Source organism: Spirosoma agri, assembly GCF_010747415.1.
Taxonomy (GTDB): Bacteria; Bacteroidota; Bacteroidia; order Cytophagales; family Spirosomataceae; genus Spirosoma; species Spirosoma agri.
This window is the reverse complement of record NZ_JAAGNZ010000002.1, coordinates 1,153,433-1,211,103: the sequence shown is the minus strand read 5'-3', so window position 1 is coordinate 1,211,103 and position 57,671 is coordinate 1,153,433. Positions and strand designations below refer to the sequence as shown.

The window sequence follows — 57,671 nt, the reverse complement described above, 5'->3', positions numbered from 1 at the left end:
TTCAGCCGGTTTACAGAGCATCATCGCCACCATACTGCTCGTGCTGGTCGCTGGTCTGGGTCAATCGTTCAGACCCGACCAGCCAAGCAAACAGGTAAAATCGGATTACCTAGCCAACTTAGCGCGCCTTGATTCGACCGTAGCCGATTTACAACGCACGATTCAGCAGCCCCAGTCAGAAGCCTTGGTTCAGGCCGCGTTTCGTCGGTCCAGGCTAGCGTACAAACAGGTCGAATTCCTGACCGAGTTCTACTTTTCGGGGTCGGCAAAATCGCTCAACGGACCGCCCGTCGCCGAAGGCGAGGTTGACGATGGGGTCGGTATTGTCATTCAGCCAACTGGCTTTCAGGTGGCCGAAGAACTGATTTTTCCGCTGGATGCCGATCAACACACGGCGTTGTTGCAACAGGTGACGTCGATGCAGAACACCATCCGTCAGTTACGTCGGGTGGCTGGATACAACGAACTGACCGATAGTCAAATCTTTGACGCCATGCGGCTGGAAGTCGTTCGGCTGATCACGCTGGGCATCACCGGATTCGACTCGCCGGTGGCGCTGCATTCGTTACCCGAAAGCATTGCAGCCCTCGAAAGCATAGAGTATACCCTTCGAGCGTATCCGCTCGCGGTCCAGCATTCGGCCCTGTCTGCTCAGCTTGACCAGACCATTGACAGGGCGATTCAGGCGCTGCGTAAGTCATCGTTCAACCGGTTCGATCGGCTCAGTTTCATCCGGAACTATGCGTATCCACTAAACGGGTTACTCATGGACGCGCAACTGGCCCTTGGTTATCCGCTGGCAACCAGCAAACGAATGCTCCGCCCAACAGCCCGGACCCTCTCGGATTCCAACGCCTTCGACCCGACCTTTTTTCTGCCCTACAGCCACGCCCAACCAACGGCGGATCGGATTGCGCTCGGGAAACTGCTTTTCTTTAACCCGGCTCTTTCCGGGAATGGGCAACGTTCCTGCGCCACTTGTCATCAGCCCAATCTAGCCTTCACGGATGGAGAAGCATCGCCGTTTGACCTTGATGCCAAACAACGCATCGGTCGAAATACCCCTACGTTGCTGAACGCAGCCTTTCAGTCGTTTCAGTTTATGGATTCGCGGAGTTTTTCGCTGGAAGATCAGATCACCGATGTCATTCATAACACGCAGGAAATGAGCGGCTCTATTGCCCAGGCAACCGCCGTATTACGAAAAGATTCGACCTACAAAGCGCAGTTTGCCAACGCGTATTCGGATGGCGTAACCGAAACGAATCTGAAAAATGCACTCGCGTCGTACATCCGGTCATTGGTCAGTCTGAATGCCCGACCGGATCGGTATCTGCGCGGAGAAGAAGTAGCCCTGACCGCGCAGGAGAAACAGGGCTTCAACGTATTTATGGGCAAAGGCAAATGCGCAACCTGTCACTTTTTCCCGCTGTTCAACGGCACCGTCCCCCCCGCTTACGTGAAAACCGAAAGCGAAGTACTGGGCACACCCGCCACGGACGCGGAGAAACAACTCGATACCGACGCCGGTCGCTATAAGACAACGAAAATCGACATCCACCGGAACGCGTTCAAAACCCCGACCGTCCGGCAGGCGGCTCTCACGGCCCCTTACATGCACAATGGCGTCTACAAGACGCTGAATCAAGTTGTTGACTTCTACGACAAGGGGGGCGGAACGGGGCTAGGCTTCACGCTGGAAAACCAAACCCTCCCCACTGACAAGCTCAACCTGACAGCCGCCGAAAAACGGGCGCTGGTTGCCTTTATGAAGTCACTGTAAGTAGCGGAGCAGAAATTCGACACGCCAGCTATTGACGATTTGGCATATCGACCTTCTACTTCGCTCTTAACATCTATTTTTTGACGCGTTCGTTCAGATCCAGTTGCTGAATCAAGGCTGGATTTTCGGGGGTCAGCGTAAAAAACACGTCCACATTGCCCTGTTCGCCTTCGATCAGGAAACGACCGCGCAACTGATTTTCGGGCACTACTTCACCAACCCGAACTACCTTACCAATTTTTTCGAACAGGGCCTGGGCCGCTTTCCGACGGTTCTCCAGCGAATGATCCGGGAAGAAATTCTCGGCAAAAATCGGACTCTTCTCAGCATTCGTCCAGTTAGGCAACAGCCGCACCAGCTCCGCTTTGCGCTGCTTAAGAATCGGCGAAACGGGTAACTGACGAGGTTGCAGTTTCGCCATCGATATCAGTGTATCCAGCACCGCCCAGTTCACCGTCCCCAGATTGGCGTAGGTCAAGTTTCCGTAGGCAATGATCCCAATCCCATAGTCAGGTAAGATGCGCCACTGGCTACCAAAACCGGGCAAACCACCGCTATGCGCGACATACTCCCGCCCGTCAGCATCGCGGCTCCAGGTCAGTCCATAGGCGTAATGAGTGACCATCGGACTGACCCGGCCACTCGGAAAGCGAAACGTTGGTGACAGATCCCGGAACGTGCGGGGCATGTGCATCTCCCGTACGGAGCTGCGTTTGATGGGTCCCGTTTCGGCCTCATTTCGGGCGGGCCAGGCCGATTGATGAAACGCCACGTAGCGACTAAAATCCTCGATGGACGTAATCAGTCCGCCCATGGCCCCGTAACTACCGTCGTGAAGCAGTGGCTCCTCAACCCACTGATTGTCAAGCCATCGATACCCATGCGCCAGCTGATCTGCGGGTACTTTGGTGTATTCCCATTCGGTATGCGTCATGCCGAGCGGTTTCAGAATGGCATCGGTGATGTACTGCTGATACTGTTTGCCGGAAGCTTTCGTAATGATCCGGCCCAGCATGGCAAACCCCATATTGCTGTATTCGTAGGCGACACCCGGCACGTTGGAAAACGAAATATCTTTTTTGAGAAAGGCCAAGAGTTCAGCGTCAGAATCGGCCAATTGCCGGTCACCCCAGGGGTTATCTTCGGGGAAACCCGCCGAGTGCGCCATCAGATTCCGGACAGTTATAGCTGGCGCATCGGCGGTAAGATACGTCAGGTTGGCCGCTTCCGGTATGTACTTCGACGCTGGATCATCGAGTTGGAGTTTTCCTTCATCGCGCAGTTTCAGAATAGCCATCGCCGTAATGCTCTTGGTCATGGAGGCAATCCGGAATACCGATTTTGGCGTCGCTGGCGTTTTGCGCGCTACGTCCGTAAAACCCAGACCGCCCGAATGTACCAGTTTCCCATCGACAACCAGCCCGTACGCAAGGCCCGGATAATGATTTTTGGCAGCATATTCCTGGTAGATTTTGTCGATTGCCGAATAGGTAGCTTCGATTTTAGCCAGCCGGTTGGGGTCGGTAAAGGCTGGCGGCTGGTAATTTTTCTGTTGCGATGAGGCCATGATTGACGTTGACTGGCTGAAGGCCACCGACGCCCAGAGTGAGGTTATGAGTAAAACGATTCGGTTCATAAACAGGTCAGGTTGATGCGATAAAGATAGTACTTTCGCACTGATCAGCGTACTGCGCATCGGCCCCGCCCGAACGTTATCAGGCCCCGGCTGGATGGGCCGTATTCTTCACCCTAAACCTTATGCTATGAAAGCCATTTTGTGCACCCAGTTTGGCCCACCCGAAACCCTGGTTTTCGACGAAATCGAATCGCCCAAAGCGGGCAAGGGACAGGTTGTTGTCAGCGTCAAGGCGTGTGGCGTCAACTTTCCGGATACGCTCATGATCGACGGAAAATATCAGTTCAAACCGCCCTTCCCGTTCTCACCGGGGGGCGAAGTAGCGGGCGTCATCAAAGAGGTTGGTGAGGGCGTTACGCACCTGTCGGTGGGCGACAACGTCTTTGCCCTGACCGGACATGGCGGATTTGCCGAAGAAGTCGTCGCCAACGCATCCACCACCCTGCTCATGCCGGATGGCATGGATTACGTTACGGCGGCTTCGACCCTATACACCTATGGCACATCGTACCACGCGCTAAAAGACCGGGCTAATTTAAAACCGAGCGAAACACTACTGGTTCTTGGGGCCGCTGGCGGTGTGGGACTGGCCGCCGTTCAGCTGGGCGTATTGATGGGCGCACGGGTCATTGCCGCTGCATCGAGCGACGAAAAACTGGCAGTCTGCCGCCAGCTGGGTGCCCATGAAACGATCAATTATACGGCCGAAGATCTCCGTGAGCGCATCAAAATCCTGACAGAAGGGACTGGCATCGATGTCGTTTACGATCCCGTTGGCGACCGCTATGCCGAACCCTGCATCCGGTCACTAGCCTGGAAAGGCCGGTATCTGGTCGTTGGTTTTGCGGCTGGCTCGATCCCGACCATTCCGCTGAATCTGGCATTACTCAAGGGGGCCTCTCTGGTGGGCGTATTCTGGGGTGCCTTCGCGCAGCGCGAACCAGCGGTTAGCCTGGCCAATTTCGATCAGATTCTGCGCTGGATCAACGATGGTCAACTGACGCAACACATTTACAAAACCTATCCGCTTACGGAAGCACCGCTGGCGTTGCGAGCCCTGATGGATCGGCAGGTGATTGGAAAAGCCGTCGTTGTCTTGTAAAAGCCTAGTAAAATCTTACTACGAATCAAAAAAGCCGCGTCGAATCAGCTCGAATACGGCTTTTTTTATAAAAAAGTTATTCCGGTGGGTTTGAGCCGTATTTTTACAAATGATTTGTGAGCGAATCACAATTATTCTACGGCGGGTTGATAGTTCGGCAGAAGAGCTATTGGCCCCTCCTTACCACTATTATTTATGCAACTTGATAATTTCAGAACTGTAGCCGCGAATTACAAAGTAATTTTTTTCGATGCGTTTGGTGTTCTGAAAAATTACGAAGGTGTATTGCCGGGTATTGAAAACACGTTCAACTGGCTTCAGTCAACTGGCAAAGAATTCTATGTGCTTACCAATGACGCGTCGCGCAGTCCGACTGAATTAGCCGAATCCTATTACCGACAGGGTTTGTATGCCATCACACCCGAACGGATTATCTCGTCAGGGATGCTGGCGCGGGAATACCTCGACCTGAAAGTCAATCACGGTACGGTTGCTTACCTGGGCACCGATAGTTCAGCGCATTACCTCGAAACGACTGGCCTCAAAACATTGCCAATTAGCAAAGTAGACCTGGCGGATGTGGCCGATATCAATGCGCTGGTTCTGCTCGACGACGAAGGCTACGATTGGAATACAGACCTGAACAAAACGGTCAATCTACTGCGTAAGCGTAACATTCCGGTCATTGTTGCCAACACGGACGAAACCTATCCCGTCTCGAAAACCCGCATTGCCATTGCGATCGGTGCCGTAGCGGAAATGATCGAAACGATTGTCGGCAAACAGTTTATCCGGTTCGGAAAACCCGATGCGCAACTTTTTATGTTTGCCTACGAACGACTCGACAACGTAGTTCCCCGTGGTTTGGAGGAACAGTCAGCGGGATACATCGGCAAACGCGATGTACTGATGGTGGGCGATACCCTGCGCACCGACATACTCGGGGGTAATAAGTTTGGGCTGGATACGGTTCTGGTGCTAACGGGCAACACACAGGCGCAGGACGTCGACGTACAGATTCGCAGTACCGGTATCATTCCAACGTATATCTGCGAGTCGGTCCTGATTTCCTGAGATGGCGTTAGTCAGCCCTGTCTAGTTTACAATCAACCAACAAAAAAGGCATCTCCATCGTGATGGAGATGCCTTTTTTACGAACGAAGCTGTTCTTACTTTTTCAGCAACCGTACGGTTTTTGTCTGCGTAGCGGTATGAACGTTCAGCAGATACAACCCGGTAGCATTACCCAGTTGAAGCGTTTGCCGCTCGATCTCGGCCGCCTGACCGATGGCCAGTTTGCTTATCGACCGTCCCTGCTCGTCGAACACCTGGAAGTTCAGCGACTCGCCGGTTGCACCACGAACTTCAACCTGAGCCTGTTGACCCGCTGTCGGGTTTTCCAGTACCGTTACAGTCAGTTCGGCCTTCCGTTCAACAACGCCGATCCGCGCCGGTGCATTACACGCAGCAAGCCAGTTATAGCTGTAGGTTGCTACGACTGCGGTGCCGGTTTGTGCCGCTCGAAGCGTAACCGTTGGGTTATCGGTATACAGGCGGACCGTGTAAGGAGCAGGTGCCATCGTCGGTGATGTTTCGTTGACAACCGAGAAGGTGATAGCCTGACCGTTGGTGCCCGTGTATTGTGGTGCGAAGGTCAACTGACGCTCGCCAGCCGACGTAGCCACGCAGCTGATGGTATTGACACCCGCAATGGTGAATGCAGCGGGTGGCGTGGTGCCAATCGTCAGCACAAACGAACCGGTCGCGAAGGCACCCGATGCGTCAGTTGCCCGAACGACTACCGTTCTGCTACCAACCACCGTGGTCGTTCCGCTGATAACGCGGGAAGTTACGCCAATGGTAAAACCGGCGGGCAAATTGGTGGCCGTATACCGGAGCGTTGCCTGACCGTCTGGATCGGTGAAGGCCGTTGCCGGAACCGTGTAGCTGAAAGGTACGCCAACCGTAGCAACCTGGTCCGTCAATCCACCGTTATAAACAGGTGGGCGGTTGGCGACTGGTGGTGTACCACAGGCAGCCCGGAAGTTCCACACAAAGTAGGTTGCCCGGGTAGCCGCGTCCTGAATCGGAAGGATGTACTGGTTGTTATCGAACGAATACGTATACTGAACGCCCAACTGACCTTCTCCCGTTACGCCGTTGATGAGCAGTGGTGGCAAGGCTGGCGTAAAGGAACCGTCTGCATAACCCACAACGAAATTCACGCTCGACAGACCGGCGCTTGTCGTGTTACAGGTGAAGCTGGTGATCGTCAGTGAAGGAGGTGTTGCTGGCTGGGTAGCGGTTGCGCTGATTGCAATCGTGAACGTACCCGAAGCGGACAGACTGCCCGGATCAGTAGCGACAAGGGATACCGAGCTAACACTCGCCGTTGTGGGCGTACCGCTAATGACCAGTGTAGGGGCATCGAACGTCAGTCCCGCGGGTAAACCCTGCACAGCGAACGACAGTGGTTTTCCCTCTGGATCACTGAACGAAGTAGCTGGTATGTCATACCGGAAGGCAAGACCAACCGTACCTGTCAGCGATGTAACGCCATTGAATACGGGTGGCTGATTGGCGGCTGGCGTCGCACAGGCTTCGCGGAAATTCCACACGAAGTAGGTTGCCCGGGTAGCCGCGTCCTGAATCGGCAATGTGCTCTGGTTGTTATCAAACGCGTAGTTGTATTTAACACCCAACTGGCCCGCGCCGGTCACACCGTTGATGAACAGGGGAGCAACAGCGGGCGTAAACGTCCCGTTTGGATAGCCAACCACAAAATCGACGCTGCTCAACGAAGAATTGGTCGTGTTACAGGTGAAGCTGGTAACAGCCAGCGGCTCGTTCGATCCCGAAGCCTGAAGTGCTCTGTCGGCCTGAATGAACCCGTAGCCGGTTCTGAAGTCAAAACCCGCATCGAAAGTAGGTGTCAGCGGATCATCCATATCGATAGCCGTCTGCTTCATAATCGACAGTACTTCGGCAGGCGACAGCTTATTTTTCGCCTTTTCCTGCATCAGCGCGGCTACAGCCGCAGCATGTGGAGCCGCAGCTGATGTTCCGAAAAAGTTCGGAAATCCATCTGGCTCGTAGTCAGCCGAGAAGAACGTATTGTTGCCGCCATCGACCGATGTGATCTCCGGTTTTTCCCGAACGATACCATTCTGGCTGATACGTTGTCCTGTCGCGTCGAATAAGGTGGGCGTGCCACCAGCCGACGAGAACGTTTCGATTACCGCCGTCGTCAGGTTGGGGTTATAAGCTGGCGTGTTGAAATAAGGCGCTGCACCAACGGCAATAGCCCGCGATGAACCACTGTGTCCGAACGATGCACCACTGCGTGTATCGTATTCGATCACAACCGTCCGGCTACCAAAATTGACCCACTTAACCAGACCTGGATCAGGACCAGCGTACTTTACGATCACGACATCGATATCGACCGGAGCCGCCGTATTGTTCGTATACGTACCGGTTACTTCAGCCGGATCACCGCTCGCAATGTTATCGGCAGTACCACCGCCAATCGCAACTCCATTTCTAAAAAATAAGATATCCAGATCAGATTTGGCTCCTACACCACCGCTCACCGACCGGAATGGATCATCCCACTGAAACGACAGGCGCAGGGTTCCACCCGATGGTACGGTTACTTTCTGGTAAATATCGCCACCACCGAAATCGTGGGCAATACCGTAGCCTGGTATGTTGATACCCGAGTTGACAAACTTGGCCTGATAGGAAGACCGCGCCTGGTTACCGGCTGCCGAGAAATACGTTGCGTTATTATTAGTGACCACCTGATCAGCCGCCTGGCCTACAATACCGTCCTGAAAGAACGGCTCGGCCAGATAGATGATGTCATCGACAATGATGTTACAACCAGCTGCCGCTAAATCGATGATTCCTTTGGCAAAACCAGCCTGTCCACGGTAGGCGGTGTTGAACGCAATGGCCGCGCCGGGAGCGACGTCGTAAACGATTTCAGCCATAGCACGTCCTTCGTCGCTGGCACCGGCTACCAGGTAATCGTCAATTACCTGTACGCCTGCCGCCGGAAGATCGCCGGAAGCTATGCCTTTCGCGGCACCACCCAGTGCATTGTAGGAATCCGAGATAACGCCCACTTTAGACCCAGCACCCGTTACGCCATACGTCTTGCGAGCCAGATCAGCTTTCAACGCTTTATCGCCCTGTGAGGTTACAGACCCTGTGTTATTGACGGGTTTGTAAAAAGGTCGTGCGTAGCCCAAGGAGGCAACATCCTTCAACTCATCAAGTTTGTCGATAGGTAGAAAACCGAATATCATACTACGATAGGCGACTCCGTCCGTAAGACCCAAGCCCCGCAATTGGGCTAATAAAGCCTCGCCGTTCTGGTCATTGGCAACCGCTTCGATAGCAACCAGATTTCCCGTAATAACGTACTCGTTTCTTATTTCTCCATCCCGAATGGGCGGGGGCGTTGGTGCACCGTTACTCCGCTGAACGCTTAGCAGATCGGGCGTAATTTTGGCAGCTCTCGACGCAGCCTTAAGCTCCGTCGGCGTTTGCGCTTCGCTCAGTAGAGGAACACAGAATAGTGCCGCTACCGCATACGCAACCGCACTACGCTTTTGTAGTGATTTTAACATACACAAAATGGGTTAGTTATATTGACAACAAAACGAATGAAGCTAAAAAGTAGCGGGGAATTGGATGAATAAATTCATAACTATTCATCTATTAATCCAATTCCCCGCTCCCGTTAACTCCATCCAGACGCAAAATGACCCCAAAACGATTAGTATCAAAGATTATTATACTTATTTTTCATTATTTATCCATATCTATATATACCTAGTCATACATCAGTCAGTAATTTATATGGCTTATCAACCCTATAAGCTGAATTACAGCAAATGGAGACATAAAGTAAATCGGTCGTAGTTTCCTTCTCTTTCGGACGTTACGTTTTTAGAACCGGGTGCTCAACATCCGGCTATCGACAGGCCCACCAATGAGCGCCCTGATCACTAAAACCATTGAATCAATACCAACGAAATGGGGAATCCGCCGTGCAAATTCCCCATTTCGGTGTTTAGTCTATTACGCCAACTTCGGTGTTAATTGGCTCCTCAACCGGTTGCCCTTTGGGAGCTAGCAGCCGGTCGTATAGCCGCAGCAACTTGCCTCGTTCGTGCGTCCACGATAATTCATTGGCCACCCGTCGGTAGCCAAATTCGGCCATTTCCGTACGAACCGTTTCGTTGTCGAGCAGGTAGGTAATCTTCGCTGCGAAATCATCGAGATCGTTCGGGCGGGCATAGAGCGATGCTTTCTGGGCCGAGAACCGACCTTCCTTCAGATCGAACTGAACGATGGCTTTCTTAAGGGCCATATACTCCATGATCTTGTTCATGGTGGAGAGGTTATTCATCTCCGTAGGCCGGTCGGGGTTCACGCAGAGGTCGGTCGTGTTCAGTACCTCCAGCAACAGATCGTCGGGAACGCGGCCGTAGAAATCCACGTAGTCCGCAACACCCAGTGTACCGGCCAGCGCCTTCATTTCATCCAGGCTGGTTCCTCCGCCCACAATAGCGAACTGCACATCCTGGCGAACAGCGACAATTTTTTTCACCGCTTCGAGCAGTAAGTCAAGCCCTTCGCTTTGCGCAATAACACCCAGATAGCCAACCAGATACCGACGACCCTTCTTGTACGCGACGTTGCCGGGAACGATCCGGAGCCGTTCCAGTTTAGGACCACTCCGCACGATCGTTACTTTCTCCGGCTTCATTTTGCCCCGTCGAACCGCGATTTCTTTGTACGATTCGTTCGTTGCAATACTGACATCCGCTACTTTGTAGGTGATCCGTTCGAACATCAGCATCAGCCGATAGAAAAAGTCTTTCTTATCGAATTTAGCCAGATAGAACTCCGGATTGATGTCGTGGTGATCAAAGACGTATTTTACACCGAGCAATTTGAACGGCAGCGCAACCGTAAAAATCAGGTCGGGCGGATTGCAGCCGTGAATGACGTGAATTCTCTTTTTGGCGAAAATCCTGATGGCGTACCAGTACCACCAGAAAATAGACGTGCCGTATTCGACCAGATAACCCAGTGCTCCCGACGCTTCGACCGGCAGCGGATGGCGATAAATATCGATACCGTCGAGCTGCTCGAACGCGTCGGTATAGCCTTTCATTTTCGGGCAGATGATACTGATCTCAGCACCGGCCTCGCGCAACGTGGTGGCCTCCTGCCACACGCGTCGGTCGAACGGAACCGGAAGGTTTTCGACAATGATCAGAATATGCTTACCCGCCAGATTTTCGTAGTTGGTTGTATCCATAAGTAGTACGTTTGCGATGTGCAGCCCACGATTAGAGGCTATAGCTTGCTGTGCTGTGGCCGTCTATCTGAACGTTAATTGAGCGGGGGAATCAGTTGCGTCCTGCGACCAGTTGATACCGATATACTGATTGCTGGCATCTACATCGGCCTGAATCCGGACCAGATCAAGTACTACCTTATTGCTCGTTTCACTCAGAACATGCACAAATTCGGCTTCTTTGGTGCAGACAACCAGTACATCACTCCACTCCGTCAGCTCCTGCGCATCCTGCACCATCAATCGCGACAGGTGGGGAATATGCTGATCGATGTATTCCTTATTAGTCCCCGTCAGTTTTGAGGTGTGCACATTGCGATCATAAATCTTGAGGGAAAAACCTTTTCCCAGCAGCGTTTCGGCCAGTTCAACGGCAGGGCTATTGCGGAGATCATCCGTTCCGGCTTTAAACCCGATTCCCAAAAATCCGATGTTCCGGTGGCTATGGCGCATCAGGACAGCGATGGCCCGCTGCATCTGAATCTCGTTCGTGCGATGAATGCTGTTGATCACCGGCACCTGAAGATACAGGTCATGGGCCAGCGTTTGTAGTCCTTTCAGGTCTTTGGGCAGGCAAGACCCACCGTAGGCAAAGCCTGGTTTGAAGTAGTATTTGGAAATATTGAGCTGTTTGTCTTTACAGAAAATGTCCATCACCTCGTGCGAATCGATACCGAGCGACGAACAGATGTTTCCAACCTCATTGGCGAACGAAATTTTCAGCGCGTGGTACGTATTGTTCACGTACTTCATGATCTCAGCCGTTTTCGTTTCGGCCACAATAACTTCGGCGGGTAATTCGTCGTAGAGACTCCGCACCACAGCCGCAGCCCGCTCAGACTCAGTACCAATCAGCGTCAGAGGTGGATGGTAATAATCATAGACCGCCGTACCTTCCCGCAGAAACTCAGGATTGCTCACAACCGCAAAGTCCACATTACGCGTTTTTCCGGAACGCTCCTCAATCATGGCCGCGATTTTTTCGCAGGTGCCCGGCATTACGGTCGACCGCAGCGCAACGACGTGAAAGCCTTCTTTTTCCCGAAGTACATTGCCAAAATGCTCGGCAACGTTCAGGATGTAGGTCAGATTCAGATGGCCCTGTGCGGTCGTGGGCGTTCCGACCGCAATGATGGATAAGTCTGTATTAAAAATCGCTTCCCGGAAATCAGTCGTGGCCCGAATCCGACCCAGCAAATGTTGTGTGGCAATAATGGCGTCTATGTCTTTCTCAACAATGGTTGCCCGGCCGTCATTAATCTGATCGACCTTGGTCTTATTAACATCGACACCTACCACCTGATGACCATTCTGGGCCAAACACCCAAGGCTCACGCATCCTACGTAGCCAAGACCAAAAATACTGATGTTCATGTTTACTGTAAGGTTGAATAACTAATTAGGTACATACGATATATTTTCGGCTTCATTAGCTCTGCAAACCCAGACGCAGCAGGTGCGGCTAGCCTGACCCGTTCGGACGATTTCGCATACACTGCCCGAACGTTTGCGTATCTCGCCAACCGAGAACAACGCTACTGTTTCTCGAATACTTGTCGCAATATATATACAATTAGTTATTAGTACTCTAATTACGGTAACTAATAGTTAAAATTAATTTTAGCGAGAATTATTTTAGGATGTATAAACTATTTAACTGATTTATTTCAATATTGCCGTACATACAACGGCAATACGGCACATTTAAGCACTTTTCAGCTGCTGTCACAAAAAAAATTACATAAACGTCTCTGGATAACTACTTACTTATTAGTTAACATTATTTATAAAAAATCTATTCCGACGTATCTAATGTTGTCAATAATCGATATTAATGTATTTTTGTACATAGGCAAGTCGAGATCATCGGGCGTGATGAACGAGCGACGTCCATAGAGGGATCGTCTTTTCGGATTGAACCAGAAAGAGAAGGAAATCGAAGAGGGTAAACTTACAGCAGCGATTCGTTGAGAAGCGGTTGTTTACGGAGCAATTCGTAATCGGCGGTTGAGAACAGGGCAGCAAGAGAAGGAAAGTCGGCGGGCCGGTGCAAGTCACTACCAACAAAGTTGACCCAGCCTTTTTTCAGCAGAAACCGGCCCTGTGCCTGAGCCCGTTCGCCATACCGACCCGTCAGCGAACCCCAGTTCAACTGAAACAAACAGCCTTTCTCGTGCAGACTGGCGAGCGTGGCCTGATCTTCGTAGTAAAATGAATAACGTTCCGGATGAGCAAGTACAGGAGTATAGCCACGGGTTTGCATACGAAACAGCAGATCGTCCAGTTGTCGGGGGGCCGCTGCCCAACCTACTTCAAAAAGCAGGTAACGAGCATCGCCGAAGGTGAGGATGTCATCAGCCGCCAGCAGGGCAGGAAAAAATTCATCGAGCAGATATTCGGCGGCTACTTCAATTTGCAGGTTGAGGTTGTTTTCGGTAGCAAGGGCTTGCAGGATAACCTGACTTTCCCGCAGCGTAGCCGATTCGGTTGGGTACCAGTCACGGCTGACGTGTGGTGTCGTAATAACTTTCTGAATACCCCAGGCCGCCAGTTGTTTCAGACAGGCAAGGGATTGTTCGGGGTCCTTCACACCGTCGTCAATACCGGGAATTAGATGCGAGTGCATATCAACCCGCCAGAAACATGAATCTGCCAGGTCTTCTGGTGTCTGAGAAGAACGCGAAGTAATCGTTTGCCGAATGGTTTGCCAGAAACCCATACCTAATGAAGTAGGACTGTAATCATGCTTACTGCCTTTGCCGAACGCCAAAAATAATACGCATTTCTATGGAAAGCTACCGCAAACTTTAGACTTGACCAACCCGAAAGTTAGACCTATGGTTATCGTCAGTCTATTTTCCGTAAACAATCGTACCGAAATTCAACCTGATAAGCGTTTCTTTTTATGGTAATTTTACTCACTGGAGCAGCCGGTTTCATCGGCTCCCACCTGACCGAACACCTTTTAGGCCTTGGTCATACGGTCATTGGCTTCGATAATTTTGACAATCAGTACGATCCGGCCCGGAAGCAACTGAATCTCCGCCTGATCAAAGGACATCGCAATGTCAACGTGATCGAAGGCGACATCCGCGATCAAACGTTGCTAGCCGATGTGCTGCGCCGATACCAGTGCGACACCGTTGTTCACCTTGCCGCCCGGACAGGTGTCCGCGATTCGGTTCGTGAACCGGCGCTCTGCCTCGATGTGAATGTGAATGGCACCTTGTCGCTGCTGGAAGCCATGCGAACAACAAACGTCCGGCGTCTGGTTATGGCGTCGTCGTCGTCCGTGTATGGCAATTCAACGTTTGTTCCATTTCGCGAAGATGACGACGCCAACCTACCGTTGTCACCCTATGCCATGTCGAAGCGATCGGCTGAACTGCTGACCCATACGTACCATCATCTTCATGGATTTAATGTAGCCTGCCTCCGCTTTTTTACGGTATATGGCCCTCGCCAGCGTCCCGAAATGGCCATTAGCCGGTTTACGGAGAAAATGTTTGGCGGGCAGCCCATCACAATTTTTGGCGACGGCAATACGTCCCGCAATTACACTTATATATATGATACCGTGATGGGCATCACCAGCGCGATCAACCACCTCAACGGATTCGATTTATTGAATATTGGAGGAGCGGCATCGACGAATCTGCGTGACCTGGTCAGTATGATCGAGCGGGCTGTTGGCCGGAAAGCCGTCATTGACTGGCAACCAAATCAGCCCGGCGACGTAACCCTGACTTGTGCCGATCTGCACCGCGCGAGTAACCGGATCGGCTATTTTCCATCCATTCAAATCGAAGAAGGAATCAACCGTTTCGTCCGGTGGTATCAGCAGTCGGTTCTGTGTTCGTAAGGTGACTGTTAATGACCTGCCCAAAGACGGCTAGCCTCTGGCGAGAGCGATGCTACATTCGTTCGGTTCAATGCACAAGCCATCGTCAACCTATCTTCTGGCAGAACCGGCTGGTTATAATAGACTTACTGGATTACACACCCATCGATTTCCTATGTGTCCGCAGTACACAGAAATAAATTAGGGCGGCAATACTCTTTTTTATGTAAATGAATATACTTTTATGATTAGTCTTACTGTCATACGAACTACCTATACCCTTATTTAACGACAATAGAGTACTGATCCATTATATACAGAAACCATTTATTCGTTAATTTATCGCAATCGTAATACAATTAGTACCGTATTTAGAGTACTTAGTGTACTCTTATTTACCTTATCATCCGAAATAACTCCAAAAATTAACTAAACGGCATATTAAGTAATCCCTCCATCAGTATATTTACGCGTCTATCTCGTTGTTTACAAACTTTACTATTGGTTATGAAATTATCAGTACTTACTAAATTACTCCGTGAAAAAGGGTGGGAGGTTGTCCAGAAACACAAAAGCTACAGCTTATTCGGTCACTCAATAAGGAACCAGGCTGCCTGCTATATCATTCCTGCCACCGGTTCAGATCAGCTTCCCATAGGTACGCTCAATGCGATACTACGAGCGGCAGGGAACAAGTCAGGCAGTAGCAGCCACTGGACCACTCAACTTCGCTACACGAAAGCAGTAAACGTAATTATTGAAAAACAGGGTAAATCCATCTGGGGTCGCATTGAGATACCGGGCCTTCTGGCAACGACGCGTGGTCGTACCGTAGATGAGGTTATCAGTCTGCTGCGAAGCGTTCTGATTGGCTGTGCATCCGATGAATACACCTGCTACAAATCCACGCTCGATTCGATCATTTTTCAGCCTCTCTACGATACAACAGCCGTCTGGGATCTTTTCAAGCAGATGAAAGCCAACCACATTGCGGGGAATGCAGGCATCGATATGGAATCGATCAACCAATTTATGACCGGCTCAACGTTCCCTTCTGTCGAACAGGCAGAACGACTGGAAGCGTCTATTCACGAATTAGGCCGCCAGTTGATGCAGGTTTCTATACGCTGATATAAACTACATAGGCATGCTTTCAAACGGGAACGATCGCATTGATCGTTCCCGTTTTGTTTGTTCACGATCAGTAGCCTGTCAACCCCACAAATACACTACCTCTTGTCGATGACCTTCATGTCCCTATCAACGCCCAGCCAACCACTCATTTTCTGAAAAACGAGTTTATGAGGCCTGTATCTCGTACGGTAAAGCGATAGGTCGGGGATAGTACGTAAGTAGTTCGCTCATCGAAACCGATACCCGACTCTGAGTATTTTTACGAGAATACTGGCCTGTTTAACCCGTTTTTCTGCAGATCGCAGGGTAAGCTGATTCCTACAGTTGTACCGCTGCTGAAAGAAATTTTTCACTCCCATCAATCCAAACCCCTACCAACCTGCGTAAGTCTTCCCGTCGATCGATCACACAGTACATTTACTTAATTCATTCTTCCAATCGAACTTACGAGTATGAAAGCGTTCAAACTAGTCTTTTCAGTGATTACCCTGTTGGCCGTTAGCCAATTCTCTTTTGCCCAGGAAAAAACCGTTACGGTAGGTGGTGCTCCTATGTACCCATCAAAAAATATCGTTGAGAATGCGGTGAACTCGAAGGATCACACCACATTGGTAGCAGCCGTTAAGGCCGCTGGTTTGGTTGAAACCCTGTCTGGACCCGGTCCGTTCACCGTGTTCGCTCCAACGAACAAAGCGTTCGATAAACTACCCAAAGGCACGGTTGAAACACTGGTTAAGCCAGAAAACAAATCGACGCTGACGGGCATCCTGACGTATCACGTGATATCAGGTAAAATGAGCGCGGCTGATCTGATGAAAGCCATTGCTGATGGTGGCGGCAAAGCAACCCTGACAACCGTTGCCGGTGGCACACTGACTGCTATGCAGAAAGGCAAAAAAATCGAATTGATGGATGCTAAAGGTGGCACCGCTACAGTTACGATTGCGGATGTTAATCAATCAAATGGCGTAATTCACGTAATTGATTCGGTTCTGTTGCCCCAGTAAGCCGGAAATTTTGGTGGCTCATAGCCAAGTAATAGCTGCCCGACCACGACTGGTCGGGCATTTTTTGTGCACGATTTTTGGCCAATTGTGAAACAGACAAGCTGATTTCCAGAAAAAATTCCGGACATTTCTTCAGCAATACTGAATTGGATAGCGCATCAGGTTTACAAAAGCCTTACCATCGGTTTATGAACACTATACTCACTCGTTTTCGGCCAGCCAACAGCCTTATTGTTGTGGTTTTTCTGTTGGTTGCCTGCCGGAACGATAGCAAGCTACCCGTCGATCGGTTTCAGAAAAGTACAACGGCGGCTGTGGCAGCGATCAGCTTCTATTATAACGAGTTGAATAACTATGAGCGAACGCTCTACCTACAAAGCGTGGCCACGGATGCCTCCCAGCCATTGGCCGTTAGGGACAAAAATGGCCGGGCCACTCCCCTACTAAGCGATCCGTTCAGCGCGACCGGCATTCAGGCTCGCCTGGCCTTACTTCAGCACCTGGGCAACTACGCCGAACGCCTGACGTCGTTAAACGGCACGACGTCTACCGATGAATTTCAGACAAATGTGTCGGCATTGGCCAGCAACCTGACCGCCTTACAGACAACGTTTACCAGTTTGAGCCAAACGTCAGATGCCAGCGCAGCGCAGTATGTTGGGCCAATTAATTCACTGGTCAACGTCATTGGCGAGCTTCTGATCCGAAAAAAGCAACAGAACGCCTTGCGTCAGGCTATTATTTACGGCGAAGGGCCAATCACGAATTTGTTAAGTTTTCTGCGGCAGGATTTGGAAAAGTACGTTTCAGCGACGCGGATTTCCGGCAGTTTGCTGGTCTTAAGCGATCAGGTCATCAGCTACAATGGTGCCCGCAAAAAGCTTACGCTGGCTGAACGGCAGGAACGCCTGAACACGATTGCTAAACAAGCGAAGGAATACCAGTTGCTCAGTCTGGTTCGTCCTTCGGAGGTGGTTCAGCAGATGCAGATTTCTCATCAGGCACTGGTTAAAGCCGTAAAAAGCGGAAACCCGCTAACGTTGGGCCTGGTGCTGGGAGCGATCGATGACTACGAAGCGGCCGTACAACGGTTGCTCACGGCGACTCGTGCGTTAGACGACTTACTGAAGAAATAGAGCCATGAAAAAAATTGATAATCAATCGCTGTTGGGTTGCATCGAATCCTGCTTCATGCTGTCGATGGACGACCGGCTCACCCTCAAACAGCAAAAGAAGATGAACGCCCTGGGTAAGCAACTACGCGGTAACCTCCTCAACCTGCTTACGGCCCAATTCAACGACGACGTAAAGCAGGTTGACTCGGCCAACCAGCAGCTTCAGCAGCTCAATACGCAGCTCGCCGATACGCAAGCGGCCATTGCCAGGCTCAATGATACCATAGCCACCGCAGCCAGTGTCGTAAAAGCCCTGGACAAACTGCTGCTGTTGGCCGTGTCCTTTATATAAGTCTGGGATTACACAGAGGACACGGCCAACAGTCTTATGCGTCGTAACTCAGCACAGGAGCCAGCCAACGCTCGATCTCTTCAATCGGCATGTCTTTCCGCAGGGCGTAGTCCTGAATCTGATCTTTGTTGATTTTACCAACGGCAAAATATTTCGATTCGGGGTGCGAGAAGTAAAAACCGCTCACCGACGAAGCCGGATACATGGCGTAACTTTCGGTCAGTTCGATACCGATCTTCGTTGCATCCAGCAGGTTGAATAACGTACCTTTTTCGGTATGGTCAGGACAGGCCGGATAGCCTGGCGCGGGCCGAATGCCCTGATACTCTTCCTTGATAAGCTGTTCGCCGGTCAATTTCTCGCTGGTCGCGTAGGGCCAGAATTCGGTCCGTACGCGCTCGTGCATACGCTCGGCAAAGGCTTCTGCCAGCCGGTCGGCAATGGCTTTTATCATGATGCTGTTGTAGTCGTCATGATCGCGTTCGTATTTGTCGATCAGTGCTTCGATGCCGATACCAGCCGTAACGGCAAATCCACCGATATAATCTTCCCGACCGCTTTCCAAAGGCGCAATAAAATCAGACAGGCAGAAGTTCGGCAAACCGGGTGCTTTCTGATTTTGCTGACGGATGAAGTGCAGCACCGTTTTGGTATCGTAAATTAACTCACCCGCCGAACTAACCGACGTCTGCGATTGCGCTCTGCTGATTTTGTATTCGATGTGCCGGTGCGACCCATGCCGTTCGCACGGAACCTCGCGCACCTGCTCTTCGTAATTGTGCAATAACACATCATCATCCGCGGAGTTAGCCGGGAAGAATCCAACAACGGCTTTGGCTTTCAGCAATTTGTTATTGATTACTTCCTTCAAAAGCTTCTTTGCGTCATCGAACAGCTGACGGGCTTCGTTACCAACAACGGCATCATTGAGGATAGCCGGATATTTGCCGTGTAACTGCCACGTCTGGAAAAAAGGCGTCCAGTCAATGTAGTCAGCCAGTTCGGCAATAGGGTAATCGTCAAAATAGCGGTTACCCAGGAATGTCGGCTTCGTTGGCTCGAAGTTAGTCCAGTCAATGGGCGTCCGGTTTTCGCGGGCTTTTTCGATCGTCAGCGTGGCCTTGTCCTGCCGACGCCGGGCGTGATCGTCTCGCACTTTGGCATATTCGGCCTTGATTTCCGTGAAGATCGTATCCCGCGTTGATTGCAACTCGTTGACGAGACGACCCGCTACCGGAACGCTTCGGCTGGCATCCAGCACGTGAACAACCGGCCCCGAGTAGTGCGGATCGATCTTGACGGCCGTATGCACCCGCGATGTGGTAGCGCCACCGATCAGCAGCGGCATGGTGAATCCCTGCCGTTCCATCTCCTTGGCAACGCCAACCATCTCATCGAGCGAGGGCGTAATTAACCCGCTTAGCCCAATAATATCTACGTTGTGTTTCTTCGCTTCTTCCAGAATTTTCTGCGTCGGTACCATCACACCGAGGTCGATAATTTCGTAATTATTACAACCCAGCACGACGCCAACGATGTTTTTACCGATGTCGTGAACGTCACCTTTGACCGTTGCCATCAAGATTCGGCCCGCAAAGGACGATTCGCCACCTGTTTTTTCGGCTTCGATAAACGGGGTGAGGTAAGCCACGGCTTTTTTCATGACCCGCGCCGATTTCACGACCTGCGGCAGGAACATTTTACCGGCACCGAACAGATCACCGACAACGTTCATACCGTCCATCAGTGGTCCTTCGATAATGTGCAACGGGCGCGCAACCTGCTGCCGGATCTCTTCTACATCCTGATCGATATAATCCGTAATGCCCTTGATGAGCGCATGTTTGAGCCGCTCATGCACCGATTCCTTACGCCACGCATCATCCTGAACAATGGCTTTCCCCTTGGCCTTTACCGTTTCGGCAAAATCGACCAGGCGTTCGGTCGCGTCGTCCCGGCGGTTCAGCAAGACATCTTCACAACGTTCCAGCAAATCTTTAGGAATGCTATCGTATACCTCCAGCTGGCCAGCGTTAACGATACCCATGTCCATACCCGCCCGAATGGCGTGGTACAGGAAGGCCGAGTGCATTGCTTCGCGTACGAAGTCATTCCCCCGGAAACTGAACGAAATGTTGGATACGCCCCCGCTCACTTTGGCCAGCGGCAGGTTTTCTTTGATCCAGCGGGTAGCATTGATAAAGTCGACGGCGTAGTTATTGTGTTCTTCGATACCCGTTGCCACTGTCAGGATGTTCGGATCGAAGATGATGTCCTGCGGATTGAAATGGACCTTATCGACCAGAATCCGGTACGCCCGTTCGCAAATCTGGATGCGTCGTTCATAGGAGTCAGCCTGACCCGTTTCATCGAATGCCATCACCACCGCAGCAGCTCCGTAGCGTTTGACAAGATTGGCCCGTTCGATGAATGCTTCCTCGCCTTCTTTCAGCGAAATAGAGTTCACAATCGCCTTGCCCTGAACGCATTTCAGACCAGCTTCGATAACTTCCCACTTGGACGAATCGACCATGATCGGGACGCGCGCAATGTCGGGTTCGGCAGCGATCAGGTTCAGGAACGTGGTCATGGCCTCCACCGAATCCAGCATGCCTTCGTCCATATTGACGTCGATCACTTGCGCGCCCCCTTCCACCTGCCCCCGGGCAATGCTCAGGGCTTCATCGTAATTGCCTTCTTTAATAAGTCGGGCAAATTTTTTCGAACCCGTCACGTTGGTCCGCTCACCCACGTTCAGAAAGTTGGTCAGCTCCGTGATTTTCAACGGTTCCAGACCACTCAGTTTCTGATAGGGCTCCGGCTCCGGCACCTGACGGGGCGGGTATTTGGCGGCTACCTGGGCAATGGCCCGAATGTGATCGGGCGTTGAGCCGCAGCAACCCCCAACGATGTTGATAAAATTGCTCTTAACGAAATCTTCGATTTGCAACGCCATCATATCCGGCGTTTCATCGTATTCACCAAATTCGTTCGGTAACCCCGCATTCGGGTAGGCCGAGGTGAAGAACGGAGCCTCTTTGGCCAGCGTCTGAATATAGGGCCGCATCAGTTCAGCACCGAGCGCACAGTTCAGCCCCACACTTAATAATGGCAAGTGCGAAATCGAGTAGAGAAACGCTTCAGTCGTTTGCCCCGACAATGTCCGGCCACTGGCATCGGTAATGGTTCCCGACACCATGATCGGCAGCACGGTCCGCTCCGGATTCTCCGCGAAATATTTGTCGATTGCAAACAGCGCGGCTTTGGCGTTGAGCGTATCGAATATGGTTTCGACCAGCAACAAATCGGCTCCCCCTTCGACCAGGCCACGAACCTGTTCATAGTACGCATCGACCAGATTATCGAACGTAACAGCCCGGTAGCCGGGGTTGTTGACATCGGGCGATAACGAGGCCGTGCGGTTTGTGGGTCCCAGTGCACCGGCCACAAAGCGCGGCTTATCCGGATTTTGCTTCGTTATTTCGTCCGCAACGTCTTTGGCAATCCGGGCCGATTCGTAGTTCAGTTCATACGCCAGTTCTTCCATGTGGTAATCCGCCATGGCAATCGACGTACTGCTGAAGGTATTGGTCTCGATAATATCGGCACCAGCTTCGAGGTACTGCTTATGAATTTCCTGAATGATCTGCGGCTGTGTGATCGACAGCAGATCGTTGTTTCCCTTTACGTCGTGCGGATATCCTCTAAAGCGTTCTCCCTGGTAATCGGCTTCACTAAGCTCGTACCGTTGAATCATCGTTCCCATCGCACCGTCGAGAACAAGAATCCGCTTTTTCAGTAGGTCTGTAATCAGTTCCAAGTGATCCAAAATTTATAGAGTTGACAGCGCGCCAATGGTCGCTTTAAAGCAATGCGTCGTAAAAACCGGGGCTTATCAAAACAGGCGAAGGAAGCAGAAACGCTAACTTATCTGTCCCCGCGCAAACTGGGGTGGAAAGCGGCACCTTTTCCGGCTTGTAGAGTAAGCGGCTGGTTGCCAAGACATCGCAGGGTCCAATCCCTCCGTCTTTCTTGATAAGCACTTAAGCAAAGGTATAGATTCTAGCCATAGTCCCCAAAAATAGCTTAATTTTGGGCGCATGAATGAATGAGCAATTTAGTAAACAGAGGCCGTTCGGTTGTCAGTATTACCCATTAATTTGCTCAGTTATGGCACTGGCAGTCCGATTGGTCACGACTTATATTTGATGAAACTAGCAGCCATTGATATCGGTTCCAATGCAGCCCGTCTGCAAATTTCAACAGTATTACATAATGACGACATCGTTAGTTTCAAACGGGTTGAATACGTCCGCTTTCCGCTTCGACTTGGGCACGATGTCTTCAATTTTGGCGAACTAACGCCCGAAAGCGAAGCCCGCACCACCAAACTAATGCAGGTGTACAAACTGCTGATGGAACTGCACGAAGTTACGGACTACATGGCCTGCGCTACGTCGGCCATGCGGGAGTCATCCAACGGACAAGAAATCGCCGATCGTATCGAAGCATCAACCGGCATCAAGATTCACATTATCGATGGCAGTAAAGAAGCCGAACTGATCAATAATGTGGTTGTGCAGGCACTCGACGATCAGCAGTTTCTCCACATCGACGTGGGTGGTGGCAGCACCGAACTGAACCTGTACCGGAACCGGCAAAAAATAAATTCCAAGTCGTTTAAAATAGGCTCTGTGCGACTGCTGGAAGGGAAAGAAACGAAAGGGGCCTGGCGGAAAATTGAGGACTGGGTTGAAGAAAATATCGATTCGTCAGCGGAAATCATTGCGGTCGGTACGGGTGGTAACATCAGCAAACTCTTTAATCTGGCGTCTAAAACATCCGACTCCGAATCAACCCGAGCCGAAATCGAACGAATCCGAAATTACATCGCCGGGTTCAGCCAGGAAGACCGCATCAATAAACTTCGACTCAATGCCGACCGCGCCGATGTGATCGTGCCCGCTGCCGACATCTACATTTCGGTAATGAAATGGGCTGGAGCCAATAAGATCGTCGTTCCGGATCTCGGCCTGAAAGATGGTATCATTCAACTGGTTTTTGAGCAACTCAACAAGGAGAAAACCGCTCTCTAACGCAGCTACACAAGTCAATAAAAAATCCCTGTGATCGTCGATCGCAGGGATTTTTTATTGGTCCAGTCGCCACAAATATAATGCAAGTGCCTATTTATATACACTTACACTATATTTGTGTACTAAATTTTTAAGTTGCTTGGGTTTATGACGGACTATATTCTGCTCCGGCAGCAGCATCCACAAGCTTCCGACGTTCCCGCATTCTGCCAGCCCGGTTTTTTCTTCAATGAACACGAACACCTGTGCCAACAACAAAGTGGATCGTTTTACCTGCTCTCGGCACTGAATCAGCGTACAAACCAGGCAGACGCGCGGTGTGCTTTTTTTGTTACGGCCAACGGAATCGTTAGTCCTGTTGCGGCCCCGTTTGGGTCAATCGAATTTGCCGAGACGCTTCCCGGCACGGTTCTCGACGCATTTATTAAATCGCTTCAGGAAACGGCTCGTTCTTTCGGAGCCTCGACCCTACGCCTGGTCAACTACCCCCATTGTTACGCCCCTGAACAGGCAAACCGGCTGGCAGTTGCCTTAGAGGAACAAGGCTTCCGACTGATCAAACTACACGAGAATTTTTTTCTGCCAATTACCGAACGCCCATTTAGCGCAACGATCAACGCATCGGAACGCCGACGACTGCGGAAATGCCGGGAGGCCGGTTTTCAGGTTAACCTTTGGCCAACGACGCGCGTTGACGACGCCATAAACTTCATAGTGGAAGCAAGACGGACGAAGGAATACCAGCTTACGATCAGTCCTGAACAGTTGACCACATTACTACAGAAATTCCCGGATCAATTCATTGTTTTCACCGTGAACGATGCGGACAAAATCGCAGCCATGACGGTTGCTGTACGCGTACGAAAGGATATTTTATACAGCTTTTTACCAGCATCGAATCCCGATTATCAGTCATTTAGCCCACTGGTTATGCTCACCGATGGATTGGTTACCTATTGTCGGCAACAGGGCATACGACTATTGGATCTGGGCGTATCGCTCGACAATGACCGGCGGCCCAAACCCGGTTTGATCCGTTTCAAGCAAAATCTCGGTGCGCAGTCATCCCCAAAAATGACCGTTGAGAAAACCCTGTGAACCCGCTAATTTTATTACCGGCGTGTCTGGTGTTTTTTTCGTTATTTTGTGGAAAAAGTGGCTCCTGTCTGGTGCCGACCGCATGCTTGAAGCTGGTTTTAATTCCCTGAGTCAATTCCTGAGCGAATTCGTCAAATCGCTGCTGTCACTGGTAAAAGTCGTGATTCGTGGTCGCCATAAAGCGCAGCTACCGGCCCGACAGCTACCGATTTGCTCGGTATTGGGAAACGGTCCATCGCTGAATGAGTCGCTGGCGGAGCATTTTGATTTTATCCGGCAAACCGAAATCGTCTGCGTCAATAATTTTGCCCACGCCGATATTTTTCATCGCCTTCGCCCTCAGAACTACGTCATTTCGGACCCTAATTATTTCGTTTTCACGAAGCAGACAACCGACCGCGATGATATTCGCCAAACGTTGTCGGTCTTTCTGGAACGCGTAGACTGGCCGATGTTGCTCTACGTGCCTCATTTTGCCAAAGGCTCTTATTTGCTCGGTCAAATTGAACGCGGCAATCCGCAGATCAAGGTCGTTTATTTCAACTACACCGTGGTCAGCGGTTTCCAGTGGCTGACCTACTGGCTCTACGCCAATGGGTTTGGGATGCCTCAGGCGCAGACAGTTATCATTGCGGCCCTGACCCTCATGATCAACCGCCAGTTTGAAACGATTTACCTGTTTGGCGCGGATACGTCCTGGCATGAACAGATTCGATTAACGGATCAAAATCAGTTGCTGATCAAGCAGATTCACTTTTACGACAAGCCCAAAGACGTAACGCATCAGCCTGTGTATTCTGACAAGCACCGACAACGCACGTTTTCGATGGCTTCGCAGTTCTTATCCTTACATAAAGTGTTCCGAGGTTACGAAGTTATCCGCACCTATGCCGATCACCGGGGTGTCACCATCCTGAACGCCAGTGCGAAAAGCTACATCGACGCCTTTGACCGAACACAGATAAAGCACTCCGTAGCGAGTAAATAGCGGATAGACCGATCTGGCTTGGTACACAAACGCCCGACCGTAATATTACGGTCGGGCGTTTGTGTACCAAGCCAGTGAAAGCCTTTATTTCTTTTCCAGCAGTTGCTTTACGAGTTGCTTCAACTCGTTCACCTCTGCTCTTAACTGGTGTAATTCCTGTTGTTTAGCCTGATCAGCTTTTTCGAGTTGAATGCTGTAGAGCGTCAGTTCTTCGACCTTTTCCAACAGCTTGGCGTCCATCTTACCGACATCAACACCTTCCCGAATAACCTGCTCTGCCGAAGGAACGCCCGGTAGGTACCCGTTTTTTTGGATGAATTGTTCGACCTCAGCTAATGAACGAAGTCTGTAAGCAGGATCAAAGACTTTGTCGGACCAATCGTTCACTTGCTTAACCGAGTAACGACCCGTTTGAGCCAGCACGATTTGACCATTGTCATCAACGGTAAGTACTTTGTCGAGCAGGGTCAGCCGAGCAGGACTACTAGCCGTAAGTCGGCTCATTCGGATACCAGATTCATGATCAATACCACTATTGACATCGAGACGGGCCGTGGGTGCTGACGTACCGATACCCACATTAGCCTGATTACCCAACACCACAGCATTGCTAACCGCGACATTTGCACCAGCCCCAATAGCCGTTGCGTTGATCAGATTCTGCGCAATGGCATCAGCTCCAGTACCTAGGAATGTATTTCGTGAGCCGCTGTCATGATTTCCTGTCGTGTAGCCGATATAGACGTTATCGTCCATGTTGCTACTGGCAGGACCGGCACCATTACCAACGAACGTATTATGGCTACCCGTCGTGTTCCCTCGCCCTGACGATGTACCAAAAAAAGTGTTGCCTTTCCCGGTTGTTGTGACGTAACCGGATTGGTAGCCGACAAAGGTATTGGAATCTGCAACAGCTTTATAGCCGGATTGATAACCAAGATAAGTATTTTGTTGCCCTGTCTGGTTAGACCGTCCTGCGCGGCTACCAACCATCACATTTCCCGAACCTTGATTATTAGCCCCTGTACTATCTCCGATCATGACGTTATAATTAGCATTGTTGTTATTATATCCGGCAAAATCACCAAAAAAACAGTTGTAAGAACCACTCGCAAAAGTCAGTTGAACGCCATCCGTTCTACCATTCCCAGCTCCTGCCTGTCTTCCAAAGAAACTATTATGATGACCTGTCGAGTATAAGTGTCCTGCAGCTTCACCAAAAAACGAATTGAAATAACCAGATGTATTAGAAAAGCCTGCGGCAACGCCATAAAACGAATTAGAATACCCAGAAGTAGTACTTGATCCTGCTATATATCCTACAATAGTATTGTTCAAACCAACTGTATTTTCTCTACCTGCGCCGTAACCGTAAAATGAATTTGCAAACCCAGTCGTATTCTTGGATCCAACGCTAGCCCCGACAAATGTATTAGCCCCCCCTGTTGTATTAGCAAATCCAGCTTTGCTACCAATCATAACACTACCAGAAACGGTATTATTATAACCAGCCGAATCACCAATAATCACATTATAGGAACCATTCTGACTGGTCCCACCTGCGTTGTAACCCAAATATATATTATTTGTGCCACTGACGTTTTTGAAACCACTGAAAGCACCTACAAATGTGTTTCTAGTAGCGGATTTACTCCAGGCACCCGTTGAAGCACCCAAAAAAACGTTTTCATCACCATTGTTAAGCCACCCTGATCCGGTACCAATCATTGTATTACCAGCACCCGATGTGTTTGTATTACCAGCCAAGTACCCAAAGAATAAGTTACTATTGCCCGTCGTAGTATTCAGACCAGCTGATTTACCAATGAATGTATTTGATAAACCCGTCGTCAGATTATTACCTGTATCGTGACCGACAAGCGTATTATTTGTACTATTTTCAGTTTGACCCTTATATCGCCAGGTCGGGTTAACGATAACATTACTGCTACCTGGCGTTTGAGAAGTGGGTGTGGTTAGTATTAAATTCTGCGCCTGCGATAGAGTCACAACCGTCAGTACAAGCTGAAAAAGTAATGTTAATCGGTAAAAAAAATTCATAAATTAATTAAGTAAAAGTTACATACTAGGAAACCGTTGCAAGTTACTAAACTCGCCCGAATGGGTAAACTCACTTGAGATAGATTAACATACCCTCATTTCGGCAGTCACGTTAATCCAACTAGTGTGAACCTGATAGTAACAAGATTGACAGGTTCATGGCGTGGTCATTGCGTAGGAACTTCTTTAATCATTCTATCAATATTGATTCCTCTAATAACCCTACCTTTGCAGTCAGAAGCATTTAAAAAAGTAAGGTTGTCCCGGCCCCCTGTCAAACTGGTCGAGTAGAGGGCCAAAAAATAGCGACAATAATCTATGAATCAATACAATACGGGCCAACCCTTTGACCTGACGAACAAATCGATTTTAATTACGGGCGGCACCGGCTCGTTTGGCAAGAAGTTCATTGAGATGGTATATCAGCGCTACCCGAATATCAAACGGCTGGTCGTCTACTCCCGCGATGAGTTGAAACAGTTTGAGTTAGCGCAACATTACCCAAGTTCGAAGTATAAATCCATCCGCTTTTTCATCGGTGATGTACGCGATAGCGAACGCCTGAAACGGGCCTGCGAAGGAATCGACATTATCATTCACGCGGCTGCGTTAAAGCAGGTGCCGGCCGCCGAATATAACCCGATGGAGTGCATCAAAACCAACGTGTTCGGTGCCGAGAATGTCATCAACGCAGCGCTCGATAACGGGGTTCAACGCGTGGTAGCCCTTTCGACGGATAAAGCAGCCGCGCCCATTAATCTCTACGGGGCCACCAAGCTCTGTTCTGACAAGCTGTTCGTAGCAGCCAACAACATGAAAGGCAGCCGTGATCTACGCTTTTCGGTGGTTCGCTACGGCAACGTGATCGGATCGCGGGGATCGGTCGTGCCGTTCTTTCTGGAGAAGCGTAAAGACGGCGTATTGCCCATTACCCACTCCGACATGACGCGGTTCAACATCTCGCTGGAAGAAGGCGTTGACATGGTGTTGTACGCGCTCGAACATGCCTGGGGCGGTGAGATTTTCGTGCCCAAGATTCCGTCGTATCGCATTACGGATGTAGCCACGGCCATTGGTCCGAACTGTGAGCAGCAACTGGTTGGTATCCGGCCCGGCGAGAAACTACACGAAGAAATGATTACGGAAACGGATTCGCTCAATACCGTCGAGACGGATAAATACTACGTCATTACGCCTTCCACACCAACCTGGAGTACCGACGATTACCTGAAAGCCTTCGACGGGCGTCAAGTCGAGATGGGCTTCAAATACAACTCGGGCACCAACACCGAGTGGCTCGACGTTGAGCAGATCCGGGAACAAATCCGGGAGCATGTCGATCCGGCCTTTCAAGCGTGATGTAGTAGAAAAGCCGTTATTAGTGTCTATCAATGCAAATGCGGGTTTTCACCCGCGTTATCAATGAATCAGCCAATTCCATACGGTCGTCAGCATATTACGGACGAGGATATTGCAGCCGTTGCCGATGTTTTACGCGGTCCATTTTTGACCCAGGGGCCCCACATCGGTGCTTTCGAAACCGCGTTTGCCGACTACATCGGTTGTCGCTATGCGGTGGCCGTAGCCAATGGTACGGCCGCCCTGCATTTATGTTGTATGGCGCTTGGCGTCACAACGGGTACGCGGGTCATCACTACACCGATTACGTTTTCGGCATCAGCCAACTGCGTCCGCTATTGCGGGGGCGAGGTCTATTTTGCAGATATCGATCCTGAAACGGCCCTCCTTGCTATTGATTCGGTTCGCGAGTTGCTCAGTAAGCATCCGAAAGGCTATTTTTCAGGCATTGTTCCCGTCGATTTCGCGGGTTACCCGGTTGATATGGCGGCCTTTCGGGAGTTAGCGGATGAACATGGATTGTGGCTTCTGGAAGACAGTTGCCATTCGCCGGGCGGGGCCTTTACGGATACGAACGGTACCATGCATCGCTGTGGCGATGGATCGCTGGCGGAACTGGCCATTTTTAGTTTTCATCCCGTTAAGCACATTGCAGCGGGTGAAGGCGGCATGATAACCACCAACGACGAAGCCCTGTACAAGCACCTGCTTCGACTGCGTACGCACGGCATCACCAACAAACCCGGTGAATTGACGGAACCGTATGCCGGTGAACCGGAACGCGGTGGCTGGTACATGGAATTGCAGGAGTTGGGCTATAATTACCGGCTGACCGACATGCAGGCAGCGTTGGGAAACAGCCAGTTACAGCGGGTCGATGCCATGTTCAGCCGTCGGCAGGAAATCGCGAAACGGTACGACGACGCATTCGCCAACTCAGCTATTTCCATCATTGTTCCGCCCGAAGGTATCAGTCACGCATATCACCTATACGTCATTCAGGTCGACGACCGGAAAGGGCTGTACGATTTTCTGCGGACGAGAAACATTATGGCCCAGGTGCATTACATCCCGGTGCATTTGATGCCTTACTACCGGCAGTTTGGCTGGAAACCCGGCGACTTTCCGAACGCCGAACGCTACTACGCACGCTGCCTGAGCCTCCCTATGTTCCCGACGCTAACCGATGCCGAGCAGGAGTATGTCATCGCATCCGTGAAGGAATTTGTCGGCGCATGAGTAGCGTAGCTATCATCACCGCACGGGGCGGCAGTAAACGCATTCCCAGAAAAAATATCCGGCCGTTTCTGGGTAAACCTATCATTGCATACGTCATCGACGCGGCCCGCCAATCGGGTTTGTTTGCTGACGTGATGGTATCGACGGACGATGAGGAGATTGCGACCCTTGCCCGACAGTACGGCGCATCGGTTCCCTTCTTGCGTAAGGCCGAAACCGCCGACGATTTTGCGACGACAGCCGATGTGCTGCATGAGGTGCTGAACCAGTATGCACACCAAAGCTCATTGTTTAACTATGCGTGCTGCCTCTACCCGACTGCACCTTTTGTCACTCCAGTACTCCTTCAGCGGGCATTTGCCACGCTTTCGGAAAAACAATTCGATACGGTCTATCCGGTGCAGTCGTTTGGTTTTCCAATTCAGCGGGCGGTGATGCTGGCGGACGATAAAGTACGCTGGGTTCAGCCGGAACATGCGCTGACCCGGTCGCAGGATCTGGAACCGGCTTACCACGATGCAGGCCAGTTTTATTTCTTCAGCACAAACACGTTTTTGCGTACCCGACGGCTGATCACAGACAACTCGGGTGGTATTGTCATTTCCGAAATGGATGCCCATGACATTGATACCGAGACAGACTGGCGACTGGCAGAACTCAAATTTCAACTAAGCAGGAACCGCTAAGCATCATGAATCAACTTCTCTTTCGGGCCGACGGCAACGCACAAATCGGAATGGGTCATGTCATGCGCTGTCTGGCACTGGCCAATATGCTGAACGGTGACTTTTCGATGCGGTTCGCTATCGTTGAGCCAACACCAACCATTCATTCCCTGATCGAACAGGCTACTATCAACGTTATTACCCTGCCCGACTCATCAGCTGAAACGACGTTTCTGGACTTAATTGAACCGGACGATGTCGTTATTTTAGATGGCTATTCGTTCGATGACGGTTTTCAGCAGTCGGTTCGCTCGCGGGCGAAACGGCTGGTTTATATCGATGATCTGACAGCAGGCCATCAGGTGGCCGATATGATCATCAACCATGCCGGGGGCATTACATCAGCGGATTATGAGGCCGAAGCGTATACCCAATTTTTTCTGGGTCCGCACTACGCGTTATTACGCCCGGAATTTCTACATCCAGACGGTTTTGGCGATACACCTGCTGACGGTCCGATTTTCGTAAGTATGGGCGGGGCTGACCCGCATAATACGTCGCTCACGGTTCTGGAAGCCATTCGGCAGGTCGACCCCAGTTTACCCGTCCAGATCGTTTTGGGGCCATTTCATCCGGATCGGAAGGCTATTGACGCATTTCGAACTGAGTTACCAAATCTTACTATCCTGCAAAATCTGGATGCCGGTCAGATGGTTTCAGCCTTGCAGCAATGCAGTCTGGCGATCACGGCCTGTAGTACAATTGCCTATGAAGTTTGTGCCATCAACCGCCCCTTGGTTACGGTGGTCACGGCTGACAACCAGGCTCGACTGGCTCAGTTTCTCGCGGAGGAGAAGCTTGCTTTATCGGTCAATTTCCCAACGCTGCTAACTCGGCTGACGCCCGTTATCGGCCTGGACCAGATGATAAAGTTGTCGATCCAATCGGCTCAGTTTTCACCCGAAACGGTAGCTGAGTCGCTGGCGAATCAACGCCGTTTTTTCGATGGTCGCTCCCCGGAACGGCTGCGGGATTTGTTTCATCAGTTGACACGTCGCTAATCATGCTCACCTGCCGCAAAGCCAAGCCCACTGATGCACAACGTTACTTCGACTGGGCTAACGATCCCGATACGCGCCGACAGTCCTTCAACTCTGCACCTATTTCCCTGGAAACGCACACAGCCTGGTTTTCGCGAAAACTAGTCGATGCCAATGCGCTGCTGTTTGTCTTTGAGAATGAAACCGGTCAGGCCGTTGGGCAGGTGCGCTTCGAGCGAACACCGGTCGCCGATATGCCCGACGAAATCATCATTGGCGTGTCTGTCGATGCCCGGTTCCGGGGTCAGGGGCTAGCCAGTCAGCTGATCGGTCAGGGGTGCGACGCCTGCAAACAAGCGTGGGGGGCCGTCACCGTTCATGCCTACATCAAACCTGATAATCAACCCTCCGTTCGTTCGTTTGTTAAGGCAGGGTTCGCATTCTCGCACGAAAGCGGTAAATTTGCGAACTCAAGTTTAGTCTTTACCAAGACCGTGTAAGCATTCGGCGCTGTTTCACAAAAGTCGCATCCGCTACTGATACGGTTTCACCAATTATGACAGCAACTCAACCGATTCAGGTTGCCCACTATACGATTAGCCCAGCGCACCGCCCGTTTGTTATCGCCGAGATGTCCGGAAATCACAATCAGTCGCTCGACCGGGCGCTCGACATTGTTGACGCGGTGGCCGATGCCGGTGCCCATGCGCTCAAGTTACAAACCTACACGCCAGACACGATCACGTTCAACGGGGCCTCCGAAGAGTTTTATATCCGGGATGCCAAATCGCTCTGGGCCGATAAAAATCTGTACAAACTGTACGCCGAAGCCTACACACCCTGGGAATGGCACAAGCCCATTTTCGACCACGCGAAAAAGCGCGGCATGATTGCTTTCAGCTCACCGTTCGATACCACCGCCGTTGACTTCCTGGAATCGCTTGATGTACCGCTCTACAAGGTTGCTTCGTTTGAGAACACGGATCATATTCTGCTGAAAAAAATCGCGCAGACGGGTAAGCCGGTCATCATGAGTACGGGTGTCGCGTCGGTAGCGGACCTCGATGAGTCGGTGAAGGTTTTGCGGGCCAACGGTTGCAAGGACCTGATTCTGCTTAAGTGCACAAGTACCTATCCAGCGACCCCCGAAACGACAAACCTCCATACGATTCCGCACATGCGGCAGTTGTTCGACGTTCCGGTTGGGCTCTCGGATCATACGATGGGCATTGGTGCGGCAGTGGCGGCAGTGGCACTCGGCGCGGTAGTGCTCGAAAAACACGTCACCCTACGTCGGGCCGATGGCGGTGTCGATTCCGCCTTTTCGCTGGAACCGGACGAGCTGAAAAGTCTTGTCATTGAAACCGAACGGGCGCAGCTGGCCATGGGACAGGTTAGTTATACGCTCACGCCCAAAGAACAGAAAAGCCTACAGTTCAAACGGTCGCTCTACGTCGTGCAGTCGATGAAAGCGGGCGAATCGTTTACGCCGGATAACGTGCGCAGCATCCGCCCCGCCAATGGGCTGCACACGCGCTATTACGACGACGTTCTTGGTAAAACGGCCACCATCGACATCGTGGCTGGTACCGCGCTGACGTGGAACTTAGTTGAAAGCGAAAGAGTGAATGAGTGATTCAGTGAATAGCTGACGCATGTTTTCACTCATTCACTCTTTCACAAACTAGCACGTGGGTATCATTAAACGGCAGACCATTCAGAGTTCAATTTACGCTTATGCCGGTGTAGGTGTTGGCTTTTTAACCCAGGGCGTTTTTTTTCCGCACCTGCTCAGCAAAGAGCAGATCGGATTACTGTCGTTGCTGATTGCCGTATCGCAGGTGCTGGCGCAGGCATCCAATCTGGGCCTCAATAGCGCGGGCGGCCGTTATTTCCCCTATTTCCGCAACATCGACCGACAACACAATGGCTATCTGTACATTGCTACGTTGACGACCGTTGTTGGCTGTGGTGTTTGTGCCCTGACCCTGTGGCTGGCCCGTCCTTGGGTGATTGAACATTACCAGACTCAATCGGCGCTGTTTGTCGATTATTACTACCTGCTCATTCCGCTGATGTTGTTCACGGTCTTTTTCGCCGTTTTCGACACCTACGCCCGCCTGTTGTATGACCCCGTTACGGGAACGCTGCTTCAACAGCTGGTGCAGCGCGTGCTGGTCCTGATCGCCGGTGGTCTGCACTGGTTCGGCTGGGTTACTTTTCCGCAGTTTCTGTTTTTTTGGTTGCTCGCTTTTTTCGTGCCTTTGGTGCTGATGATCTACAGCGTAGCGCAGGACAGCGCACTTTTTTTCAACCGCCGTTTTGTCGCGGTCAGTCCCGAACTGCGCCAGAACCTGATTCGCTACTCGGCACTCACGTTAACCACGGCGTTATCAACGCAGATCATCTGGACCATCGACAAAGCCATGCTCAGCACGAGCAAAGGATTGGACGATACGGGTGTTTACAGCACGGCTTCCTATTTTGCCAGCGTTATCGCGTTACCAGCCACGGCCCTGTACAAAGTATCTGGTACGCTCATTGCCGAGTCGTGGAAGGCAAACGACCTGGATAATATCATGTCCATCTATCGCAAAAGCTGTCTGAATCAGCTCATTGCGGGATGCCTCGTTTTTGTGGGTGTAGCGGTCAATCTACCCACTATTTTTGCCGTGTTACCCGCCGGTTACGAAGCGGGCTATTACGTAATTTTGTGGCTAGGCCTGAGCAAACTGATCGACATGGCTACCGGCGTCAACGGGGTTATCCTGAATACGTCGCGGTATTATGCTTATGATTCTGTCTTTTTCGTTCTGCTCATCTTCGTTACGATTCTGGCCAATAAACTGCTGATCCCCCAATACGGCATGAATGGTGCGGCTGTTGGTGCGGTGTTAGCAACATTCCTGTATAATTTTGCGCGTACCCTGCTGGTTGGGATTAAATTTGGCCTGCAACCGTTTTCCTGGCGCAATCTGGCCGTTCTTGTGCTGGCCGGCTTGATCTGGTTTCTGATTGAACGGGTGCCGCATGGTACCGGCTCCTGGTGGTGGATAGGCCTTGACGTGGCGTTGCGGTCATCGGCCATAACGATCCTGTTTCTGTCCGGCATTTATGTGTTCAACCTCTCACCTGATGCGACCGAACTGATAAACTCCGTCTGGCTGCGCATCCGAAAAACGATCGCCCGCTAACGCCCTAAACGAACCGTAGTCTTATACTAGTCATTCTGCCTTATGCGAAAACTCCTCATTCAATTGTTCGGCCTCGATTTGCTCTACAAAGTCCGCAAAGCGCCCGCCGTTAATTTCCTGCCCCGAATCAGGCAGGCCAGCCGAAGCTACAACCACCGGTATGGTCAGATTCTGCGCTGGGGAGTCAACTCACGCGAGGATACCAACTTTACGTACGAGTTAACCGACGATAACCTGCTGTATCTGGCGCATACCGTAGCAGTGGTAGCGAACGTCAAGCCCGAAACCGTACTGACCTACATCAACGAGGCCCGAAACGACGTAGCCCTTCGTGACTACATTCTGGAAAAAACCAGAACATCGTCGTATCGCCGGGTGGCCGATCTGCGTGTTGAGTTTGGTCGGCGGCTGGGCTGGTATGCGCTTGTGCGGCTGCTCAAACCCGGCGTAGTGATCGAAACGGGCGTCGACAAAGGCTTGGGAGCGGTTCTACTCTGTTCGGCCCTGTTACGGAATCGGGCCGAGGGGAAACCGGGTCGCTATTATGGCACCGACATTGCTCCGAAAGCGGGTTACCTCCTCGATGGTCCTTATAAGGAAGTGGGTCAAGTGCTGTACGGCGATTCACTCACCAGCCTGAGAGCGTTCAGCGAACCAATCGATCTGTTCATCAATGACAGTGATCACTCGTCGCAGTACGAACACGATGAGTACCGGGTCGTGTTGCCCAAACTAAGTGCAGCGGGCATTCTTTTAAGCGACAATGCCCACGAAACGGGCGTACTGGCGCGGTTGTCGCTGGAAGTAGGTCGTAAATTCGTTTATTACCAAGAAGTTCCCAAAGATCACTGGTATCCGGGTGCTGGTATTGGCTTTTCGTATTCGTAGGCATTTATGTGGCTTTTTCGCTATCTCTTCACGAACCTCTACCGGGCGATCCAGACCTCGAACGGGCGACTGCTGCTGTGGTTATTTTTCCGGTATGCCGGTCGGCCACGTCATCAGAGTGGTATGATTCCGTTTTTGCAGTACCGCTTTCAGGTGCCGGATGCGCTCTCGTTCGTTTGGCAGTTCAAAGAGATTTTCGCCGACGAATCCTACCGCTTTCAAACAAACAGCCCTGAGCCGGTTATTCTGGACTGCGGGGCCAACGTTGGGTCGAGTCTGGCTTACTTCCGGCATACGTACCCCCAGGCGCGTATCATTGCGTTCGAAGCTGATCCGGACATTGGCGCTATTCTCGATCAGAATTTGCGTACCAACCGGATCGAAGGCATAGAGGTAGTCAATAAAGCAGTATGGATCGACGAAGACGGCATTGATTTTGGGAGTGGCGAAGCCGATTCAGCGTCCTTGTTTTCGGAAACCAATCGTCGGCGTGTCCCATCGGTTCGGTTACGGGATTACCTGCTGCGCGAACCGCGTATCGATATGCTCAAAATTGACATTGAAGGGGCCGAAACGGATGTGCTGATTGATTGTCGGGATGTGCTGACCAACGTCCGGAATCTGTTCATCGAATATCATTCCTACATCGGGCATCCGCAAAGTCTCGGCACCGTCGTGCAGATTCTGGAAGAAAATGGCTATCGCTATTACGTCGACAGCAACCAGTCGCGCGTTCGCCCGTTTGTCAACCACCGGTACAAGAACAACGCGGTGATGGACCTGCAACTCAACATTTTTGCCTATCGCCCGTGAGAGTTACGCACCTGAGCACCTACCATCTTTTTGGCGGAGCAGCCGTAGCGGCCAACCGGCTGCATCAGGCGTTGTCGAACGTTGGGCAGTACGATGGTTCGGTTGAAAGTACCCTGCTCGTCGGCACCTCGAACCGGCAGGAAAAACACCGTCCTGGGCCGGGCGTGACCTATTTAGCCAATAATTTTCTGGCCGAGCAGACGGCCTTTGGTCGGTTTGTGGCCGAGCGTCTGTATTTCCTGCCCTACGAACGCGACCGATCCGTCCGCTTTCAGTTTTCACCGGCGGCCTTTGGCGCCAATCTGAACTTCCACGAAGCCATTCAGCAGGCCGATATTCTGCATCTGCACTGGATCAACTTCGGCTTTCTGTCGCTCGACGGGTTACGCGCGCTGTTTGAGTTGGGGAAACCCGTTGTCTGGACCCTTCACGACCAGTGGGCGTTTACGGGCGGGTGTCATTATTCGCGGGGCTGTGCTCACTTCCTGACCCATTGTCGCCAGTGTCCATACCTGAAAAAACCCGGTGAGCAGGACTTGTCGTACCGAATTTTCGAGCAAAAAAAAACCGTCTTCGCGAACGCCAATGTGCATTTTACGCCCCCCAGCCGGTGGTTATCCGACGAGGGAATTCGCAGCACGCTACTACGGAATTTTCCGTTTACGATCATTCCCTACGCGATCGACCAGCGTATTTTCCAACCTATTGATCGTCAGGAAGCCAACCTCCGCCTAGAGATCCCGGACAGTAGCTCGTCGGGCCTCACTCCGGCAAGAGTCTTATTTGGCAGTGCCAACGTAACTGATACGCGCAAAGGCTTTCGGTATTTTGCCGAAGCCTTACAGTTGCTCCATCAGCAACACCCTGCTCTGAATCTCGAAGTACTCGTATTCGGGAAAGGGCGCTCTTATCTGCTGAATGAATTGCCGTTTACGGTCCGGCACCTGGGCATCCTCACGAGCGAAGACGCGATTGTGGCGGCCTATAACGCAGCCGACGCGATGGTTGTGCCATCGCTGGAAGATAACCTGCCTAATACCGTTATTGAATCGCTGTCCTGCGGAACGCCCGTGATTGGCTTCCGGACGGGGGGCATTCCCGAAATGGTCGACCATCAGCAGAATGGGTATCTGGCCGATGTCGGCTCGGCGCAGCAGCTGGCCGACGGCATCGCGTTCGTCCTGAACCACCCGAATCCGGAAATCTTACGTCAACAGGCCCGCCAGTCGGCGCAGGAGCGATTTTCCGAAGCGGTTGTAGCCAGACAGCACATTGAACTCTATGATAAACTAATGAATGGGTGATTGAGCGTTTGGGTGATTATACTAGCTGTCGGACGGCTAATCACTTGTTCACTCAATTACTAAACTACTCATTCAACCTATGCCAACGGTATCGATTATTACCATCACATACAACGCCGAGCGGTTTCTGGAGCGAACGATCGATAGCATCGTCACGCAGGACGCAACGGATTACGAGTACATTGTGATTGATGGGGGGTCGACCGATGGAACGCTGGCCACAATCAGGCGTTACGAAAGCCACATAACCCATTGGGTGTCCGAGCCCGACAGCGGGCTCTACGATGCCATGAACAAAGGGTTACACCGGGCAGCGGGCGATTATGTCTGGTTCATGAATGCCGGTGACGAGATCTACGACGCTCAGACACTGACCAATTTGCTGGCGAACATCAAAGCCAAAAGTGGGGATGTTTACTACAGTGATGCGTTGTTCGTTCGTGACGATGGAGACCGACGATCTGGTGCCGCCGTTGGCCTGAGAAGTGTTGTTACTCCGCACGTACTACCGAAACACCTGACCTGGCGCGACATGAACCTAGGCATGAAAGTTTGTCATCAGGCTTTTGTAGCGAAGCGTTCTCTAGCGCCGGATTACCCAACCGATAATTTAAGCGCCGATCTGGACTGGGAGATCAACTGCCTGAAAGCAGCCAAAAAAATCGAGTACCTACCCTTTGTGCTGTGTAAGTATCTGGTGGGAGGCTTGTCGGTGCAGCAACATCGCCAGTCATTAATCGACCGGTTTAAGGTACTGGCAGCCCATTTTGGCATGTTACCGACCCTGGTCAATCATGGTCGCATTGTCTGGCGTGCGGTATCGTACAAAGCAAAGAGGAACATATAAGCAGCCTGTCGGCATACCGTAAGCCCGGTGCTTTATTATTTTCAATTCTGTGCTTTTTATGAAATTTACACGAATCAGAAGGGAAATTGCCGAAAGGATGCCTTTAGATTGTGAAATGCGGATAAATTTGCGGGGTTTATTACAAGAAAGCCCTAGTTTCTTGTCCTTTTCCTGTAAAAAATAGACTTGATCAATGAAAAGAATTGCTGTTTTTACCTCGGGTGGTGATGCGCCGGGTATGAACGCCTGTATCCGGGCCGTTGTCCGGGGAGCGGTCTATCACGGTCTCGAAGTTTTTGGTATACGCCGGGGATACAGCGGGATGATAAATGGTGATATTTTTCAGATGTCCTCCCATTCGGTGAGCAATATTGTTCAGCGCGGTGGTACCATTCTGAAATCGGCCCGTAGCAAAGAGTTCATGACGCCCGAAGGTCGCGCTAAGGCCCACGAGCACCTGCAAAAGTTTGGTATCGAAGGGCTGGTCGCTATTGGTGGGAACGGTACGTTTACCGGTGCTACCATTTTCTTCGACGAGTACGGCATACCAACGGTTGGGGCTCCCGGCACCATCGATAACGACCTCTACGGAACCGATCACACGATTGGTTTCGACACCGCCGTTAATACAGCCCTGGAGGCCATCGATAAAATTCGGGACACGGCCGATTCGCACGACCGGATCTTCTTTATCGAAGTAATGGGCCGCGATTCGGGCTACATTGCCATTCAGTCGGGGATTGCGGGCGGGGCGGAGCTGGTCATGGTTCCTGAGGTACTGACGCCAATCTCTGAAGTCGTCGAAACCCTGAAATCGGGCTGGAGTCGTCAGAAGTCCTCGTCGATTATCGTGATTGCGGAAGGTGAAGAGGAAGGCAACGCAACCGAAATATCCGAGAAAATTCGCGCGCAGGTACATTCAGACATCGATATGCGCGTCACGACGCTGGGACACATCCAGCGGGGAGGCATACCAACGGCCTATGACCGCATTCTCGCCAGTCGGCTGGGCCTTGGGGCGCTGGAAGGCTTAATGAACGGCGAAAAGAACGTTATGGCGGGTATTGTCAACAACGAGCTGGTTTATACACCCTTCCGGGATACGATCCGCCTGCCGAAGCCAATCAGTGAGGATCTGCTTCGGATGGTCAAAATTTTAAGTGTTTAACTGGCTTAGAAACGTATCACGGGTTTAACCCCTTTGTAGCTGAACGACGGGTTAAAACCCGTGGTACGTCTTTAAGCCAGTTAAATGTAGCCGACAAGCCGATAGGTGGTGTAGCCGACCAGTTCCTTCACCAGGTAATAGGCATTGGCGAAGGGTTCTTCGTGGGGCAAAAGCCATTCACTCGGGGCAAAGGACCGTCGACTACTCATAAATGCGCCCGGAAAGGGAAGGGCCAAAATGCCCTCCTTGCGAAAGCACCCGAGCGCCCGGCGCATGTGAAAGGCTGATGTCACTACTACATATTGGTAAGCGGGAAAGCGCTTGCGCAGTAGCTTGGCCGAGAAAACGGCATTCTCGCGTGTGTTTCTCGATTTGTCTTCCAGAATAATATCGGCGGGACGAACACCGGCAGTTTCCAGAAAACGAGCGATCATCTGGCCTTCGTCGTTAACATCCCGTTCTTGAAACGGCAGATCGCCGGACCCACCGCTGATCAGGATTTTCTGCACAACGCTCGTCTTGTACAAATACAGCGCCTGCCCCGCCCGGTCGGCTTCGTGGCTCAGCAGATACCGATGGTCAGGCGTTTCTTTTTTGGTATTGGTCATGCCACCCGTCAGTACGACAGCCACGCGTTGGGTCGAATCAGCCGGTATCACTGTCGGCGGGTATTCCCACGCCAAGGCTAACTCATTCATTAGAAAGGGATTCCCAAATACGTAGAATACCAAGAGTGCCACAAGTACCATTCGACGCCGGAGCAGCGCCTTCTTCGTAAACAACGCCACTACTAGCGCAGTCAAAAGCCAGCCCGCTGGCGTCAGCAAATAATACAGCGTCTTAGAAAAGAAATAAAACATAGACTAGAGTTAGCGTAGCAGGCGTTTTTAGAGAGGCTAAATTCCTGAATTAAATCATGTAAATTTGTCTCTATTCAGCCGCGAAGATACGTAACCGCTTGTATGAAAAACCTCCTTGTTACCCTCTTTGGCCTGTTCCTGGCAATCAGCTTGCAGGCGCAGTCAACTAATGCGTCCACCCAATCTGAGGGTTTTAAAATTACGGCCCACATCCAGGGCATTAAAGACACAACCTGCGTATTGGCGCACTACTTTGGCGCGGGTCAGTATATTCCGAAAGATACCGCCCGTATCGATGGCACCGGCAACCTGGTTTTCGAAGGTAAAAAGACGTTGCCGCAGGGACTCTACATTGCCGTGATGCCCAAGGGTAAGAATCCATACATCGAGCTATTGATCACTGATGATCAGAACTTCTCGTTTCAAACCGATACGGCTGACGTAATCAAAAACATGAAGGTGAGCGGTTCGAAAGAAAACGAGCTATTTTACACCTACCAGCAGGAACTTGGCAATTTTTACAGCGAAGCAAGAGGGCTTGAAACGCAGAAGAAACAAGCGACCGATGCGGCTTCTTCGGAAGCGGTAGCCCAAAAGATGAATGACTTACAGAAAAAGGCGCAAGGGTATCGGGAGCAGTTTTTCAAGGATAATACGGGTACATTTGCCGTTAAGCTGCTGAAAGCATCAGCCGAACCCGAGGTGCCACCCGCGCCTAAACTGGCCAGCGGACGACCCGATTCGGTGTGGGTATTTAATTACTTCAAAGGTCATTTCTGGGACGATTATGACTTTACCGACGAGCGCTTTGTTCGTACGCCGATCCTACAGAAGAAAATAGATCGTTACCTGAAAGAACTGACCGTCCAGACGCCTGATTCACTCATCAAGGAGGCCGACTTCATGGTAAGTAAAGCCAGAGCCGGGAAGAACAAAGAAATTCTGTCGTATGTAGTCTGGTACATAACTAGTCAGTACGAACAACCCAAGGTGATGGGTACGGACGGTCTGTTTGTCCATATGTTCGAGAAGTACTACGCTACGGGTATCATGCCCGTTTCGGATTCCTCGACCATCAAGAATATTGGCGAACGGGTCAAAACGCTCAAACCACTATTGGTCGGTAAGATCCTCCCGGCACCCGTGGTCAGCGATACGCTTCGCAAGCCTATCCCGTTCCAGACGATCAAATCCGATTATACCGTCGTCTTTTTCTACGATCCTCATTGCGGCCACTGCCGCGAGAGTGCGCCTAAACTGCAAAAGTTCGTGGATACGTACAAGGGCAAAGGCGTAGAAGTGGTCGCCATTGCCATCGATCAGACACCCGAAGAATGGAAGAAGTTCATTCGTGAGTTTAAGCTGGGCAAAGCCATCAACGGCTATGATTATGCCGCGCGTACTGACTACCGGCACCAATATGACGTCTGGACAACCCCAACGGTGTACGTACTCGATAAGAATAAGAAGATCATTGCCCGCAAACTTCCCGTCGAGCAGATTGAGGATTTTGTGCTCTTTCACAAACGCCAGCAGGCTGCCCAAAAGCCAGCGGTTGCGCCAACCAACGCGAAAGCCAGTTTAAAAAAATAGACGTAACGCGGACGAATGTCCGCGTTACGTCTACCTCATTTTTGTTCGTTTCACCAGATACGAGGTCAGAATCTGATCGAATCCCTGGGCAATATCGGCCTCGATAAAGTCGATCTTGTACTGGCCGCACCGCATCTTCAAATCCTGAAAATACGACTTGACGGCCTGCTGGTACGTCTCGCGAACCTGCCCTGGTTGAAGCTTTACCGTTTCGCCCGTTTCGAGATCGATAAATTCGTAAGGGCGTTCATCGAACGCAAAATCCTCTTCGGTTTTTTTGTCGGTGACGTGAAAAAGCAGCACCTCGTGGAGATTATGCCGTAAGTGCTGAAGGGCCGAAAAGAGCGCATCGGCCTTGTCCGCATTTTCGAACATATCACTAAAAATAACCACCAGCGACCGCTTGTTGATCTTTTCGGCCACCTGATGGATAACGTCAGCCGCCGATGTTTTGCGCAACGGTTTGGGTTGCTGCATCAGCTGATCCAGTTGCGTAAACAGTTTATGAACGTGCGAAGGCGTTGACTTTATGGGCGTCTGTATGTCAATGGTATCGGCAAACGTGGTCAGGCTGACCGCATCTTTCTGGCGCTGGAGCATGTAGGCCAGACAGGCAGCTGCCATTACACTGAATGTCATCTTCCCATAATTTGCCTCCGGGTAATACATCGATGACGACGTATCGATCAGCAGATGGCAGCGGAGATTCGTTTCCTCTTCATAGCGCTTGACAAACAACTTTTCGGTCTTGCCAAATACTTTCCAGTCAATGTGCCGGGTCGTTTCGCCGGTATTGTAGAGTCGGTGCTCGGCAAATTCGACCGAGAATCCGTGAAACGGTGATTTATGCAGACCGGTAATAAATCCTTCGACTAACTGACGGGCCAAAAACTCGACATTGCCGAACGAGCGGACCTGTCCCAGATTAAGAGTTTGTTTCATAGGTATGCCGGATTGGGAGCGGAATATGTCGCATTAGTTAGCTAACGAAGTGACAAACAGCCAGCGTGCCTACAAACTACAAATCCTGGACCGTATAACAAAAAAGAACCGTTCAGCGCCCGCGTCAGGAATTGCACGGATGAGCGTTGAACGGTTCGACAGCGCGGACCAAATGTCCGGATTTTCTTACAGCACCGGCTCCAGCAGCGGCTGAAAAGCATCAGGTGTGTTGATGGTTGCCGACGGTACGAGGGCCGCGAGGGCCTGCCCTTTTCCAACAACCCGAAGTGACACATTGGCAACCCCTCTGGAGACCATACCGAGCGCCTGAGCAGCCGCGTGCGTGAGATCAATAACACGACTCTTTGTAAAAGGGCCCCGATCATTGATTCGTACAACTACTGAACGCTGGTTATCGAGGTTTGTGACTTCAACCAATGTGTTTAATGGTAATGAACGGTGGGCACCTGCAAGGGATTCCGCGACAACGCGTTCACCATAAGCGGTCTTGCGACCATTGAACTTCTTGGAATAAAAAGACGCTTTGCCTTTCTGTATGAGGCTCGGGAGAGCCTCCGCCGGTTTAATGCTGTTAAAAAACAGCATCAGGGACATGATATAACTCATACAGCTTTTGGTTACGTGAAAAAATAAACGAAGGCGAATCAGTTGTATCTTCCGATCACCCCCGTCTCCAAAAAGTGCAATTCCTTTCAAACAAAGCTACGTTAAACGATCCTAATTACCAAGCATTTAGCGAAAAAACTGTAGAATGGCCTCCACAACTCTGTTGATTTTTAGGGGCATTTTACCCCTAAATATATTTCCAGCCATAATTTTTGTTCTGCCCTGATTGCCCGTATCTTTAGGAGTCACGAACGTACTAAACCTCACTGATTGTGGACGAAAGAGAACGGGAAAAGATTTATTCCAAGCGGGTTCGGGCGGGTAAACGGACGTATTTTTTCGACGTCAAATCAACGCGCGCCAACGATTATTACCTCACCATTACCGAGAGTCGACGGCACCCGCAAGGCGATGGCTTTATCTACGAAAAGCACAAGCTATTTTTATATAAAGAAGATTTTGACAAGTTTATTGAGGCCCTTCAGGAAACTGTTGAACACGTCAAAACCGATCTCATGCCCGAAGTTGATTTCACTCAATTCGCCCAGCGCGATGAACAGGATGATTTCGCCAGTGAATTAAAGTGGGAATAACCGCCGTTTTAGCTACTAAATTTCTGTATATGGGTTGACTGTACTCACTACCTCTTACGTATTAATAGACTCATCAAGCCAAGGCATCATGCTGAAGGCTTTTTTTATTCGTAATTTTGTGTAAAAAATAAAGGAGTGAAAAAGCGAACATGCATAAGGGCGGTCAAACTGCCTCACTCATTCGCCCTTTCACGCCTGTACTCTTTCACTTTCTTATGGGCTTACAATGTGGTATCGTGGGCTTACCTAATGTAGGTAAATCGACGCTCTTTAACGCAATTTCGAGTGGGAAGGCCGAAGCAGCCAATTACCCATTCTGTACAATAGAACCAAACGTTGGCGTGGTAACCGTGCCCGACGAACGCCTTGATGCACTCGAAGGACTGGTGAAGCCCCAACGGGTGGTGCCAACCATTATCGAGTTTGTCGACATTGCCGGACTGGTGAAAGGAGCCAGTCAGGGAGCGGGTTTGGGTAACAAATTTCTGGCCAACATTCGGGAGGTCGATGCGATCGTTCACGTGATCCGTTGTTTCGAAGACGACAACATCGTTCACGTTGAAGGAAAAGTTAACCCGATCTCGGATAAGGAAATTATCGACGCTGAACTTCAGTTGAAAGACCTGGAATCGGTCGACAAGAAAATCCAGCGCATCGACAAGGCGGCTCGCGTAGGCGACGCCAAAGCAAAATCCGAACTAGAAATCCTGAAACTCTACAAAGCGGCTCTCGAAGCGGGCAAAAGCGCCCGGACGGTGCAGGTGTCACCCGAAGAGATGGAAACCGCCATCGGCGATATTTCGCTGCTGACCGTAAAACCCGTTATTTACGTAGCCAACGTAGACGAAGGTTCACTGCCAAACGGTAATGCCTATTCGGATACCCTTCGCGAAGCGGTTAAAGACGAAGGCGCGGAGGTCATTATCATCAGTGCGGGTATCGAATCGCAGATTGCCGAGATGGAAGACCCTGAAGAACGCGAGCTTTTCCTCGGCGAATATGGACTTACGGAATCGGGTCTGAGCAAGCTGATCAAAGCTTCCTACAACCTGCTGGGTCTGATCACTTATTTCACGGCGGGCGTTAAAGAGGTTCGCGCCTGGACGATTCACAAAGGCTGGAAAGCGCCACAGGCTGCGGGTGTGATCCACTCCGATTTCGAGCGCAAGTTTATCCGGGCTCAGGTCATGAAACTCCCCGACTTCCAGCAGTTCAAGACCGAATCGGGCGTTCGCGAAGCCGGTAAACTAGCCGTTGAAGGCAAAGAATACATCGTTCAGGACGGCGATATTATGGAGTTCCTCCACAGTGCATAAAAAGTAGGGCGGACATCTTGTCCGCCTTTTTTGTTTCTCAACCACAGCACATGGAGCCTCTGATTGATATACTTCAATCGATCTATCCCGTCTCTGAAGCCTTTCTGCTAGAATTGAAGCGATTCCTCAGGCGCGAAGAAGTCGGTCGCAAACAGTGGCTTCTCCGCCCCGGTGAGATCAGTAGCAAGATTTATTTTATCGAGAAAGGTCTCGTGCGAGGCTTTTACATCCACAACGATAAAGAAGTAACGGTGTGGTTCATGAAAGAAAACGACCTCATTATTTCCATTATCAGTTTTTATACCCGTCAGCCTTCTGAAGAATACATCGAACTTCTGGAAGACGGCGTTGTGTGGTCGATTACGTACGAGCAACTGCAACTACTTTTCCACAATTTTATTGAATTTAATTTTGCCAGTCGGGTACTAACCGAACGCTATTACGCTTTGAGCGAACTGCGCGCTCAGAAATTACGATTACCGTCTGCTCAGGATCGCTACCTTCAGCTATTAGAGGAAATTCCTGACATCTTCACCAGAGCCCCACTCAAGTATATTGCTTCCTCGTTGGGTCTTACCCCCGAAACAGTCAGCCGAATCAGAGCAAAGAAATTGTAGAAGTGAGTCACAAAAATTGATTTCGATCAATTTTTTCAGAACGATAATGCGACAATTTTGGAGAACAAATCAACCTCCATTGTTCTATGAAAAAGCACCTTTTCCGTATCGCTAGCCTAGCAAACTTCGTAATTCCGTTTCTAACTATCAGCTGTGAGCACGTCAATATTGGCGTTAATGATCGTACAGAAACGGCGAAGATGTATAGTCAACCAATTACAGTTTCAGAAGCCAAAGCTTGGTTTGAACAAGCGATGAAAACCGAATCCATCACCAAATCCAGGAGCCGATCGAGCGAAAATACGCTGATCAACTTTCCGAAAGAACCGTACTGGCATTGCTAATAAATCGTCTTACACATGGCAGCACGTACAATCACAAAACAAGGCTGGTGGTATCTGGCAACCGCTCTATTCGTCCTTCTCACCAACGTTTTCTGGCCGGTGCGGCTCATCCCGGCGATGCTCACGCTGGGTAAAGAAGAATCGCTGTGGGGACCCATGCAGTATTCGACCCTGCATGGCGAACTGCGAACCTATCAGGACGGTGTCATCGTCAAAGGCTATTCTTGGCCGAACGTCATCCATAGGTTGAACGGTTACAAAGAATGCCGCCCGACCAGTCCAGACACGGTTCTTTATCGACTCTATGCTCTGAAGCCCTATCAGTTCTGGGATTACGTCAACTATTCTATCGAACCCCGCTGGCGACTACCTTACTTAGACCCGGCCCAGATTCAACCACCGCTCAACCCCAAACCGCCAACGCTTTGTCCTCCCAACTCGCCCGATTACCCACAACCCGAATCGTTTTACAAGGACCATCGGATTCCTATTCCTGCGGGTGCTCCCATTCTAAAGTAGGGCGGGTGGAAACCCGCCTTTTTTTGTTATGACAAACGATACATTATCCAATAGCCGACTGTCACTTGAGCAGAAACAAGGCTTCCGCGACCAATTGCGTGACGCTCGTGGGGCGGCCCTGAAAGACGCCGAAGCATTCACGGAAATCCTATTTGTTATAGAGCGATTAGGGGCTGCCTTCGTGAAAGCAGACAATAAGAATAAATTTAACTTAGGAGCTTATAGAACTACATGAAAGAGCTATTCCATATCAGCCTATCTGATTATGAGCGGAGTAATCTCTATCATACTCCGTCAAAAACAACTTCACAAACTAGTTGAAGACGCTCGGAATGATGCCTTACATCAAGGAGCTGAAGCACAGCATGTTACAACTCATGGTAGACAGAAAAGGCGGGTTGCCACCCGCTTTACTTTCGCTTGTTTACACCTACTCTCTGATAGGCAATCAACTGATCGGCGCGGGAAGCGGGTGGACGGTGGTAGACGAAGACTTCGTAATCGTTTTCGGTTGAGGAGAAACTCCCTTCGATATAGCTCTCGTTGGCCTTCTGCTGGCCGGTTGTTGGCTGAACGACATAGTCATAATTGTAGACGCCCTGCTTGAGCAGCACGGAAGCCCGGTAAGCGCCCAGCACGGAGTCGAACGTCATGCGGGTGCGGTCGTCCAGTTTCCAGAAATTGAACGCCCCATTGACGTACACATTCACATCCGGCAGTTCAGGAATACGCAGTGTAAAGATCGTCTCGATGTAGTCGGCGTTCGTTTGGCCATTACCTGTTTCGCGGTGATCGATCACGAAGAAACCGTTGAAATCATCACTTTGAATGTAAGATCCCTGACTTCTTGGCTGGTCGACCTGTACATACGCAATGTTACGGTCAGCCTTCCGGTCGATTCGATCGATGTAGTTGGCGCGGGAGAGAATCGTGCGGGTGTCGAAAAAACGAAATTCGTTGCCGCCGGGCATGGTGTTGCTTAAATCAACTAGACGATAGTCCAGCACCTGGTCGAATGCCTGTACATTCGTTGGGCGCAGCCCCCTAATTTCGCGATCGTCGCGGTAATTCTGGCGGATAACTACTTTAAAATCGTCCTGCGGAGAAATCACCTGATACCCCTTATAGCTGATCGCCATATCAATCTGTTGGTCCGTAAACTGCCGCGACGGATCGGTTGAGAAACGAACACTGGCCGACACCGCCACTTTATTCTGGTACGTACTGAACCGGCGGGTCAGGATGATGTTGTTTCGATTGCGTTCATCATAAACGACCAGCAGGTAGTTGCCGGGTAGTTTCACCTTCGGAACAGTAAATCGGTAGTGGTAATACGGAATTTTGGTATTCAGCGAGACCTGATAATCCGTGATCGGGTTGTCGTTATATTCGTACGTAAATTCAATATCGTTCAGGACCGATTTTTGCCAGTCGGCGTTACAATGCACCAGCTTGGCCCGAAACGACCGGTAATCAGCTGTCAGATCATCGAACTCAAGCTGCAAGGATACCTGTTCATCCAGCGAAATGACGGGCGGGTTTAAGGTAAGCGACGGATCGTTGGGGTTTGCTCCGACCTGCGGAAACAGTAAGGCCGTCTGGACTTTAGGGTCATAAATCCGATCGACGGTCTGGAGTTGTTGCGCGACCAGGGCAGTGGTAAAAAAACAGAGCAGCAGTGCCGGAAGCAACCTTCGAAAAATAGTCATTTAATCAGTTTTTAGCCTAAACGTGTCCTACTTGCAAACGATTGTGTGCGAACAGGATTATACAATACTGGTAACCCTGGCCGACGTTGAGCGTTGGTTTTTTTGTCAAAAATCAATATGATTGAGGTCTACCCAACCAAAGCGATGTATGGTCAACTATAACCCCAAAGACTGGTTCCGGTTCATTATTACCTTCAACCGGGCTGATACCGTCCGAAAGCTACTACCAATTTTGATTGGTGTGGGTCTTTATTCGTTCATTATTGTCCACATCATTGAGATGATGGGCCTGAGTGATAACCCGCATCTCAAGAATTTTTCGCTCATGCACACGCTGCTGAGCTTTGTCATATCGATGCTGCTGGTTTTTCGCACCAACACTGCCTACGACCGCTGGTGGGAAGGCCGCAAATTATGGGGGTCGTTGGTTAACAACAGCCGAAATCTGGCACTCAAACTGGATCAGCTTCTGGATACGGACCAGGTCGAAACCCGCCAGTTCTTTCGGGCCATGATCCCAAATTTTGCCTTTGCGCTGAAGAATCACCTGCGTCAGCACCCGATCGAGCCGGAATTTGCGGACAGTGCGTCATTCCGTATCGACAACCTGCACCTGAGCGAACACGTACCGCAGCAAATTGCGTTAGCCATTTTTGGAAAACTCCACGATCTCCAGCGTCGGGGTATTCTGCTACCTGAACACCTGCTTATTTTAAATCCCGAAATACAGTCGCTGATGGACGTATGCGGTGCCTGCGAACGGATCAAAAACACACCCATTCCGTTTTCATATAGTTCGTTTATCAAGAAGTTTATCTTCACCTATTGCCTGACACTGCCGCTGGGTTACGTATCGACGTTACATTACCTCGTCGTTCCACTGGTGGTATTCGTTTTTTACGTACTGGCTAGCCTGGAGGTCATTGCCGAAGAAATCGAAAACCCGTTCGGCACCGACGACAACGACCTTCCGCTCGATACGATCTGCAAAACCATTCACAAAACGGTGACCCAATCGTTCGATCATACGGCGCTGCTGGCCCAAACCAGCGAAAATGTGAAGAAAGGATTCTCGTACGAGAAATAAAGCGGGCTCTAAGCGGTCAACAGGCAGCAACGCAAGTAAACAACGACAGCGAACTGGCTTTATGGAGTGAATGCTGGCCCTTCCTGATGGATCGGTAAATACCCATATGCTAAACCCGAGAAAGATGTACGCTAAAAAATTGGTGTTTTTGTTCGTTGTCCTGTGCACGATGACTACCGCAAACAGCTTCGCCCAGAGCCAGGATCAGGCGGTAGCACAGGCCGTCGAAAAATTGCGGAAACTGATGATCGACCCTGACAAGGCGGGTTTGGAAGCGATTGCATCGGACCAGTTGAGTTACGGCCACTCCAGCGGAAAAATTGAAGCGAAAGCCGCTTTCGTTGAGGCTCTTACGAGTGGTGCCTCCGATTTCAAAACGATCGATCTGACCGAGCAGACCATCACCGTTGTGGACAATACTGCGCTGGTACGGCACCGCTTAACCGGTGAAACGCTCGACAAAGGCAACGCAGCACAGGTCAAATTAGCCGTATTGCTGGTTTGGGTAAAACAGAAAGGCGACTGGAAACTGCTCGCCCGGCAAGCCGTTAAAGTCCAGTAATTTCATAAAGCTCATCTCACCCACACATTGTTGGGGCGTTCCCGATGGCTAACTGGCTGCAAAGCAGAGCAATCGGGAACGCTTTCCTGCTTATCAACCATAGATTCTCTCTGTCTTTTTTATACCCATAATCACAACCGGAAATTACATACTTTATAAACAAATATAGGCAAATAGGCACTTATTTTGCAGCGACGTAATCTGACGTTAGCTTACACGTGTCTCTATGCGCCTTTTGCTCCCCCTACTTTTCTGGCTGGCGATAATGAATCCCGGCTATAGTCAGCAAAAAACGATTCGTCAACATCAGTCTACACTCTTTAAAATCAGCGCCGTTGACGATAAAACGTCGGAAGAGGTAGCGGCTAACTTTACGATACGGGCACAATTGGCGAAGAAAACATTTAATGGGCAAACCAGGCCCAGCGGACAACCGTATTCCTTTCTCCTGAATCAAACCGATACGTTGACCGTCTTCGTTAAGTCACCCGGCTACTACGACACGGAGGAGGTCATGGCCATTTCGTGCGACACCTGTACCGACTATGCCTATGTGGTCCGGCTCGAAAAAGCCGAGCCGAAAGCCGATAGTATATTCCGAAATCTTCAGGTCAACAAAACGTTCCGGCTCGACAATGTCTATTTCGATCAGAGCAGTTACGTACTCCGTTCCGAATCGTATCCCCAACTGAATAAGCTCATCAAAACGCTGCGGGCCGTCCCTAAACTGGTTATCGAAATTGCGGGGCATACCGACAACGTGGGCGACCGGCGTTTAAATCAGTACCTCTCCGAAAACCGGGCCAGGGTGATCCGAACCTATCTGGTCACGAATGGTATTGCCGATGCTCGACTGCGGGCCAGCGGCTATGGCGATACGCGACCGGCTGCACCGAATGATTCGGAAGAGAACAAGCGAAAAAATCGTCGGGTCGAGTTTGTTGTCCTGGCGTTGTAAGTCGCCATGTTTGACCATCGCCCGAAATCTACCAAAACCATAAAGTAGCAATGAGGCCATCTACTGCTTTTGTTAGTTGCCAGACGTATCACTGAAAACCAAGCTTACTGAGCAGTTTCCGGCGTAGTGTAGTCGATACGCCATATCTTGGAGATTTGGCGTATCGACTACACTACGCCGGAAACTGCTCCGACGGATCTACCATGACCAGAAAATTACTCGTTTTTATTCTCCTGATCTGCGTTCAGCCATTCACCGCTTCTGCGCAACCGACAACCGACTACGCCTGGTGGAATCCGGCGCAGAACCCCTTTCCGGCTATCGAAGGGCAGGCCTGGCCGAAAGAGGTTCAGAGCCCCTATGACCGACTCCCGGCGCAAGCCGAAAAGACGGTTAGACCACCCGTCTGGAATCTTTCGCACAACGCGGCCGGCTTGCTGGTTCGTTTCAGGGCCAGCACCGATCAGCTCGTTGTTCGGTATGCCGTAACGGGGCCACACGCCTTACCGCATATGCAGGCAACCGGCGTCAGCGGGGTCGATCTTTACGCGCTCAACAGTGATGGCGACTGGCGCTGGTGTACCGGCAAGTATGCCTTCAAGGATACGATCGAGTACCGGTTTACGAACCTGGAACCGAATGATCAGTACCACAAGAAAGGTCGTGAGTACCGGCTCTACCTGCCGCTTTACAATTCGGTGAAATGGCTAGAGATCGGCGTTCCCAAAGGGACATCCTTTACGCCCCTGCCAACCCGGATCGAGAAACCGATCGTCGTCTACGGCACCTCAATTGCACAGGGGGCCTGTGCCTCCCGACCCGGCATGGCCTGGTCCGCTATCCTGGGCCGCAAGCTCGACCGCCCTCTTATCAATCTGGGTTTTTCGGGCAATGGACGGCTGGAAAAAGAACTGGTGGCGTTGTTGCCGGATGTGGACGCTAAACTCTACATCCTCGACTGTCTGCCGAATCTGGTAGCATCCGTCGGGATTGCTCCCGAAGAAATCAAAAGCCGAATCATCGAAGCGGTAAAGACCATACGTCAGAAACGACCGACCACCCCGGTTCTGCTGGTCGAACATGCGGGCTATACGGACGGCTCACTCAATGCCACCCGGCGCAAATTGTACAGTGATGCCAACGAGCTCATGCGGCAGGCCTTCGCACAGCTGAAAACGGAAGGCATCAACCAACTTTATCTGTTGCCTCAAACCGCGATCAATCTGGAAATGGACGATACGGTCGACGGTACGCATCCCTCCGATCTGGGCATGCAGCACTACGCCGATGCCTACGAAAAAAGCATTCGTACAATTTTGAGCGAACCCGTTGGCCCCTACTCCACCACTAAACCATGCAGTCAATTTCGGGATGCCGCGATTTACGATTGGGAAACCCGGCACCGGGACATGCTCGCGCTGGCAAAAGCCAAACCCCCGCGAATCGTTTTTATCGGTAACTCGATTACGCATTATTGGGGCGGTCAGCCACAGGCCCCCATCAGCCGGGGAGCCGACTCGTGGAATACCCTGCTTGAGCCGCTGGGCACGCAGAATTTCGGCTACGGCTGGGACCGAATCGAGAACGTGCTGTGGCGGGTCTACCACGACGAACTCGACGGCTACGCAGCCGCACAGATCGTTCTCATGATCGGCACGAACAATCTGCAACTGAACTCGGATACGGAAATCATTGAAGGCTTGGCATTTCTGGTTGGTGCGATCAAAGCTCGTCAGCCGAACGCGGCTATTCTGTTGCTCGGCATTCTGCCGCGTCGTCAGGGAGAGCCGCGAATTCTGGAACTCAACAAAGGCATTGCGCAGGCATCGGGCCAGTTAAACGTTACTTTCGCCGATCCCGGAACGGTATTTTTGGGAGCGGATGGTAAAATTGACGAATCGTTTTTCACCGATGGACTGCACCCCAACGCCGAAGGTTACCAGAAGCTGGCTGGCAAACTTGTCCCCTATTTGAAACCTGTTGAGCAAAGCGTCCGAAAAAAGCGATAAGATTATTCTGAGGATACTGTCAGGGCAAGCCAACAGGACAAACATCAGCGTATAAAGAGTGCGAACGGGTAGCCGACAACTGCGATCATTCGTCCATTTTTGCATACCCCCGTCAGGATTGGCGGCTGTTTTTGGTGAACCATCTGCCTGAATTCTGCCTTATTAGTTAGGCGAGTTCATTCGACTGGTGCTTTTTGGAACGCAATAGTGCACAGACAATTAAAAAACTTAGTATTCAGAAAACTATACACATAGCGCGATAAAAAATACGTACTCAGTAGTTGTATGAGCCCTAAGAACAGGCCGAATAGTGATCTTGAGCAGGCCCATGAACAGGCCACTTTTTTTGTAGAACCCGGCTCCATTGTCCGCCAGATATGGGGTGATGCGGATGTCATTTTACTTGTCTTTGCCGGATCAGCAGCTGAGTTTGCCCTCAACCGGGCGGTCGACTGGCTATTTTTTACGGGAAAGCTCCCCGCCGATCCCATTGCCCGGCTCTTCTCGACGGTTCGGTACGCACAGGAGATCGTGTTTGCCCCCGAAGCGAAAGCGCGTCAGGCCATTGCGCGGATGGGTGCCATTCACGGGGGAGTCGAGCAGAAACGAGGTTACCAGATTCCGGATTGGGCCTACCGTGATGTGCTTTACATGCTGATTGCTTATTCCGAACGGGCGTACGAAACCCTGCACCGGCCTCTCACCAATCCTGAACGTGAGGAATTGTTCCGTACCTTCCGCGAAGTGGGGGCGGGCATGCATGTTCCCGATCTGCCAACGACCTATGCCGACTGGCGCGTCGATCGGGAGGCTCACCTGGATCGGAATTTGGTTCGTAGTGACTTTACCGACAAACTATTCCGGCGATACCGCGAACAACTGGGCGGCTGGCGGTATGATCTGCTTCGGCAGGCACAGGCGGTATTAGTGCCAGCACAAGTACGCTCGTTATTAAATTTACCACCGAAACCCTGGCTGGCAAACTCTATGGGCCTGTATAAAGTACTAAACCGGCTGGGCCTGCGCTCAATGGTACAGCGCGCTTTGCTACCAACCGACTACATCGATCAGATTCGTAGCCTGGATATGCATCGGTAGCCAATCCGCCACCGGGTTTACCCGTTTTCCGTCATCCCTTAGTTACCGAATTACCACTCATCAGCATGATTAACGCACCGATCACCACGTCCGTTTTTGACCTGTTTAAAGTCGGGCCGGGACCGTCGAGTTCGCACACCATCGGCCCCATGAAGGCGGCTTTCGATTTTCGGGAACGCCTGGCAACACTCTCCACTGACCTACAGGAGCAAGCCGACTCCGTACACGTGATGCTCTACGGATCGCTGAGCGCAACCGGCAAAGGACACGGCACCGATCGGGCCATTGTGGCGGGATTGCTGGGGTGGCAGCCGGAAACCACCGACCCTGACGCATTGCTTCGCTTACTGCGCGATCCTTCGGTCCACTACCCCGTACCAGTCGGCTCGAAACGTATCGAACTGGAACCTCAACAGATTCATTTTGAGCGCAAACGCTACGAGTCACCTTACGCCAACACGATGGTCATTCAGCTCCGGGCGGGTGATCAGGTGCTGACGGAAGAGGAATATTACTCGGTTGGTGGCGGATTCATTATCCGTAAAGGCGAACCAGAGGTCATTCCGGGTAGTCTCGTAGTGCCGTATCCGTATGGCACGATGAACGAACTCAAAGCGCAGCTCACGGAACACGCTATTTCGCTTGATGAGCTACTGATGGCGAACGAAACGGCGCTCACGGGTCGTAGCCGGGCCGAAGTCAACCAGCGGCTCGATCAGATTCTGGACTTTATGCACAAGGCCGTTCGTCGGGGATTACGACACAAAGGCGTTTTGCCCGGTTCGATCAAACTGACCCGCAAGGCACCGATCTTGTTTCAGCAGGCGAAAGGAATGAGCCAGTCGTCGGATAGCTTTCTGATCTTCCTGAACGCCTATTGTCTGGCGGCTTCGGAAGAAAACGCAGCGGGTGGCATCGTCGTAACGGCTCCAACGTCCGGTGCGTCGGGCGTTATTCCGGGATTAACGTATCTGGCTAAACATCATTTCCACTACGACAAAGCCACACTGCGGGCGGGGATGCTGGCGGCTGCCGCAGTCGGTTTTCTGGTTAAGCACAATGCCAGTATTTCGGGTGCCGAGATGGGGTGCATGGGCGAGATCGGGACGGCATCCGCCATGGGAGCCGCTTTTCTGACACGTTGCGCCCAATCGGTGGGATCGATCGGTGCCATCGAAGCTGCGGCTGAAATTGGGATTGAACATCACCTCGGCATGACCTGCGATCCCATTGGCGGTTATGTACAGATTCCGTGCATCGAGCGCAATGCTATGGGTGCCGTAAAAGCCTATAATGCTTATCTGCTGGCCACATCGGGTGCGGCTTCTTTCCAGAAAATTTCCCTCGATGCGGTGATCAAAGTGATGAAGGCGACCGGGCGCGATATGTCCACCAAATATAAGGAAACGTCCGAAGCGGGTCTGGCCCTTAGCGCAACGGAATGCTGATCGCTTAAACAATTGCGGGCCCTTAGCGTGTTTTAGTCCTGTGCGCGACTAATCACGCTACCTTTTTATGGCTACAATCTATACGCCCCAGCAACAGCGAGTTTTACTTATCACCAGTCTGCTCATCATTGCAGGCTTCATTATAGTGGGATTGAGTGGATATGCCTCCGCTTTTCTGGGCGCAGGCATTCTTTATGTTGTCTTACGTCCATGGTTTACGGCACTCGCTATCAAGCGTAAATGGAACCGCCCTCTGGTGGCTACGCTGCTGATCATATTCTCACTGGTCGTCATCATCCTGCCTTTTCTGACCCTGAGTCTCATGCTTATCGGGCGGATTCAATACTACAGCCAGCACACGGACGACATTCTGTCGCTGGTGAAGAAAGCGGAGGATCTGACCGGGTATAAGATTACGAGTCAGCAAAACATCCGAACCATTGCTCAACAGGGAGCGGGTTACGCGAGTCGATTATTGCCATCCATTGCGGGCGGTGCCTTGGACTTTATCGTCATTCTCGGTCTAATGTTCTTCACCATGTATTTCATGTATGTGGAACAGGAGTCTTTCCAGAAAGGCTTGCAAAAATACTTACCGTTCAAACGCGACACCCAGCGCGAATTGGGCGATTCCCTCAAAAACAACGTGAATGCCAACGTACTCGGTCAGGCGCTGGTTTCGCTGGTGCAAGGCATATTAACGGGCGCGACTCTTTGGTTTTTCAACGTTCCGGATGCGCCGTTCTGGGGTGTTGTTGCCTTCTTTATGGCTTTTATTCCACTTCTTGGAACACCGCTGGTTTGGGGACCTGCCGGACTGATCAAATTATCGCAGGGTGACACAGGTGACGGTGCGGGCATTCTGTTGGTCGGCATTATCGTGATCATCAACATCGATAATTTACTCCGCATCATGCTGGCCAAACGTATGGGCGATATTCACCCGCTTATTACGCTGACAGGTATTGTACTCGGCGTTCCCATTTTTGGTATTCTGGGGTTGGTTATCGGGCCGTTACTCCTCTCCTACTTTATCGTGTTGATTCAGGTTTTTGAGCGGCAGAACAAGCAACAGGAGGCCGAAATTGCAGAAGACAAGGAACGGCTGGAAATGGCAGCGCAGCAGGCAGCGGCCAAACGATGAACGGCTGATTATTTATTATCGACAAGTCGATCAGCATCTTTCTTGACCTAATAAGCACCTGATTTTAAGACGCGTGAAGAACGAGCTTCGCGTTATACGGCAAATCTCAGTTGCTTATTGTGTACTCTTCTGGTCC

At 51.0% G+C, this 57,671-nt stretch carries 49 protein-coding genes and 1 riboswitch (2 of these 50 running past the window's edge); of the genes, 37 read left to right on the top strand and 12 right to left on the bottom strand.

Features of this window, described 5'->3' with window-relative positions; all coding sequences use genetic code 11:
* Nucleotides 1–1,783, top strand: partial view of a cytochrome-c peroxidase gene (locus GK091_RS21650; protein WP_164041957.1) — the 3' portion only. The gene continues 20 nt to the left of window position 1, outside the view; 1,783 of the gene's 1,803 nt are visible here — the last part of the coding sequence; its start codon lies beyond the left edge, outside the window; the stop codon is at nt 1,781–1,783.
* A gap of 73 nt (nt 1,784–1,856) precedes the next feature.
* On the opposite strand, the gene GK091_RS21645 is transcribed toward GK091_RS21650, so the two are convergent.
* Entirely contained in the window at nt 1,857–3,419 is a 1,563-nt protein-coding gene (locus GK091_RS21645; RefSeq protein WP_164041956.1) for a serine hydrolase domain-containing protein, read from the bottom strand.
* 127 nt (nt 3,420–3,546) lie between these two features.
* Between GK091_RS21645 and GK091_RS21640 the strand changes: the two genes are divergently transcribed.
* Together GK091_RS21640 and GK091_RS21635 are read left to right on the top strand one after the other, a co-directional pair.
* Nucleotides 3,547–4,521 (top strand): NADPH:quinone oxidoreductase family protein, encoded by a 975-nt coding sequence (locus tag GK091_RS21640; protein ID WP_164041955.1) that lies wholly within the window; start codon nt 3,547–3,549, stop codon nt 4,519–4,521.
* 195 nt (nt 4,522–4,716) lie between these two features.
* On the top strand, nt 4,717–5,595 hold the full coding sequence (locus tag GK091_RS21635; RefSeq protein WP_164041954.1) for an HAD-IIA family hydrolase: 879 nt from the start codon (nt 4,717–4,719) through the stop codon (nt 5,593–5,595).
* 95 nt (nt 5,596–5,690) lie between these two features.
* Here the strand turns inward: GK091_RS21635 and GK091_RS21630 are convergent, their stop codons facing one another.
* The 4 genes from GK091_RS21630 to GK091_RS21615 all read right to left on the bottom strand — a co-directional run bounded on the left by GK091_RS21630 (nt 5,691) and on the right by GK091_RS21615 (nt 13,619).
* Entirely contained in the window at nt 5,691–9,158 is a 3,468-nt protein-coding gene (locus GK091_RS21630; protein ID WP_164041953.1) for a putative Ig domain-containing protein, read from the bottom strand.
* A gap of 446 nt (nt 9,159–9,604) precedes the next feature.
* Nucleotides 9,605–10,861: a glycosyltransferase family 4 protein gene (locus tag GK091_RS21625; protein ID WP_164041952.1), complete on the bottom strand. Its 1,257-nt coding sequence runs from the start codon at nt 10,859–10,861 to the stop codon at nt 9,605–9,607.
* Between the two features lie 63 nt (nt 10,862–10,924).
* Complete coding sequence (locus GK091_RS21620; RefSeq protein WP_164041951.1) at nt 10,925–12,274, bottom strand: nucleotide sugar dehydrogenase; 1,350 nt, start codon at nt 12,272–12,274, stop codon at nt 10,925–10,927.
* Nucleotides 12,275–12,851: 577 nt separating this feature from the next.
* The gene (locus GK091_RS21615; RefSeq protein WP_164041950.1) at nt 12,852–13,619 is read right to left on the bottom strand and encodes a tyrosine-protein phosphatase; all 768 of its coding nucleotides are present in this window, start codon (nt 13,617–13,619) and stop codon (nt 12,852–12,854) included.
* A gap of 186 nt (nt 13,620–13,805) precedes the next feature.
* Between GK091_RS21615 and GK091_RS21610 the strand changes: the two genes are divergently transcribed.
* The 5 genes from GK091_RS21610 to GK091_RS21590 all read left to right on the top strand — a co-directional run bounded on the left by GK091_RS21610 (nt 13,806) and on the right by GK091_RS21590 (nt 18,349).
* Nucleotides 13,806–14,762, top strand: a complete 957-nt coding sequence (locus GK091_RS21610; protein ID WP_164041949.1) for an NAD-dependent epimerase/dehydratase family protein — start codon at nt 13,806–13,808, stop codon at nt 14,760–14,762.
* Nucleotides 14,763–15,248: 486 nt separating this feature from the next.
* Nucleotides 15,249–15,872 (top strand): type II toxin-antitoxin system HicA family toxin, encoded by a 624-nt coding sequence (locus GK091_RS21605; protein ID WP_164041948.1) that lies wholly within the window; start codon nt 15,249–15,251, stop codon nt 15,870–15,872.
* A gap of 455 nt (nt 15,873–16,327) precedes the next feature.
* Nucleotides 16,328–16,882 carry a fasciclin domain-containing protein gene (locus GK091_RS21600; RefSeq protein ID WP_164041947.1) on the top strand — a complete coding sequence of 185 codons (555 nt, stop codon included), beginning with the start codon at nt 16,328–16,330 and terminating at the stop codon, nt 16,880–16,882.
* 188 nt (nt 16,883–17,070) lie between these two features.
* Nucleotides 17,071–18,018, top strand: coding sequence for a hypothetical protein (locus tag GK091_RS21595; protein WP_164041946.1), 948 nt, complete (start codon nt 17,071–17,073; stop codon nt 18,016–18,018).
* 4 nt (nt 18,019–18,022) lie between these two features.
* Entirely contained in the window at nt 18,023–18,349 is a 327-nt protein-coding gene (locus tag GK091_RS21590) for a hypothetical protein (RefSeq protein WP_164041945.1), read from the top strand.
* A gap of 34 nt (nt 18,350–18,383) precedes the next feature.
* Here GK091_RS21590 and metH read toward each other — a convergent pair whose 3' ends face one another.
* On the bottom strand, nt 18,384–22,115 hold the full coding sequence (metH, locus tag GK091_RS21585; RefSeq protein WP_394351887.1) for a methionine synthase: 3,732 nt from the start codon (nt 22,113–22,115) through the stop codon (nt 18,384–18,386).
* A gap of 158 nt (nt 22,116–22,273) precedes the next feature.
* Nucleotides 22,274–22,391, bottom strand: a riboswitch (SAM riboswitch).
* 166 nt (nt 22,392–22,557) lie between these two features.
* On the opposite strand from metH, the gene GK091_RS21580 reads away from it, so the two are divergent.
* From GK091_RS21580 to GK091_RS21570, 3 genes are all read left to right on the top strand, one after another.
* Nucleotides 22,558–23,445, top strand: coding sequence for a Ppx/GppA phosphatase family protein (locus tag GK091_RS21580; protein ID WP_164041943.1), 888 nt, complete (start codon nt 22,558–22,560; stop codon nt 23,443–23,445).
* Between the two features lie 147 nt (nt 23,446–23,592).
* Entirely contained in the window at nt 23,593–24,543 is a 951-nt protein-coding gene (locus tag GK091_RS21575; RefSeq protein ID WP_164041942.1) for a GNAT family N-acetyltransferase, read from the top strand.
* An 82-nt stretch (nt 24,544–24,625) separates the two neighbouring features.
* Complete coding sequence (locus GK091_RS21570) at nt 24,626–25,531, top strand: hypothetical protein (RefSeq protein WP_164042971.1); 906 nt, start codon at nt 24,626–24,628, stop codon at nt 25,529–25,531.
* Nucleotides 25,532–25,615: 84 nt separating this feature from the next.
* Here the strand turns inward: GK091_RS21570 and GK091_RS21565 are convergent, their stop codons facing one another.
* Complete coding sequence (locus GK091_RS21565; protein WP_164041941.1) at nt 25,616–27,592, bottom strand: hypothetical protein; 1,977 nt, start codon at nt 27,590–27,592, stop codon at nt 25,616–25,618.
* Nucleotides 27,593–27,910: 318 nt separating this feature from the next.
* Here GK091_RS21565 and pseB point away from each other — a divergent pair, with 318 nt between their 5' ends.
* From pseB to pfkA, 12 genes are all read left to right on the top strand, one after another.
* Complete coding sequence (gene pseB, locus GK091_RS21560) at nt 27,911–28,951, top strand: UDP-N-acetylglucosamine 4,6-dehydratase (inverting) (protein WP_164041940.1); 1,041 nt, start codon at nt 27,911–27,913, stop codon at nt 28,949–28,951.
* Nucleotides 28,952–29,014: 63 nt separating this feature from the next.
* Nucleotides 29,015–30,190 (top strand): UDP-4-amino-4,6-dideoxy-N-acetyl-beta-L-altrosamine transaminase, encoded by a 1,176-nt coding sequence (gene pseC, locus GK091_RS21555; protein WP_164041939.1) that lies wholly within the window; start codon nt 29,015–29,017, stop codon nt 30,188–30,190.
* Nucleotides 30,187–30,876 (top strand): pseudaminic acid cytidylyltransferase, encoded by a 690-nt coding sequence (pseF, locus tag GK091_RS21550; protein WP_164041938.1) that lies wholly within the window; start codon nt 30,187–30,189, stop codon nt 30,874–30,876. The genes pseC and pseF overlap by 4 nt, the downstream gene beginning before the upstream one ends.
* 5 nt (nt 30,877–30,881) lie before the next feature.
* Nucleotides 30,882–31,916, top strand: coding sequence for a UDP-2,4-diacetamido-2,4,6-trideoxy-beta-L-altropyranose hydrolase (gene pseG / locus GK091_RS21545; protein ID WP_164041937.1), 1,035 nt, complete (start codon nt 30,882–30,884; stop codon nt 31,914–31,916).
* A 2-nt stretch (nt 31,917–31,918) separates the two neighbouring features.
* Nucleotides 31,919–32,395, top strand: a complete 477-nt coding sequence (locus GK091_RS21540; RefSeq protein ID WP_164041936.1) for a GNAT family N-acetyltransferase — start codon at nt 31,919–31,921, stop codon at nt 32,393–32,395.
* A gap of 56 nt (nt 32,396–32,451) precedes the next feature.
* Entirely contained in the window at nt 32,452–33,531 is a 1,080-nt protein-coding gene (gene pseI, locus GK091_RS21535; protein ID WP_164041935.1) for a pseudaminic acid synthase, read from the top strand.
* Between the two features lie 55 nt (nt 33,532–33,586).
* Nucleotides 33,587–35,089 (top strand): lipopolysaccharide biosynthesis protein, encoded by a 1,503-nt coding sequence (locus tag GK091_RS21530; RefSeq protein ID WP_164041934.1) that lies wholly within the window; start codon nt 33,587–33,589, stop codon nt 35,087–35,089.
* A 42-nt stretch (nt 35,090–35,131) separates the two neighbouring features.
* The gene (locus tag GK091_RS21525; protein WP_164041933.1) at nt 35,132–35,977 is read left to right on the top strand and encodes a class I SAM-dependent methyltransferase; all 846 of its coding nucleotides are present in this window, start codon (nt 35,132–35,134) and stop codon (nt 35,975–35,977) included.
* Between the two features lie 6 nt (nt 35,978–35,983).
* Complete coding sequence (locus GK091_RS21520; protein ID WP_164041932.1) at nt 35,984–36,790, top strand: FkbM family methyltransferase; 807 nt, start codon at nt 35,984–35,986, stop codon at nt 36,788–36,790.
* Entirely contained in the window at nt 36,787–38,094 is a 1,308-nt protein-coding gene (locus tag GK091_RS21515; protein ID WP_164041931.1) for a glycosyltransferase family 4 protein, read from the top strand. Before GK091_RS21520 ends, GK091_RS21515 begins: the two co-directional genes overlap by 4 nt.
* A 79-nt stretch (nt 38,095–38,173) precedes the next feature.
* Nucleotides 38,174–38,941: a glycosyltransferase family 2 protein gene (locus GK091_RS21510; protein WP_164041930.1), complete on the top strand. Its 768-nt coding sequence runs from the start codon at nt 38,174–38,176 to the stop codon at nt 38,939–38,941.
* Nucleotides 38,942–39,134: 193 nt separating this feature from the next.
* Entirely contained in the window at nt 39,135–40,109 is a 975-nt protein-coding gene (pfkA, locus tag GK091_RS21505; protein WP_164041929.1) for a 6-phosphofructokinase, read from the top strand.
* Between the two features lie 80 nt (nt 40,110–40,189).
* Here the strand turns inward: pfkA and GK091_RS21500 are convergent, their stop codons facing one another.
* Nucleotides 40,190–40,969 carry a YdcF family protein gene (locus tag GK091_RS21500; protein WP_164041928.1) on the bottom strand — a complete coding sequence of 260 codons (780 nt, stop codon included), beginning with the start codon at nt 40,967–40,969 and terminating at the stop codon, nt 40,190–40,192.
* 102 nt (nt 40,970–41,071) lie between these two features.
* Between GK091_RS21500 and GK091_RS21495 the strand changes: the two genes are divergently transcribed.
* Nucleotides 41,072–42,562: a thioredoxin-like domain-containing protein gene (locus tag GK091_RS21495; protein WP_164041927.1), complete on the top strand. Its 1,491-nt coding sequence runs from the start codon at nt 41,072–41,074 to the stop codon at nt 42,560–42,562.
* A gap of 30 nt (nt 42,563–42,592) precedes the next feature.
* Here GK091_RS21495 and GK091_RS21490 read toward each other — a convergent pair whose 3' ends face one another.
* Both GK091_RS21490 and GK091_RS21485 read right to left on the bottom strand, forming a co-directional pair.
* Nucleotides 42,593–43,504: a DUF58 domain-containing protein gene (locus tag GK091_RS21490; RefSeq protein ID WP_164041926.1), complete on the bottom strand. Its 912-nt coding sequence runs from the start codon at nt 43,502–43,504 to the stop codon at nt 42,593–42,595.
* Between the two features lie 186 nt (nt 43,505–43,690).
* Complete coding sequence (locus GK091_RS21485; protein ID WP_164041925.1) at nt 43,691–44,131, bottom strand: septal ring lytic transglycosylase RlpA family protein; 441 nt, start codon at nt 44,129–44,131, stop codon at nt 43,691–43,693.
* A gap of 272 nt (nt 44,132–44,403) precedes the next feature.
* Between GK091_RS21485 and GK091_RS21480 the strand changes: the two genes are divergently transcribed.
* The 6 genes from GK091_RS21480 (at nt 44,404) to GK091_RS21455 (ending at nt 47,755) form a co-directional block, all read left to right on the top strand.
* Nucleotides 44,404–44,724, top strand: a complete 321-nt coding sequence (locus GK091_RS21480; RefSeq protein WP_164041924.1) for a DUF3276 family protein — start codon at nt 44,404–44,406, stop codon at nt 44,722–44,724.
* 215 nt (nt 44,725–44,939) lie between these two features.
* Entirely contained in the window at nt 44,940–46,040 is a 1,101-nt protein-coding gene (ychF, locus tag GK091_RS21475; protein ID WP_164041923.1) for a redox-regulated ATPase YchF, read from the top strand.
* A gap of 50 nt (nt 46,041–46,090) precedes the next feature.
* Nucleotides 46,091–46,657 carry a Crp/Fnr family transcriptional regulator gene (locus GK091_RS21470; protein ID WP_164041922.1) on the top strand — a complete coding sequence of 189 codons (567 nt, stop codon included), beginning with the start codon at nt 46,091–46,093 and terminating at the stop codon, nt 46,655–46,657.
* A gap of 86 nt (nt 46,658–46,743) precedes the next feature.
* The gene (locus GK091_RS21465) at nt 46,744–47,001 is read left to right on the top strand and encodes a hypothetical protein (protein WP_164041921.1); all 258 of its coding nucleotides are present in this window, start codon (nt 46,744–46,746) and stop codon (nt 46,999–47,001) included.
* A 15-nt stretch (nt 47,002–47,016) separates the two neighbouring features.
* Complete coding sequence (locus GK091_RS21460; RefSeq protein WP_164041920.1) at nt 47,017–47,520, top strand: hypothetical protein; 504 nt, start codon at nt 47,017–47,019, stop codon at nt 47,518–47,520.
* A gap of 28 nt (nt 47,521–47,548) precedes the next feature.
* Nucleotides 47,549–47,755: a hypothetical protein gene (locus GK091_RS21455; RefSeq protein WP_164041919.1), complete on the top strand. Its 207-nt coding sequence runs from the start codon at nt 47,549–47,551 to the stop codon at nt 47,753–47,755.
* 175 nt (nt 47,756–47,930) lie between these two features.
* On the opposite strand, the gene GK091_RS21450 is transcribed toward GK091_RS21455, so the two are convergent.
* Nucleotides 47,931–49,229 (bottom strand): type IX secretion system plug protein, encoded by a 1,299-nt coding sequence (locus GK091_RS21450; protein ID WP_164041918.1) that lies wholly within the window; start codon nt 49,227–49,229, stop codon nt 47,931–47,933.
* A 148-nt stretch (nt 49,230–49,377) separates the two neighbouring features.
* On the opposite strand from GK091_RS21450, the gene GK091_RS21445 reads away from it, so the two are divergent.
* From GK091_RS21445 to GK091_RS21415, 7 genes are all read left to right on the top strand, one after another.
* Entirely contained in the window at nt 49,378–50,316 is a 939-nt protein-coding gene (locus tag GK091_RS21445) for a bestrophin family protein (protein ID WP_164041917.1), read from the top strand.
* Between the two features lie 169 nt (nt 50,317–50,485).
* Nucleotides 50,486–50,878 carry a nuclear transport factor 2 family protein gene (locus GK091_RS21440; protein WP_246202346.1) on the top strand — a complete coding sequence of 131 codons (393 nt, stop codon included), beginning with the start codon at nt 50,486–50,488 and terminating at the stop codon, nt 50,876–50,878.
* 226 nt (nt 50,879–51,104) lie between these two features.
* Nucleotides 51,105–51,836, top strand: a complete 732-nt coding sequence (locus GK091_RS21435; RefSeq protein ID WP_164041915.1) for an OmpA family protein — start codon at nt 51,105–51,107, stop codon at nt 51,834–51,836.
* Nucleotides 51,837–52,039: 203 nt separating this feature from the next.
* Nucleotides 52,040–53,845: an SGNH/GDSL hydrolase family protein gene (locus GK091_RS21430; RefSeq protein WP_164041914.1), complete on the top strand. Its 1,806-nt coding sequence runs from the start codon at nt 52,040–52,042 to the stop codon at nt 53,843–53,845.
* 285 nt (nt 53,846–54,130) lie between these two features.
* Nucleotides 54,131–54,943 (top strand): oxygenase MpaB family protein, encoded by an 813-nt coding sequence (locus tag GK091_RS21425; protein WP_164041913.1) that lies wholly within the window; start codon nt 54,131–54,133, stop codon nt 54,941–54,943.
* Between the two features lie 65 nt (nt 54,944–55,008).
* On the top strand, nt 55,009–56,391 hold the full coding sequence (locus GK091_RS21420) for an L-serine ammonia-lyase (RefSeq protein WP_164041912.1): 1,383 nt from the start codon (nt 55,009–55,011) through the stop codon (nt 56,389–56,391).
* Nucleotides 56,392–56,458: 67 nt separating this feature from the next.
* Nucleotides 56,459–57,535: an AI-2E family transporter gene (locus tag GK091_RS21415; RefSeq protein ID WP_164041911.1), complete on the top strand. Its 1,077-nt coding sequence runs from the start codon at nt 56,459–56,461 to the stop codon at nt 57,533–57,535.
* 106 nt (nt 57,536–57,641) lie between these two features.
* Here GK091_RS21415 and GK091_RS21410 read toward each other — a convergent pair whose 3' ends face one another.
* Nucleotides 57,642–57,671: the 3' end of a hypothetical protein gene (locus GK091_RS21410; RefSeq protein ID WP_164041910.1), read on the bottom strand. 357 nt of this gene lie beyond the right edge of the window; the window shows 30 of its 387 coding nt (coding positions 358–387); its start codon lies beyond the right edge, outside the window — the gene reads right to left on this strand; the stop codon is at nt 57,642–57,644.

Excerpts from the sequence above, each read along its gene's own strand:
- pseC (WP_164041939.1), top strand. The coding sequence starts at position 29,015 with ATGAATCAGCCAATTCCATACGGTCGTCAGCATATTACGGACGAGGAT.
- GK091_RS21455 (WP_164041919.1), top strand. The coding sequence starts at position 47,549 with ATGACAAACGATACATTATCCAATAGCCGACTGTCACTTGAGCAGAAA.
- GK091_RS21525 (WP_164041933.1), top strand. The coding sequence starts at position 35,132 with ATGCGAAAACTCCTCATTCAATTGTTCGGCCTCGATTTGCTCTACAAA.
- GK091_RS21485 (WP_164041925.1), bottom strand. The coding sequence starts at position 44,131 with ATGAGTTATATCATGTCCCTGATGCTGTTTTTTAACAGCATTAAACCG.
- pseI (WP_164041935.1), top strand. The coding sequence starts at position 32,452 with ATGACAGCAACTCAACCGATTCAGGTTGCCCACTATACGATTAGCCCA.
- GK091_RS21610 (WP_164041949.1), top strand. The coding sequence starts at position 13,806 with ATGGTAATTTTACTCACTGGAGCAGCCGGTTTCATCGGCTCCCACCTG.
- GK091_RS21540 (WP_164041936.1), top strand. The coding sequence starts at position 31,919 with ATGCTCACCTGCCGCAAAGCCAAGCCCACTGATGCACAACGTTACTTC.
- GK091_RS21520 (WP_164041932.1), top strand. The coding sequence starts at position 35,984 with ATGTGGCTTTTTCGCTATCTCTTCACGAACCTCTACCGGGCGATCCAG.
- pseF (WP_164041938.1), top strand. The coding sequence starts at position 30,187 with ATGAGTAGCGTAGCTATCATCACCGCACGGGGCGGCAGTAAACGCATT.
- GK091_RS21445 (WP_164041917.1), top strand. The coding sequence starts at position 49,378 with ATGGTCAACTATAACCCCAAAGACTGGTTCCGGTTCATTATTACCTTC.
- GK091_RS21620 (WP_164041951.1), bottom strand. The coding sequence starts at position 12,274 with ATGAACATCAGTATTTTTGGTCTTGGCTACGTAGGATGCGTGAGCCTT.
- metH (WP_394351887.1), bottom strand. The coding sequence starts at position 22,115 with ATGGGAACGATGATTCAACGGTACGAGCTTAGTGAAGCCGATTACCAG.
- GK091_RS21565 (WP_164041941.1), bottom strand. The coding sequence starts at position 27,592 with ATGAATTTTTTTTACCGATTAACATTACTTTTTCAGCTTGTACTGACG.
- GK091_RS21435 (WP_164041915.1), top strand. The coding sequence starts at position 51,105 with ATGCGCCTTTTGCTCCCCCTACTTTTCTGGCTGGCGATAATGAATCCC.
- GK091_RS21450 (WP_164041918.1), bottom strand. The coding sequence starts at position 49,229 with ATGACTATTTTTCGAAGGTTGCTTCCGGCACTGCTGCTCTGTTTTTTT.
- GK091_RS21645 (WP_164041956.1), bottom strand. The coding sequence starts at position 3,419 with ATGAACCGAATCGTTTTACTCATAACCTCACTCTGGGCGTCGGTGGCC.
- GK091_RS21425 (WP_164041913.1), top strand. The coding sequence starts at position 54,131 with ATGAGCCCTAAGAACAGGCCGAATAGTGATCTTGAGCAGGCCCATGAA.
- GK091_RS21640 (WP_164041955.1), top strand. The coding sequence starts at position 3,547 with ATGAAAGCCATTTTGTGCACCCAGTTTGGCCCACCCGAAACCCTGGTT.
- GK091_RS21465 (WP_164041921.1), top strand. The coding sequence starts at position 46,744 with ATGAAAAAGCACCTTTTCCGTATCGCTAGCCTAGCAAACTTCGTAATT.
- GK091_RS21440 (WP_246202346.1), top strand. The coding sequence starts at position 50,486 with ATGACTACCGCAAACAGCTTCGCCCAGAGCCAGGATCAGGCGGTAGCA.
- GK091_RS21430 (WP_164041914.1), top strand. The coding sequence starts at position 52,040 with ATGACCAGAAAATTACTCGTTTTTATTCTCCTGATCTGCGTTCAGCCA.
- GK091_RS21460 (WP_164041920.1), top strand. The coding sequence starts at position 47,017 with ATGGCAGCACGTACAATCACAAAACAAGGCTGGTGGTATCTGGCAACC.
- GK091_RS21600 (WP_164041947.1), top strand. The coding sequence starts at position 16,328 with ATGAAAGCGTTCAAACTAGTCTTTTCAGTGATTACCCTGTTGGCCGTT.
- GK091_RS21615 (WP_164041950.1), bottom strand. The coding sequence starts at position 13,619 with ATGGGTTTCTGGCAAACCATTCGGCAAACGATTACTTCGCGTTCTTCT.
- GK091_RS21605 (WP_164041948.1), top strand. The coding sequence starts at position 15,249 with ATGAAATTATCAGTACTTACTAAATTACTCCGTGAAAAAGGGTGGGAG.
- GK091_RS21575 (WP_164041942.1), top strand. The coding sequence starts at position 23,593 with ATGACGGACTATATTCTGCTCCGGCAGCAGCATCCACAAGCTTCCGAC.
- GK091_RS21630 (WP_164041953.1), bottom strand. The coding sequence starts at position 9,158 with ATGTTAAAATCACTACAAAAGCGTAGTGCGGTTGCGTATGCGGTAGCG.
- GK091_RS21590 (WP_164041945.1), top strand. The coding sequence starts at position 18,023 with ATGAAAAAAATTGATAATCAATCGCTGTTGGGTTGCATCGAATCCTGC.
- GK091_RS21490 (WP_164041926.1), bottom strand. The coding sequence starts at position 43,504 with ATGAAACAAACTCTTAATCTGGGACAGGTCCGCTCGTTCGGCAATGTC.
- GK091_RS21580 (WP_164041943.1), top strand. The coding sequence starts at position 22,558 with ATGAAACTAGCAGCCATTGATATCGGTTCCAATGCAGCCCGTCTGCAA.
- pseB (WP_164041940.1), top strand. The coding sequence starts at position 27,911 with ATGAATCAATACAATACGGGCCAACCCTTTGACCTGACGAACAAATCG.
- GK091_RS21420 (WP_164041912.1), top strand. The coding sequence starts at position 55,009 with ATGATTAACGCACCGATCACCACGTCCGTTTTTGACCTGTTTAAAGTC.
- ychF (WP_164041923.1), top strand. The coding sequence starts at position 44,940 with ATGGGCTTACAATGTGGTATCGTGGGCTTACCTAATGTAGGTAAATCG.
- GK091_RS21570 (WP_164042971.1), top strand. The coding sequence starts at position 24,626 with ATGCTTGAAGCTGGTTTTAATTCCCTGAGTCAATTCCTGAGCGAATTC.
- pseG (WP_164041937.1), top strand. The coding sequence starts at position 30,882 with ATGAATCAACTTCTCTTTCGGGCCGACGGCAACGCACAAATCGGAATG.
- GK091_RS21500 (WP_164041928.1), bottom strand. The coding sequence starts at position 40,969 with ATGTTTTATTTCTTTTCTAAGACGCTGTATTATTTGCTGACGCCAGCG.
- GK091_RS21495 (WP_164041927.1), top strand. The coding sequence starts at position 41,072 with ATGAAAAACCTCCTTGTTACCCTCTTTGGCCTGTTCCTGGCAATCAGC.
- GK091_RS21625 (WP_164041952.1), bottom strand. The coding sequence starts at position 10,861 with ATGGATACAACCAACTACGAAAATCTGGCGGGTAAGCATATTCTGATC.
- GK091_RS21635 (WP_164041954.1), top strand. The coding sequence starts at position 4,717 with ATGCAACTTGATAATTTCAGAACTGTAGCCGCGAATTACAAAGTAATT.
- GK091_RS21595 (WP_164041946.1), top strand. The coding sequence starts at position 17,071 with ATGAACACTATACTCACTCGTTTTCGGCCAGCCAACAGCCTTATTGTT.
- GK091_RS21415 (WP_164041911.1), top strand. The coding sequence starts at position 56,459 with ATGGCTACAATCTATACGCCCCAGCAACAGCGAGTTTTACTTATCACC.
- GK091_RS21510 (WP_164041930.1), top strand. The coding sequence starts at position 38,174 with ATGCCAACGGTATCGATTATTACCATCACATACAACGCCGAGCGGTTT.
- pfkA (WP_164041929.1), top strand. The coding sequence starts at position 39,135 with ATGAAAAGAATTGCTGTTTTTACCTCGGGTGGTGATGCGCCGGGTATG.
- GK091_RS21470 (WP_164041922.1), top strand. The coding sequence starts at position 46,091 with ATGGAGCCTCTGATTGATATACTTCAATCGATCTATCCCGTCTCTGAA.